Here is a 57671-nt window from a genome sequence, read left to right as displayed (position 1 = left end):
ATAAAGCTTCTTTTTGCGCCAGGCGCATAACAGTATTAGTCCCTGCTCCTCAATTAAAAAAGTCTTATCTCTTCAAAATGGGAAAGAAAGCTTTTATATGTTTCATTTTTACGAGTATAAGGGAATATAGAGAAGAAGAGCGTACCTTATTTTGGGATTGATGAATCAAGGAGGTTATTAAATGAAGCTTTTTCAAGTAAGAAAAGGACAGTTTGTATTTTACGAAAATGAATTGCATAAGGTATATTCTGTGAAGCCAATGTTTAAAAAATCTGTTCATATGTATCGATTAAAAGATATGAAGCAAGTATTAACAACAGCAAGAGAAATTAATTTTTATCGCCCGAAACATAATGATACATTTATTTTTTACGGTAAACGATATACGATCGACCAATATGCAAAACCAAAAGCTGGTGATTATATTTTAATTGTGAAACCTACTCCAGATTTCTTAGATCATTATTCATTGAATGAAATTGAGAAGGTAGAACGAGTAGAAGATGGAAATGTAATTACAACACGCGATAATGGTGTAAAACATAGTGAATATGTGGTAATGGTACCAGGGAAATCAGAAGCAAGCCAAGAAATTGCTTATTTTGACAAGTCTCTTGTACCTGAAGAGAAACAACTTCAAGATGAATCGATTTCTTATTTAGCAGAAAATGATGATGCATTGCAACCAGCTGTTGGTGATATTTATTTGGATATTCATAACAATACCCGTGCGATGATTGTGGCTATGACGGATGATGAGATTGTATTTGGCCATGGAGTCCGAGTGCATGTAGCTGAATTATTAGACGAAACAAGATATGAGTTAGTGTATCAATTTGAAGATCATTAAAGCCTAAGTAAGAAGTACCCTTACAGATTAAGAATGCTCCATCCTGGGGGTACTTACTTGCTCTGCTGAAAATTTTTTGCGTCGAAAAACGTTGTAATTGACTCCTGCCTCAAACAGAGCAGGTGGAGCTTCCTTTTTATCTTAGGATATTTACGTGTCAGTCCTTCGTTTTTGGCGGTTAAATCTTAACGCAGCTATCTTTTAAAAAGGTTTATAAAGGTGAAAATTATATTTTTATCACGGAGAACCGCTTGTAAAACTCCGGCCTCAAAATAAAGAGCGAAAATAAATTTATTTAGGCGGGAGATAACGGGCGCTACCTCCCTGAATCACTAAGGCTAATTCAGTGGGAGAATGAAGGAAGCAGACTAAGTTTGCGACGTCCTGGGACTGGGACTGCGATTACTCGCCCCACCGAAGAGCTTTTGCGGTTACTCGTCCCATCGTAAAGAGTTGTGCGTCGAAAAACTCCCACTGAATGAAGTTTCGTTTTATGAAAAAAGAGCCGGCTTATGTTAATTTAAAGCCGGCTCTTTTCTCATTCATTTATTTTTTTCCATTGTTCCCTTGCTTTATACCCCAGAATATTGACAGCATCCTTCGATCCTGAATAAATAGGATTATAGCCAAGTTCTAAGTCTGTTAAGTCATCAACCGTCAGTTTTCCTTTAATTGCTGTTGCTAACACTGCCATTCGCTTATCTGCGCCTTTTGCACCAATAACACTTCCACCTAATAATCGTCCGGAATTCGGATCAAATACAATTTTCATCCAAAGCTTTTCTGATCCAGGATAGTATCCAGCATGAGAGTAACCGCTCGACATTACTGCTTCAAATGGAATATTTAGTTCATCTAAAGCGCTGCTATTTTGCCCTGTAATTGCAACGGTTAAATCAAATAGTCGGAAAATAGAAGAACCTAAAATACCGTCACGCTGAATTTTCTCTCCATTTAAATGGGAGGCAATTACAAATGCCTGTCGATGTGCTGGCCAGGCTAATGCTACGTGCGCGGTTTTTTTGGTGATAAAATCAACTTCCTCCACAGCATCTCCCAACGCATATATAGCAGGATCGTTTGTCTGCATCACTTCATTCACTTTAATGGCTCCAGTTTCCCCTAATTCCAGACCGGCATTTTCTGCCAGCTCAATATTTGGAGTAATACCAATAGCCATAAGTGTCATATCTGCCTGAATCGTTTTACCGCTTTGAAGGTGCAGGGTAGTACCATTATTAGAATAGGTTTCTAATTTATCGTTTAAATAAAGATCTACCCCTTTTTCTTTTATATGTGCGTCTACATGGCTCGCCATATCTGGATCTAATCGTTTCATCACATGCGCTGAATGGTCAACTAGCGAGCAATGAATGCCTCTTTTATGCAGATTCTCAAGCATTTCCAACCCAATAAATCCGCCACCGATAATGGCAGCTGTTTTTGGATGTTCATCTGAAATAAATGTTTCGATCTGATCCATATCCTCGATGGTCCGCAGCGTAAACGTATTGGAAGATATACCAATTAAGTCTGGCTTAATAGCGCGTGCCCCTGGGGAAAGAATTAATGTATCATAGTCTATTTCATAAGGTTTATTATTTTTTTCAAAGAAAACGGTTTTCTTTTCCCGTTCAATATGAGTAACTTCTGCATACGTTTCAATAGAAATATTGTATTTTTCTGCAAAGTCATTTTCGGAATAAATCACCCGCTTTCGATCTGTAATCTCTCCGCCTAAATAATAGGGCATTCCGCAATTGGCAAAGGAAATATAACCATAGCGTTCAATAATATGAATTTCTGAATCAGGATCATTCCTCCGTATTTGTGCAGCAACGGTAGCTCCACCGCCGACACCTCCGACAATAACAATTTTATTTACCATAATAGAATGGCTCCTTTCCAAATGACTGATTGAAATAAAACAGGTTCATTAATATAATAGTTCCCGTTATTGCCCTATTTAAAAACTGGCAACTCCAGGGTTTAAATTTGAAATACTATTAAGTCAATTTTCGCATCTAAGAATAAACATATATATCTTGCTATTTAGTTAGATATCCGGCCGTTTGGGAATTGGTGATTGTGCATAGCTCCCGCTCCGGCCAACCACTCCGCTTTCCGACGTACAAATGTTTTCGATGGGGCGAGTAATCGCAGTCCCAGGAGTCACGGTTTAGCCTGCAAACCACTTGTCTGCGTGGTTGGCCTCCGCTGTGCTGGGATTCTACAGCGAATGAAAGAAATAACATCCTGTTGGGGTGGACAAAATAGTATCTCCATCGCTTGATGATACGATTATTCTGTTATTACAAATGGTTGGTTTAGCAGTTTGAATCAAAACAGCATGGATAGTTAACATCAGGAATAACTTTCATGTACAAAAAGAAATCATTGCTGAACATTTTTACCATGCACTACAAAAAATCTCTCCACCAAAAGCAGAGAGATTTTTTATTAATATTATAATAGAACACCGAGCGAGTAAAGGAAAACAATCACGATGGTAACTGTAGCAACCCATCGTAATATTTGATACCAGACTTGAAATAAACCTTTACTAAAGTGGTTCCCCGCATGAAATTCTTGTTCAACTAATGTACGATTCATTTTAAATCCGACAAATAAAGCGATAAACAAACAGCCGACAGGAAGCATAATGTTGCTGACTAAGAAATCACTTGCGTCAAATGCAGTCTTTCCAAAAATATGAAAGTCAGCAAGAACATTGGATGATAAAGCAGCCGGTATCCCGAAGATAAACACAGCAAGTCCGGCAACCCAGGCAATTTGTTTTCGGGATGCTTTTACTTTTTCATTTATGGAAGAAGTAATAATCTCCAGCATACTGAAGGAAGAAGTTAAAATCGCAAACAAGAATAAAAACAGAAACAGGCTCAGGAACAATTCACCAAATGGCATTTGTGAAAATGCTTCAGGAAGAACAACAAATAATAGTCCTGGTCCTTCTGTCGGTTCCAGTCCAAATGCGAATACAATTGGAAAAATCGCTAATCCGGCAAGCAAAGATACGAAAATATTCATAATAGAAACAGAAGCCGCTGAGGTGGTTAAACTGACATTCTTAGCGAGATAAGAACTATAGGTAACCATGACGGATATACCGACAGCAAGCGAGAAAAATGCCTGCCCTAATGCATATAAAATATTTTCCCTATTTAACTGTGAGAAGTCCGGCTGCAAGAAGAATCGTACTCCTTCCATAGCACCTTCAAAGGTTAAGGAACGTACCACGATGATAAGGAAAAAGATAAATAGTAAAGGCATTAAAATTTTACTATATTTTTCGATCCCATTTTGAATTCCGTTTGAGATAACAAAGGAATTTAATAATACAAAGGCAGCAAGACCAGCAACGGTAAGAAGTGGACTGCCGGTAATCGTATCAAATAAAGCTCCATAATCTGCGCCGTTTTTTATTACCATGCCAGGAATAGACATGAGGCTGTAAATCAATACCCAGCCGCCGACAACACTATAAAAGGACATTAAAATAAAAGCTCCAACAACACCCCAATGTCCGATGAAAGAAAAAATGCTCTTTTTCGGTGCCAGTTTTTGATAGGCGGTGACGGCCTCCTTCTGAGCTCCCCGCCCGATAACAAATTCAGCAATCAGCAGCGGCAGTCCAATTAGTAGGGTAAATAAAACAAAAATAAAGAAAAATGCCCCGCCGCCATTCATTCCGGTCATATAAGGGAATTTCCAAATAGCGCCCAGACCAACTGCAGCACCGGCAGAGGATAAGATAAACCCTAGTTTTGTCGCCCATTGTTCCGTTTTCTTTTCCATATTCGTAAAATCCTTCCTAATAAAAAATCAATGTCCAGTATATCACAAAATGTCAGGACATTCAGTGGCTTCCCATTCTTTTTAAGTAATAAAGGTTTCCATTTTCTGAAAATGAATGAAAGATATTTTCTTTAAAAATAGTTGGAAACCTATTTATGTTTCCATTATACTAGAATTAGAAATAATTGAAAAATTAGGATTGAAATGAAATGTTTAAGGAAGTTTCACTTTATCACGGAGAACCGCCCGTAAAACTCCCGTCTGAAAATAAATTTATTTAGGCGGGAGATAACGGGCGCTAACTCCCTGAATCACTCAGGCTAATTCAGTGGGAGAATTAAGGAAGCAGACTAAGTTCGCGACGTCCTGTCGCAACGTCTGCACTAGCACATCCTGTGCGTCGAAAAACTCCCACTGAATGAAGTTTCGTTTTATTTCAAGTATAAGGAGGAATTAAAATGATAACGCTTACAAATGAAGAAGAAAACCTAAAAAACTTTATTAATGGGGAATGGATAGAGGTAACAAATAAGGAAAAGGTTTATAACCCGGCCAATGGGGAAGTGCTTGTAAATGTTCCTAATTCCGATACTACAGCGATTCACCAAGCTGCAGAATCTGCTTTTCTCGCTCAGAAAGAGTGGGCGTCTGTACCCGCACCTCAACGTGCGGAATTATTGTATAAAGTCGGGAATATCATGAAAGAACGTAAAGAAAGATTATCTCAGTTATTAACATTAGAAAATGGCAAAGTCATCGAAGAAGCACGGGGAGAAGTTCAAGAAGGAATTGATATGGCTTTTTATATGGCGGGGGAGGGGAGGAGATTATTTGGACAGACGACACCATCTGAATTAAAAGATAAATTTGCGATGAGTCAAAGGTGTCCTGTTGGCGTTGTTGGAATAATTACTCCATGGAATTTTCCCATTGCTATTGCTACATGGAAGTCATTTCCTGCTATTGTTGCCGGGAATGCCGTTATTTGGAAGCCTTCATCAGAAACACCGCTTATGGCTAATGAATTAGCAAAGATTTTTAAGGAAGCAGGTTTACCAAAAGGAGTTCTCCAGGTTGTCTATGGCTCAGGCGCCACCATCGGGCAGGCAATGATTGATCATGAAGCAATTCGTGTGATCTCTTTTACCGGCTCCAATGAAACTGGCAGGAAAGTAGCGATGGAATGTGGGAAACAATTAAAAAAGGTTTCCCTTGAAATGGGTGGAAAGAATGCTGTAATTGTGATGGAGGACGCTGATATTGATTTAGCAGTAGAAGGGATTCTTTGGAGTGCGTTCGGAACAAGCGGACAACGCTGTACAGCCTGCAGCCGCGTCATTGTCCATAAGGACGTCCGGGATGTATTGGAACAGCGTTTATTAGAGGCGATGAAGGATTTAACAATAGGAGATGGGCTTGATTCAAAGAATAAAGTCGGCCCGATTATTAATCAAGCAGGATTAGATAAAATTTTAAAATATATGGAAATCGGAAAAAATGAAGGAGCGAAGTTAGTTGCTGGTGGCAAACAGGTCACAATAGATAATTATGAGAAAGGTTTTTATTTTGCGCCAACTTTGTTTACCGATGTTACCATCGATATGCGAATTGCTCAAGAAGAGATTTTTGGTCCAGTCGTTTCGTTAATTGAGGTAAAGGATTTTGAAGAAGCGATTGCGGCAAATAATAAAGTAAAATATGGTTTATCCAGCTCGATTTTTACACAGGATGTGAATCGTGTTTTTCAAGCACAACGCGATTTGGATACAGGTATTGTTTATGTTAATGCTGGAACAACAGGTGCAGAAATTCATTTACCTTTTGGAGGAACAAAGGGTACAGGAAATGGACATCGCGATTCTGGCGTACAGGCGCTGGATGTTTTCACAGAATGGAAAGCAGTTTATGTAGACTACAGCGGTAGGTTGCAGCGTGCCCAAATTGATACAGATGCATAAACTATCTTTGTAAGTGTCTTTAAAAAGTAGTAAGCGACAAGGGGGAATTATCATGAAAATAGGTGTACTGGGAACTGGTCTCATGGGAAAAGAAGTGGCAAGAGACTTAGCAAATAGTGAGGGCATCAAAGAGGTTGGTCTTGCAGATATTGATTTACAACGTGCACAGGATATTTGTTATCAATTACAGTCTCCATTGATGACAGCATACGAAGTAAATGCGCAGAATGAAGATGAGCTTGCTGCATTTATGAGCCGTTTTGATGTTGTTGTAAATGCACTATTTTATACTTTTAATGAAACAGTTGCGAAAACAGGTATCAAAGTAGGTACTTCTGTCGTTGATTTGGGTGGCCATATAGATCATATTACAGATAAAGTGTTGGATTTAGAAGGAGATGCGAGAGCTGCAGGTGTCACAGTAATTCCTGATTTAGGTGTAGCACCTGGTATGATTAATATATTATCCGGATATGGTGTCAGTAAATTAGAAAAAGCAACATCGATTCAATTGCTTGTGGGAGGTATTCCTGTTCATCCAGAAGCCCCTTTAAAATATAATCATGTATTTTCAATGGAAGGTGTATTAGACCACTATACAGATCCATCAGAAATTATACGTGATCATAAATTAATTACTGTACCATCTTTATCCGAAATTGAATCAATTGAATTTGATGATTTTGGAAAATTAGAAGCATTTCATACATCAGGTGGAACATCAACGCTGACAAAGTCCTTTCCATATTTAGAGACATTAGAGTATAAAACCATACGCTATCCGGGGCATGCTGAGAAATTCAAGCTATTAGTAGATTTGAATCTGACAAAGAATCACTATGATGTGGTTGTAGATGGCGTAAAAATCAGTCCGCGGAAAGTTTTATTGAAAGTGCTTGATCCTATTGTTGAACTAAAGGATAAAGAAGATGCGGTGTTATTACGTGCCGTCATTAAGGGTTATAACAAGAGGGTAGAAACGGCGTTCACTTATGAAATGGTCACATATAAAGATAAGCAGACAGGGGTTACAGCGATGGCCAGAGCTACAGCAAATACAATCTCTATCGCTGCTCAAATGATTGCAGGAGGAACGGTCACCAAAAAAGGGGTATATCCGCCTGAAAAAATTATCCCTGGAGAAGTTTATATCAAAGAAATGGCAAAAAGAGGAGTAATCATTAAAGAAAAAATATCGATGGAAAGTCATTCCGCTGTTTTTTGAGAAACGATTGTAAAAAGCAATACTATTAAATTGCACAACAAATAAGCTTCCTTTTTATGGTTTTTTAAAAATATAGGAAGATGGTTCTTTTAAAATTTAATTATTGACCGTTTGTTTTGAGAATGGGACTTAGAAAGAGGTCAAGTGAGCTCAATGCTTGATCTCTTTCTAAATTCTCTGGAAAAAACAACGTTTATTGCAGTGTAACTGGCAGTAAGACTCCCATTTAAAAAAAAATGAAGGAGGTTTTACTTTATTTTGCCGCTTTTTGCAGTTTATGGATCATTTTTAATGCACGTCCGGTTCCGATTGCTACAGATTCTAACGGATTTGGAGCAATATGAACAGGAACACTCAGCTCCTCAGCAAGCCACTCCTGCATTCCGTTTAATTGAGAACCTCCACCTGTAAGCACAACACCATTATCTACAATGTCCCCGCTTAGTTCTGGCGGGCATTCTTCTAATGTAGCACGAATAGTTTCTAAAATTTGCTCTAAAGATTCCTTTAGAGAAGCATAAATTTCAGTAGAAGTAACTTCAATGGTTTTAGGAAGGCCGGTAACCATATCACGGCCGCGGATTTCCATTGTTTCTTCTTTATGGTTTGGATGTGCATAACCAATTTCCATTTTAATATTTTCAGCCGTACGTTCACCAATTAAAATATTATACTGCTTACGGATATGCTGAATAATTTCTTCATCCATTTTATCTCCAGCCGTACGTACAGAATTGCAGGATACGATACCGCCGAAGGAAATAATACCAACCTCAGAAGTTCCGCCACCGATATCTACAATAACATTTGCATAGGGTTCATCCACAGGAAGGTCCGCACCGATTGCTGCTGCAACAGGCTCTTCAATTAAATGAACCTGCTTTGCACCATAGCTGGATACTGCGTTATGAATAGCTCTTCTTTCAACACTTGTGCTGCCTGACGGAGTACATACAATAACATTTGGTTTGCGCATAGACATACCTAAGGTTTTGCTTACCTTTTTAAGTAATTCTTTTAATAATTGAGCAGTAACATCATAATCTGCAATAACACCATCTTTTAAAGGACGAATCGGGATGATGTTTTTTGGAGTCTTCCCAACCATTTCTTTTGCTTCCGATCCTACAGCCATCACTTGTTTTGTGTTTACATCAATTGCTACCACGCATGGTTCATTTAAAACGATCCCTTTTGATTTTGAATATACTAAAATATTTGCAGTTCCTAAATCAATTCCAATTTCAGCGCTTGAAAACATATATAAAATCCTCCATATAAATACTTTTTATTTTTGATTGTAGACAGAAAAGACAAAATACGACACTTTTCCGTATTAGAGTATATTCGACAAAACCATTCAAAATGAAGGAAATCAATCATTTGAATGACCTTATTAAATATGCACTTTTTATTTTTCATAAACGTATATCATTTGAACGGTTAAATTACATTCTTTTGTTCTTTACAATCATAACATAATTATTTCAGTTCCTTAGAATACTATTCTATCAAATAATTGCTTTTTTGGGGGTAATGAATTCCCTTTATTATATAGAAAGAACTAGTCTATAAAATAAAACATAAGCAGAATGAAATCAAGTAACATTTTCGTTACAATATTGCTTATGATGTAACATTAGACCTCCTGTAGAAACTTGTCAATATCCGTTTTATAGAAATGATTTCCTGTCGATTGATTAATTTCCAATACAGGAGAATTATACTGAATTTAGAATAGTAGATTTGATGGGGTTTTACAAGTTTGAGAGCAAAAAAAATAGAAAGAAAAAGACCCTTGGTAAACCTTGCCTTGATTATTTCAAATATTACAGCCAAACCCGTGTTATGATCATTTTGCACAAAACAAAACAACAAAAAAGGAGTGTATGTGCATGTTTAAGAAAGTAGGCATTGCTACTGCATTGTCAGCAACCGTATTATTTGGAGGAGCGTTTATTTCAAATGCAGAAGCATCTGCAAATTCCGGAGCATCTCCTCAAGCTTCTACACAAGTCCATTATTCTGTAAATGGGCAAGGTTGGGACCAATTGAATACAGAGCAATTAAACACAGGCAATTTCAATTGCTTTGATATTATAAATGGAGAAGCAGCTCCAAATAAAGAAGCTGAAGCTGAGGCTGAGGTGCCAACAGAAAACCAGGCATCTGAAGAAGCAAATCAAGAAGAGTCTGGTAATCAGGAAGAAGCTCAGCAAAATTCAGAAGATAACCAAACAGACGGTGAGGTAAGTCAATTTGAACAAGAAGTGGTTGACTTAACAAACCAAGAAAGAGAAAAAGAAGGTCTTGCACCACTTGAATTAGACACAGAGTTAAGTGGAGTAGCCCGTGAGAAATCAAAAGATATGCAAGAAAACAATTATTTTGATCACAATAGCCCAAACCATGGTTCTCCATTTGATATGATGCAAAGCTTCGGTATTGATTACAATACTGCTGGTGAAAACATTGCCCAAGGGCAACAATCTCCAGAAGAAGTAGTAGATGCATGGATGAACAGCCAAGGTCACCGTGAAAACATCATGAATGGCGATTTCACACATATTGGAATTGGTCATGTTGAAGATGGTAACTATTGGACACAAATGTTTATTGGAAAATAAACAGATTCTTTTAATGGAATAAGATAAATGAAAAACCTTTCCGCGTGAATGATAATGCTTTTTATTGAAGTAGGCATTCATGCGGGAGGTTTTTTTTCATAAGATGCTTCATGCTGAAATAGTGAAAACCACAAAAATGCTGTAATGACAGAATTTTGTGGTTTTTTAGCTACCGAAAAAATAAGTGCATTTTTATCACGGAGAACCGTCCGTAAAACTCCCGCCTCCAAATAAAGCGTAAAAATAAATTTATTTAGGCGTGAGGTCAAGTGAGCTAACTCCTTGAATCACTTAGGCTAACTCAGTCGGAGAAGAACAGCAGACTAAGTTCGCGACGTCATGGGGCTGGGACTGCGATTACCAATGTTGTCAGGTTAATAAATTTTTTAAATATTATATTGGTTACAGATAGATGGCAAAAAAACTATCTAGCGTAGTGTTTTTCCGTAGCGGTCGATTAATCTGACAACATTGAGACCTGCGATTACTCGGTCTATTAAAACCGTTGCTGCGATTACTCGGCCCATCGTAAAGAGTTGTGCGTCACAAACTCCCACTAAGTGAAGTTTCCTTTTATCATATAATGGATTGCTCCGGTCAAACTTTCTGTCAGGTAAGAAAATAAATGCAGCATGGAAAAGATTGACGGCTAAAATTATGCATTACAGGGTATAGTTCATATAAGAAGTTTAAGAATGACGATAGTTTCAATTTATAATAAAGGGGTGTCAAAATGGTACAAGGACATGTGAATTTAAATACAGAAAAAACGGAGCAATGGCTTCAAGAATATGTGGACGGCTGGGTAGATTTTTTTAAAAAACAGACAGGCACTGGAAAAGTCGCTGATTATATACCAAAATTAGAAGAAGCAGACCCAAATTCTTTAGGTATTACGATTATTGGAAAGAAAGGAACAGAAATCCGCTCTGGTGATGTGGAGCATGAGTTTTCTATTCAAAGTATTTCTAAAGTTCTTAGCTTTATTACGGCATGTATGGACAGAGGAATAGCTTATGTCTTGCAAAGAGTGGATGTGGAACCGACAGGGGAAGCGTTTAACTCTATTATGCACTTAGAAGTTAAGGGACACCAGAGGCCATTTAATCCTCTGGTCAATTCAGGAGCAATTACTACCTCATCATTATTAAGCGGGAACACATCAGATGAAAAGCTGGAACCATTATTTCAATTAATGGAAAAAATAATTGGCCGCCGTCCGGAAATTGATATTGATGTATATGTATCGGAACGTGATACTTCCATGCGTAATCGAGCCATTGGTTATTACTTATTAGAAGAAGGATATTTAGAATCCGATTTAGGAGTAACGTTGGAAACATATTTTAAACAATGCTCGATTAACGTTACGACAGATGATTTAGCCCGTATAGGTTTGGTTCTTTCAAATGATGGCATTCACCCTGAAACAGAAGAAGTAATTATTCCCAGGAATGTCGTGCGTATTGCCAAATCCTTAATGTTGACATGCGGAATGTATGATGCTTCAGGAAAATTTGCTTCTTATGTCGGTATTCCTGCAAAGAGTGGTGTTTCAGGCGGGATTCTGGCAGTTGTCCCTCCAAGAGTGCGTGAAAATGAGTTGCCATTTTTAAGTGGCTGTGGTATTGGTGTATTTGGACCAGCTTTGGACAAGCAGGGAAATAGTGTTGCAGGAATTAAATTACTCCGTCATATTGCAAATAGCTGGGATATGAGCTTGTTTTAACTAAATATTTTTCGACAAAAATGGAAGTGGAATAACAACTTTCTACAATTAAGTCTTTGCTTCTCAGAATAAGTTGCTTATAATGGAGTTAATGTAGAATATCTTAAACATTTTATAGGTTGGTTTAAGATATTGGATGGAAAGAGCTTCTTTGTAAGCGGGCAAGAAATAAATAATGAGGTGTATAGTGATTGGTGCGTGTATTATTTGTATGTTTAGGTAATATTTGCCGTTCGCCGATGGCAGAAGCAGTATTTCGGGATCTTGTTAAAAGTGAACAGTTGGAAGAGAAGATTCAGGTTGATTCTTGCGGGACAGGTGATTGGCATCTTGGAGAACCTCCCCATTCTGGAACGAAGAGCATACTTGATCAGCAGGGGATTTCTTATGATGGAATGCAATCAAGATTGCTGAGGTCAGATGATTATAAGCAATTTGATTATATGGTTGCGATGGATCAAAATAATTTCAGTGCACTTACACGGTCCAACAATCATGAAGGGACAGTAATCGTGAAATTAATGGAATTTGTGGAAGACATAGAAGAAGATGATATCCCTGATCCATATTACACAGGAGATTTCTATCAGACATATCGATTAGTTTCAGAGGGCTGTCACGGGTTACTTCAATTTTTAAAAGAAAAGCATTATTTAGATTAAAGGAGAGATACTAATGGGAAAACGTAAAATAATTTTAGGTGTCGTTGCAGGAGCAGTAGCAGGAGGTGCAGTAGCATTATTGGATAAAGAAGCACGCAGTTATGCTTGTGGAAAAGCAAAAGAGATGAAGGCTGCTTCCTCTTATTATATCAGTAATCCTTCTGAAGCGATTCAAGGTTTACAAAATTCAGTGGACAAGGTGAACCAAGTCTTTGAAAGCGGATCTGCTAATGCCATGAATGCTTTAGAGCAAGTGGAACAAACATTAGATAAAGTGACGAATAAATTTTCAGGTAAAGAAATAGAGTAGTACAGGGTGTTCAAAATAGAAGGGTAAAAGTTAAATAGTGGAATGTTTATCTACAGCAGCAACCGCCTTCTCCTTTTTTGAACAAGCCGTCTTAAAAGAGAGAAGGGGAGGTAGAAAAGTATTCGAAATCTGCGAAATGTAGGCAAAGATTTTTGGGGACGTTATAAAGAAGTAGAGGTATTTGGCTTAGCGGCCCAGCTTGCTTATTTCTTTATTTTGTCTTTATTTCCTTTTTTAATCTTCCTGCTTAATTTAATACCTTACTTGCCAATTGATATGGATTTAATTTTAGAGACAATTGGTGACTTTGCTCCGGAACAGGTGATGGGACTGATCACGACAAATCTGGAATCATTAACTGTTCAAAATAGCGGCCTCCTTTCCATCAGTATAATTGGAACATTATGGGCTGCTTCGAATGGTGTCAATGCAATTACAAGAGCGTTTAACCATGCCTATGGGATAAAAACAGACCGATCTTTTATCGTGGCAAGATTGGTAGCGATGGTACTTACAATAGGTATGATTTTAATTATTATTTTGGCTTTACTATTGCCAGTATTCGGGAGGATGATTGGAGTTTATCTGTTTTCCTGGATTGGTTTTACCAGCTCTTTCTTAGCAGTATGGGGGACCTTGCGATGGGTGGCGTCATCTTTTATCTTTTTTATTGTTTTGCTCTTTTTGTATAAGCTCGCACCTAATGGGCGCCTCCGATTTTCTCAGGTAGTATGGGGAACAGCATTCGCAACGCTTGCATGGCAGTTGGTTTCTTGGGGATTTTCTTTTTACGTAAATAACTTAGGAAATTTCTCCGCAACTTATGGCAGTTTAGGTACGATTATTGTTTTATTAATTTGGTTTTATTTGTTCGGAATTATTATTATTACAGGTGGTATTTTAAATGCGACCATGCTGGAACAGAAAAAAATGAAACGGTGAGACTTAACACCGTTTCATTTTTTTATACTGTAAGGAAGTTAAAAAGAATTCAAGGAATAAATGACGAAGAAAAGATGTCCTGATCCTATATAAACATAATTTATATAGGATCAGGATTCATTGTGATGCAACTAGTTAAAGTAATCCGACAAATAATTTCCAAAATGTTTCAAGGCTTCAAGTGCATAGTTTTCTTCCTTTCTGAAAAAATAAAACAAAAAGAAAGGAAGATACGGTAATGAAAAAATGCAATCGTGCTTATTTTTTTACACTTTTCTTATGTTTAACATGGCTATGGATGCCAAGCTACAGTTTGGCGGAAGAGATAAAAGAAGAGTCGAATATACCTAGTCATGTCTTAGATATCTCTAAAGAAAATACCTTTCCCAATTCCACTGAAGATCAAGAAATTATTGAGCCAAATAAATTAACAAAGGAATTAATTGAGGGAGTAGATATCCCTATTGAAAACCCGGAACTGATTAAAGTTTTAAATGAAAGTAATATTAAACCATCACCGATAGCAATTGGTTATCGCGGTATGGTCTATTTAGGAAGGTGGCCAATAAATTATCAATCCACAGAATCAAATATAAATTGGGAATACCAGCTGATTAATAAAAATGAAATGAATAATGTTGGTGGGGAAGATGTACAGGAGATGAGCTATTATCAGCAGGAAGAAAAAGAAATAAAAGGTGCATTGACAGGTAAAATAAGCAATCCAGACCAAATAAAAACCATGATGTTATTAAAAGCAAGTGAAAATACAAAACTTCCTCTTGCGTATCAAACCGTTATCGGACATAATACAAAATTGGCCAATTCTTATAATGTTCCAATCCAAAAACAAGGTATATTGGATGCCTATGCTCCTGCAGTAAATGAAAAGGGGCAAGTAACATTTGGAGAAGTTTATATCGAATTAAAGGGATCTAATAAAACCATTCAAATAAAAAATGTAACGAAACAAGGAATTGGCGCTTGGATACCGGTACAAGATTATTTATCTTTCTCTTTTAAAGTGAAATAAACACAAAGGATTGTCGAAAAGGCAGTCCTTTTTATTATAAAAAAGGTCTTGCAATTTTCTCTTTAATGCTTTATTATGATAAAGTATTAAAGAGAAAATGGAATGATTAATTGGAGGAAGAAAAATGGAATGGGTTGTTATTTTAGCAGTCCTGTTAATGACTGTTTTATGTTTATTAAAGGTAAATGTTATTTTATCTATTTTAATTTCAACGATTGCTGCCGGATTAATGGCAGGGTTAGGATTTACAGATTCTGTTGAATTGCTGGTAGCCGGGATGGGAGACTCTGCAAATACAGCATTGAGCTATATTTTATTAGGAGCTTTTGCAGTTGCCATCAGCTATACAGGGATTACAAAAATATTAGTGAATTTTATTATTCGTGTATTAACCGGGAAGAAAACAATGATGCTATTTGCATTAGCAGGTGTTGCTTGTTTATCACAAAATGTGGTGCCGGTTCATATCGCTTTTATCCCAATTTTAATTCCTCCCTTATTAAAAGTGTTTGATCAAATGCGGCTGGATCGTCGTGCCGTAGCAGTTGCCCTGACCTTTGGCTTGAAAGCACCTTATGTGATGATTCCAGCTGGTTTTGGTTTGCTTTTCCAAACACTGATTTTGGATGGTCTAAACTCTAATGGAGGAGAAATTACGTTACATGAAGTAACCTTATCTATGCTGATTCCTGGTTCTGGTATGATTATTGGTCTATTAATTGGTATATTATTTACTTATAGAAAAGATAAAACATCCAAAGATCCAATGAAGGAAGAAAAAATAAAAACGGAGGATTTAGTTGAAGAGGTAACTTTCAGCAAGCAACATGTAATGACGATTATTGCCATTATCCTGGCGCTTATCGTTCAAATTATAACGCAAGATTTGATTTTAGGAGCGTTGACTGGAATTATCGCTATGTTCGTTCTGGTAGCATTGCCATTTAAAAAACTGGATTCTGTGATGGCAGGAGGAATCTCTATGATGGGGATGATTTCCTTTATCATCTTTGCAGCTGCCGGTTTTGCAAATGTTTTACAGGAAACGGGAGCTGTATCGGAATTAGTGGAGGTATCTGTTTCTGCATTAGGAGACAATAAGCCATTAATTGCATTTGTTCTGTTACTGCTAGGTCTGGTTATTACGATTGGGATCGGGACCTCATTCGGAACAATCCCGATTGTTGCAGCCTTATTTGTCCCTATCTGTTTAGCAACAGGCTTTTCCCCTTTAGCAACAGCTGCTTTAGTCGGTACAGCCGGAGCGTTGGGAGATGCCGGTTCACCGGCTTCAGACAGTACCCTCGGTCCAACTTCTGGTTTAAATGCAGATGGAAAGCATGATCATATTTGGGATACATGTGTACCCACTTTCCTTCATTATAATATTCCGCTATTTATTTTCGGATGGATTGCTGCAATGGTTCTTTAAAAAATGAATAAAATGAAAGTATAAAGGAAAAGGTAAGAGAAAAAGTAGGTGAACTTGAAATGAAAACAACAACCACTTTGCTGCTTTCACTTGCCTTTTTCTTATGCGTATTTCCAATGAATACAGGTTACGCATACGGATGGGGATATCAAAAGAACTCAAACCATACGCCGCCTGAAATTGGTGCTTATCAGGAGGTATTGGATAAATACAATGCTTTTTACCTGGACGATTCCGGCGAAAAAAATTTATATCTGACATTTGATAATGGGTACGAACAAGGATTTACCTCGGAAATATTAGACGTATTAAAGCAGGAAGAGGTTCCTGCAACTTTTTTTGTGACAGGTCACTACGTAGAAAGTGAGCCTGATTTGGTCAAAAGAATGGTGGATGAAGGACATATTATTGGGAATCATTCCTATCACCATCCGGACTTTACCGTGATGGATAAAGAAGCCATCAACAAAGAATTGACTGATTTAGAACAAGCCGTTGCAGAAGTAAGCGATCAGGATGAATTAATTTATGTCAGACCGCCGCGGGGAACGTTTAGTACAGATACATTAAAATGGTCAACAGAGTTAGGGCTTGTTCATGTATTTTGGTCGTTGGCCTTTATAGATTGGGAAACCAATTCTCAAAAAGGCGCAGATTATGCTTACGATGAAATTATGAAGCAGATACATCCAGGAGCTATTATTTTACTTCATGCTGTTTCCAGTGATAACGCAACTGCCTTAGAAAAAGTCATTCAGGATTTAAAGCAGGAAGGCTATCAATTTAAAAGCTTAGATGATCTATGGATGAGCAAGCAGTTGCCAAAGCAGTTTCTATATTAAGTAAACATGAAAAGAGCTAATCGGGGAAATAATCCGATTAGCTCTTTTTCTTTTTCTAAAGAGTACTTTTTGTTATACTTCAAAAAAATCGTTGTTTTGAGTTGATTTTTTCGGGGAATAATTAAAAGTCAGTAAGTGAAGGGGAGCTTTCTTTTTTACAAAGAGCGTTTTGCAGCTGGTTACGCTGCGATAAAATAGTAGGAGGATCCCTGACAGAATAGGCTTTGGCCTGAATGAAATCTAAAAAAAGTGTAAAGGTCAAAAAAATCTAAAAAAATTTGACTAAAACACTTGAAAGTCAAAAAAGGTCAGAGTATAATGTAATTATAGTCAAAGATAGTCAAAGTCAAAACGACGAATAAATAAGCTATCTGACTAACTTAGAAGGAGGAATGAGAAATGAAATGTCAAAACTGTGGACAAAATGATGCAACGATAAATGCACAAATGCAAATGAATGGACAACGTATGGAAGTGCATCTTTGCCATGAATGTTTACAAGAAATACAAGGAAATATGATGAATAGTGACTTTTTCTCTAATTCTCCATTTGGCAATATGGATCAATCATTTGCCAACAACTTTTCCCAAGGAAATCAGCAAAGTGGTGCAAATGCACGCACTAGAACACAACAAAAATCAAACAATGGAAATGGCTTGATTGATCAGTTAGCAAAAAATATTACTGATCAAGCGCGAGCAGGAAAGATTGATCCTGTCATTGGTAGAGATAAAGAAATTAAACGCGTTATTGAAACATTAAATAGAAGAAATAAAAACAACCCGGTGTTAATCGGTGAACCAGGTGTTGGTAAAACAGCAATTGCAGAAGGACTGGCTGTAAATATTGTAGAAGGAAATGTTCCTACTAAATTAATGAACAAAGAAATCTACTTGCTGGATGTAGCTTCTTTAGTTGCCAATACTGGTATCCGTGGTCAGTTTGAAGAGCGTATGAATAAATTGATTGCAGAATTACAAGAACGTAATGATGTGATAGTATTTATTGATGAAATCCATTTACTTGTTGGAGCAGGTACTGCAGAAAGCTCCCAAATGGATGCAGGCAATATCTTGAAACCAGCGCTTGCCCGCGGTGATTTGCAAGTAATTGGTGCAACAACATTAAAAGAATATCGTCAAATTGAAAAAGACGCAGCATTAGAAAGACGTCTGCAGCCAATTATCGTAAAAGAACCATCCTTAGAAGATGCTGTAAAAATTCTAAAAGGAATTAAAGATCGTTATGAAAAATTCCATGAAGTACGTTATTCGGATGAAGTCGTCGAAGCGTTTGTTGGGCTTTCTAACCGCTATATCCAAGACCGCTTCTTACCAGATAAAGCAATTGATTTAATGGATGAGGTTGGTTCCAGATTGAACCTTGCAAATGCCGGGAAAGATTCTGAAACCTTGCAACAACACTTGGATGAAGTAGTGAAACAAAAACAGGAAGCAGCCGAAAAAGAAGATTACGAACGTGCTGCAAATCTTCGTTATCAAGAAATTCAATTACAAAAACAAATGGATAAAGTAGAAGATGGCGAAAAAACATTGGATGTAGATGTTTCTGACATTCAATTGATTGTAGAAGAAAAAACTGGAATACCAGTTACTAAAATGCAAAAAGATGAAAAAGAAAAAATGAAAAACCTGGCTGATGATCTTCGTGCCAAAGTAATTGGACAAGAAGAAGCAGTAGGTAAAGTTGCTAAATCAATCCGCCGCAGCCGTGCCGGATTAAAAGCAAAAGAGCGTCCAATTGGTTCTTTCCTGTTTGTCGGACCAACTGGTGTCGGTAAAACAGAATTAACCAAAGTATTGGCTGAAGAATTATTCGGCACAAGAGATGCATTGGTTCGTCTGGACATGAGTGAGTATATGGAAAAACACGCGGTGTCTAAAATCATTGGTTCACCACCAGGATATGTTGGACATGAAGAAGCTGGACAGTTAACCGAACGTATTCGCAGGAACCCATACTCTATTCTGCTGCTGGATGAAATTGAAAAAGCACATCCAGATGTGCAAAATACGTTCTTGCAAATTATGGAAGACGGTCTTTTAACCGATTCGCATGGTAGACAAGTAAGCTTTAAAGATACGGTTATCATTATGACAAGTAATGCTGGAACGGGTGAGAAGAAAGTAAGTGTTGGCTTTAATGCGGAAACACATGAATCCGTTGCGACATTAGAAAATTTAAGCAACTATTTCAAACCTGAATTCTTGAACCGTTTTGATGCAATTGTTAACTTTAACGAGTTAAAAGAAAAAGATTTATTGCAAATTGTAGATCTTATGCTGCATGATTTAGAAGCAACCATGAAGGAAAATCAAATTACCATTACTATTTCAGATGAAGCGAAGGAATGTCTTGTGAAACTGGGATATGATCCACGCTTTGGTGCACGTCCGTTACGCCGTGTTATCCAGGATAAAGTAGAGGATCAATTAACAGACTTGATTCTTGAAGGAGAAGACGTAACAGCTGTTCATGTGGATGTAGATGAAGAACAAATTATTGTTTCTAATGTATCTTAATTTAAGGTGAAATAGTACCAGGTATATCCAATAAAATAAAGCATAAAATAGATCAGCTGACCAAAGATTGGTTTAGCTGGTCTTTTTTTGTGTGGAAAACCAAACTGTAAAGTTATCCTCTCATTTTAAAGCTGATGATTTCGCTGTATAAACGAATTGAAATATGTGAGAAAGTAAGGTTTTTTTGTTCGATATATGGTATAAAAATAATAAGGATCCGTTTTGTTTTGAAAAAAGAAGCAAAAAATCGACTATCACCATATCTCATCTGTTAAAAAACAAGATATGTTTTAAACTCGTTTTAACTGTAACAAGAGTTTTTCAAATATTATGTATACAATAAAAGGGATGGAGATGAAAACGTGAATATTTGTATCATTGATGATGAACAATTAGCGTTGGAGTATTTGGATTTTCTCTTAAATAAAATAGAAGGAGTACAGATTACGGGTAAATTTAATAATGCAAAACAGTTAATAAATCATGTTCAAACAGAGGATGTAGATGCCGTATTGATGGATATCCACATGCCTGATATACATGGAATCGATTTAGCTGAACAGTTGTTAAATATCAAGCCTGTTCTAAATATTGCTTTTGTGACAGCCTATAATGAGTATGCAGTAAGAGCATTTGAACTGAATGCATTAGATTATATTTTGAAGCCGGTACAGTTAGCAAGGTTAGAGTTGACCATTGAGCGTATCAAAAAGGTAGATGAAAAATTACATAAAGCCCCGTTAAAGGCAGCGTATCACATTAAAAACCTGGGTGCAGTTCGATTCTATAAGGAAGAAAGTCCGTTAGAAGTAAAATGGAGAACATCGAAAGCAAAGGAACTATTTTTTTATTTTCTTCAAAACCATAGAAATATTATTCGGAAAGAAGACCTGATAGATTTCATGTGGGCACATCTCTCCTGGGAAAAGGCAAATTCTCAATTGTATTCCACTGTTTATCAAATAAGAAAGGTAATTCAGCAAATGGGAATACCAATGAAGATAGTCAGTCGCGAAGAAACTTACGAAATAACATTAGGAGAAGAAGTGGATATTCAATCTATTGGATGGAAACAGGAAGCATGGAAGACCTTGGAGGAGAATCATGTATCCGAATCAGCCTGTATAAAATTATTAGAAGCCTATCAAGGAGATTATCTGCAAGGGATAGAAGCTGATTGGATTTTGGAAGAAAGAAAGGAAATAAGGGAAATTTGGCTGCAGATAATAGATAATATGATAAATGATACCTTTCAAAATAAGCCGCCTTCATCTCGAAATATTTCCCAATTAAGTGCACTGGTAAGTTTTGATAAGGAAGCTCGGTTATTATTAAGTGAAAAAATGAAGTCTTAAAAAATGGGGTCTGGAAGAGTTGAAAAGAATAAAAAATAATATATTTCAACTGGCAGTTATTTTATTTCTTTTTATGATTTGCTTATCTACTTTCCGTGTGATTTGGACAGGTCTTTTTCAAGATGAAGTACAACCCGATATTCAAAATGGAATCCTTGATATTCAATCATGGGATTTGGGGGAGAAAGAAACGTTAATTTTAGATGGAGAGTGGGAGTTCTATCCTTCCCTTTTTATTATGGAGGAAAGCACGGTGCAGAATGAATCAGAATTGATAAAAGTTCCTAGAGGATGGAACGGTGTATTAGGTTCTGCTTTTGGATATGGAAGCTACCGGCTGCAAATAAAAGTGGATCGTGATACGGAACAAAATTATGGATTATACATACCAAGTATTCGCAGTTCCTCAGAGGTCTATGTCAACGGCAGAAAGCTGGCATCATCTGGTGAGATAGCTGCAGCAGAGGAACAATATACTGCAAAAAATTTACCGCAGAGAGTAGTTTTTACAGCAGATGAAGAAGGCATTATTGATATCGTTATTCAAGCTGCCAACTATAAAGATATCAGGAGCAGCGGAATTATCCGTTCTGTGAAATTTGGAACAGAGAAGGCTATCTCAAATGGAACACAGCTGTCCAGTTATTTTCAAATCAGTATCATTGTTATCTTTTTAATTCATGCAGTATATACTTTCATTTTATATCTGATAGGAAATCGGGATAAATATCTATTGTACTTTTCTATGTTGATGTTCTGCATGATTATGACATCTCTTTTAAGTAATGGAGATAAATTGATTCATCAGTTTTTTAATATACCTTATGATTTAGATTTTCGCATAGCGAATACCCTGCTTCTGCTGGGATGTTACGCTTTGCTGCAATGTACCAATCATCTGGAGCTCCCATATTGGAAAAGGATATTTCCTTTTTATAAATGGAGTATATTTGGAATGATGGGAATAACCTTATTTTTAACTATACCTCAGATTCTATTTTTATTTCCTGTTTATTACCTATTTGCTTTTATAGCTATTATCGTTACATTTTGCTCAGTAGTCCGGCTGTATAGACAGAACCCTACAACGAATATGTTTCTTGTACTTAGTTTTTTTGCGGTTGTTCATCATTATATATGGGATTTAACATGGAGGGAACAAAGTGTTTATTTAACGTTTTATCCATTTGATCTGATTGTTGCGGTAATATGCTATATCATTGTCTGGTTTAAAGGATATTTTCAAATGCATGAAGAAACGAAAGAATTGGCGGCGAGTTTACAACGGATGAATCAAGAGAAGGACCAATTTCTAGCAAATACTTCCCATGAATTTCGCAATCCTTTAAATAGTATCATGTTACTTTCTAAAGCTGTAATGAATAGGGAAGAAGCGATATTATCCAAGCGGAGTGTAAGTGAACTTCATACAGTGTTGAATGTCGGAAAGAGAATGAATCTTTTATTAACAGATTTGCTGGAAGCGAGGAATTTAAATCGTACGAAACCGCGTTTGAACAAGCAGGTAGTCGCTTTAGAGCCTATTGCAACCGGAGTCCTGGACTTATTACAGCTTTCATCAGATATGAAACAGCTGCAAGTGGTTAATAAGATACCAAAAGAATTTCCAGCAGTATATGCGGACGAAAATCGCGTGACGCAGATTCTATTTAATTTAGCAGGAAACGCTGTTAAATATACAAATCAGGGAGAAGTGATTATCTCTGCTGTAAAAAAAGAAAAGTATGTGGAAGTTCATGTAACAGATACAGGTATCGGAATCAGTGAGAAGATGCAAAAACGGTTGTTTTTACCTTATGAACAGGATAATGCAACAAGCGGTATGCAGGAAGGCGGTTTCGGGCTGGGGTTAAGTATTACCAAACAGCTGGTTGAGCTTCATGGAGGCAGTATTTCGGTCTCCTCGAAAGAAAGCGAGGGAACAACCTTTACGTTTACTTTAGAATTAGCCTCTCCGCAATCCGCTGTGCAGATCTCTAATCAATCTAAACAGGTAAATAAATACCGTTCTGAGAGGATAGAAGTTGAATTAACGCAATTACATGACAGCCAGACCCCCGCCGTTTTACTGGTTGATGATAACCCGGCGAGTTTATTAGCTTTAAATTCCATTCTATCAGAAGATGCGTATGATACGATGACGGTGACCAGTGCGAAACAAGCGCTTGAAGAACTGAAGCAGCGGGACTGGGATTTAGTCATCTCCGATATTATGATGCCGGAAATATCAGGATATAAACTCACCGGTATGATAAGAGAACGTTACTCCCTGACAGAACTCCCTGTCCTGCTGCTAACCGGTGGAAATGCTGATATTCAGGCAGCCTTTTTGGCAGGTGCAAATGATTATATTACCAAACCTGTCGAGCCAATTGAGCTGAAAGCCCGGATGGATTCTTTAATAACAATGAAGCGTGTTGCTGAGCAGCAATTACAATTAGAAACAGCCTGGCTGCAGGCCCAGATACAGCCGCATTTCTTGTTTAATACACTGAATTCGATCATGGCGTTGAGTGAGTGGGATGTAAAGGCAATGCGCAAACTTCTCGATGAGCTCAGCAATTTCTTGAGAAGTAAATTTCAGTTTCAGCAAATGAAAGATCTGATACCTTTAGAAGAAGAATTAAACATCGTCCGTTCCTATTTATATATTGAGCAAGTCCGTTTCGGGGAAGCCCTGAAGGTGAAATGGGAGCTGGACGAACTGGAAGGAGTGAACGTCCCTTTCTTATCCATCCAACCATTAGTGGAGAATGCAGTCCAGCATGGGATTAGAGATAGACAGGGAAAAGGAACGGTGACAGTAAGTTTTCAAAAAGATCCTGTTCGCTCCAAAGCAGTGATTACCGTAGTGGATGATGGAGCAGGAATAGAAGAAAAAGATATTCCAAACATTTTAAAAGGAGAATCAGATAGCGAATCAGGTGTAGGTGTATTAAATGTAGAAAAAAGATTGCATCAGCATTATGGGAAAGGTTTAACCATTGTCAGTTCTTTGAATAAAGGAACGAGCGTATCTTTTGAAATAGATATTTAGACTTTGATTGGGTTTGCATATGTTAATAACGGGAATGAAATAAAAAAGTATTCACTTAAGGAGTGGTATGTATCGCCTATCTAAGGACGATTGCCAAAATATTGTGCGGTGCGGTCATAGGGTTTATATTACTTCTCGCCTATCATTGGCTGACTGAGCCGGCGGTTGCTCTTCAAGACACTGTAACGACAGGGATTATTGCTATGGTTTTAATTTCTATTGCGGCAGTAATTTATACATTTACAAAAAATAGAAGATAAAGCTGCTGATTAGTTTTTTATGGATTTCCCAATAGTATGAATAAGCCCCTTCTTGATTTTAATAAAACGTAAGGAGCGACTTATCTCCCTCTTCGTTGTAGGCGTTTTAACAATGGTATGGTCGTATAAGCAATCAGCAAATAGGAAAATTTAATAGTGAGTCAGGTGCAGGTATTTTAATTTTGAAAAAAAGATTGCATCAGCATGATGGGGAAGGTTTGACGTTTGAAAATACATCAGGACGTGGAACGAAGATGTCTTTTGAAGCGGATGCAGCTGATAAAGAAGGTCATAGAAGATAGAACTTCATTCGTCAGATAAGAAAAGTATTTCTGACGGGTGAAGTTTTATTCATTTATTCTCTCGTAAGCCCGGATTTAAAAAAATGGGTAAGGCAACAGGAAGTATGGATTATAACGTAGATGACTGTATAGAATTTGTACAGAAAAAAATCGGAAGGCTATGATTTAATATCATGTATCCTTGGGTTATAAGTATGTTTAGATATACTAAATATAGATAGCCAGGAGGAAAATCTATGCTTGATGTTGCTATTATTGACGACGAACCGCTGGCATTAAAATATTTGGATTTACTGTTACATAAAATAGATGGAGTGCATGTTACCGGGAAATATATGGACCCCGATGACTTAATTAATCATGTGCAGACAGAACACATAGATGCTGTATTTATAGATATACATATGCCTGCTATGAAAGGTACAGATTTAGCGGAACAGCTGTTAAATATCAATTCTTCTTTACATATTGGTTTTGTGACGGCATATGATGACTATGCCATTAAAGCTTTTGAACTAAATGCAGTAGATTACATATTAAAGCCTGTAAAACAGGAACGTTTAGCTATAACTATAAAGCGGATCACGGAAAGGAAGGTAGCAGAACAGGAAAGCACGCCTGAAAACCGGACGACGGTTATTAAGGATTTGGGCGCTTTGCAAATATACCAGGGGAATAAGCGGATTGATGTGAAATGGAGAACATCGAAAGCAAAAGAATTATTTGCTTATTTTATCCATAATCATGAAGATACAATTCGAAAAAGTGAATTAATTGATTTGCTATGGAATAATCTTCCTTGGGAAAAAGCAAATGCCCAACTGTATACAACGGTATATCAAATTAGAAAGGTTATGCAGCAAATAGATAATCCCGTTAAAATCATCAGCCAAAAAGAATTTTATCAAATTGATATTGATTATGATGTACAAATTCAATCACGCGAATTTAAGCTTGCAGCATATGATTTATTAAAAAGAGAAAATGTAAATGTCGAGCATTATTTCAAGGTGCTGGATGTGTATCAAGACGAGTACTTTGCCGGTCTTGATTACCTTTGGGCTGTAAACGAGAGGAAAATACTGAGAGATTTATGGCTGGAGCTTATCATTCGATTGTCAGCATATTTACACCGCTATGAGAAGTCGTCGTCCTATAATATGTCGAGGTTAAAAGATTTAACCGATTTTGATGCAGAAGCGGTAGAGATTGTAAAAGAGAAATCATGGATTTAAGCATAGCCATGAAAAAAGAGTTGATATAAATGAAACGGGATTATATCCGAACGGGATTTTTTGCGATTCTCTGTATGATCAGTTTGTCTGTTTTTCGGCTGGTCTGGGCAGGTTTATTTCAAGAAAATATAACTCCCGATATTCAAGAAGGAAAGCTTGATTTAAGCTCGTGGGAAATAGAAGAGGGGCAATCGCTGTTGCTGGATGGGGAGTGGGATTTCTATCCGTCGCAGTTTTTGATGCAGGAAGATACCATCCCTGCAGAAGCGCCGGAAGCAATTCAAGTACCACATGGCTGGGAGAATAATCTGGGTTCCCCTTTTGGTTATGGAACATACAGGCTGCAATTACAGGTACAGCCGGATGATGATCGGAATTTTAAATTATACATACCGAACATCCGTACATCATCGGAAATTTATGTGAATGGTCACAAAGTAGCGGAGACCGGTCAACTGGCGGAAACAGAAACTGCGTATGTTGCGGATATTATTCCTAAAACAGTGACTTTTACAGCGGATGAAGAAGGAAATATAGATCTTGTCATTCAGGTTGCAAACTTTATAGATAGCAGAGATGGAGGTATTTATCTCTCGCTTCGGTTTGGGACAGATGAAGCCATCACAAAAGAAGTACAGCTTACGAATTATTCTCAAGTTGTGATTGCAGCTATTTTATTTATGCATACGGTATACACATTGATTATTTATTTTATAGGAGGAAAAGATAAAAAGGTTCTTTCCTTCTCGTTGTTGACCTTTAGCTTATTTTCAGGTTTTCTGTTTTATAGCGGTGAAAAATTGCTGCAGCAATTTTTTAATATAGATTATGAATTAGAATTTTGGATGATACATACGGTGTATTTAATCATCTTTTATGCACTGGTTCAATGTACCGATCATCAAAAGCTGCCTTATTGGAATAAAATCTTTCCATTTTTTAAATGGGGAATGGCAGCCTTAGCTGTGGTAACGATCTTTTTGTCTATGCCCCAAATTTTGGCACTTCGCCCTGTGTATAATATATTTGCTTTTTTTACGGCAATTGTTACCAGCGCCTCGATTATCCTGATGTATAAAAATAATCCAAAGGCAAGAAACCTTATGCTGCTCGGTTTTATTGCTATTTCCAACCATGGGATATGGAATTATTTATGGTCAGGTAAAAGCGTTTATCTAACCTTCTATCCATTCGATATGATAATTGCTGTTACCTGCTATACAATTGTCTGGTTTCAGGGATATTTTCAAAAACATAAGAAGACAAAAGATTTAGCGGAGAGATTGAAAAAAGTGAACGAAGAAAAAGATCAATTTCTGGCAAATACATCGCATGAATTCCGTAATCCTTTAAATAGTATATTGCTGCTTTCCGAGGCGATACGGGACAGGGAAAAAACAAGCTTATCCAAACAGAGTAAGACAGAATTAAACACCGTATTGAATGTTGGACAGCAAATGAATCAGTTGTTGACAGATTTATTGGAGACCAGAAACTTACAGGTCAATAACCCAAGATTAAACAGACAGGTGATTGCATTAGAGCCGATTGTCACAGGAATTATCGATGCATTGCGTTTTTCATCTGATGTGAAGAACTTGTCTATCGTTCATCTGATTCCTAAAGATTTTCCACCTGTGTATGCAGATGAAAATCGGGTGAAACAGATTTTTTTTAATCTCGTAGATAATGCCATTAAGTATACTAATCAGGGATCAATCACAGTCTCTGCTTCTATCAAAGAGCATAAAGCAGCAATCCATGTGACGGATACAGGTATTGGAATCAGCAAGGAGATGCAAAAGAGAATCTTTCAGCCTTATGAACAGGGGAACCCGGAACATGAAATGTCTGAAGGTGGTTTTGGATTAGGATTAAATATTGCCAAGCAGTTAGTGGAACTTCATGGCGGAACGATTCGGGTTTCTTCTAAAAAAGAAGAAAAAACAACCTTTACATTTACGTTAGCATTGGCAACGCAAGAAACGGTTGTATTGAACTCTGAAAGTCAGATAGAAAAGCCGGTGCTGAAAGAGAAAAGGGAACAAACAGTGCAGCCAAATAGAAAAAACAATCAGGTGCCATCCGTCTTAATCGTCGATGATAATCCAGCAAGTTTATTGGCGTTAAAGGCTATTATTCCAAATGATATGTATCAACCCGTATTTGTTTCCTATGCTAAACAGGCTGTAGAGGAACTGAAGAATCGAGAATGGGATATCGTTATTTCGGATATCATGATGCCGCAAATTTCAGGATATGAACTTACCAGAGTGATTCGGGAGCGTTTTTCTTTGACGGAATTACCTGTGCTGCTGCTTACTGGAGGAATGACGGATATACAGGCCGCATTTTTAGCCGGAGCAAATGATTATATTACGAAACCTGTAGAACCGGTGGAGTTGAAAGCGCGTATGGATTCTTTGATAACACTAAAACGTGTCGCCGAACAGCAGGTACAAATGGAAACTTCCTGGCTCCAGGCTCAAATACAGCCGCACTTCTTATTTAATACATTGAACTCCATTATGGCATTAAGCGAATTGAACGTAGAAGAAATGAGGAAGCTGTTGAATGAGTTCAGTAATTTGTTAAGAAGTAAATTTCAATTTCAGCATATGAAAGATTTGGTACCTTTAGAAGAAGAGTTAAATATTGTCCGCTCGTATTTGTATATTGAACAGGTCCGATTTGGAGAAGCTTTGCAGGTGAATTGGGATCTGGAGGATGAACAGGGAGTGTATGTGCCATTCCTTTCCATTCAGCCGCTAGTGGAAAATGCAGTACAGCATGGTGTCCGGAACAAACAAGGAAAAGGGACAATTACGATTAGCTGTGAAAAAGATTCTGCCCGGTCCAAAACAACGATTACAGTAGAGGATGATGGAGCAGGTATAGAAGAAACAGAGGTTCCAAACATTTTATCAGGAGAATCAGAAAGCAAATCAGGAGTCGGCCTTTTTAATGTAGATAAACGATTGCACCAGCATTTTGGCAAAGGACTACAGGTTATAAGTTCACCGAGTCAGGGGACAAAAGTGGCTTTTGAGGTGGATTTGTCATGAACAGAATAGGATGTACATTTATGAAACCTTCATTTTATTAAGAAGCTTAATAAAATGAAGGTTTTTTATTATGAAATACAAATACTGGTATATTTATAGATTATTTGGATGTATAGAATTTGTATATATACATACTATTCTCTGGGGATTATCCGTAAGCTATTATAAAAATGACTACAAATTCTCATTTCCAATAAAACGAGATGAATTGTAATTTTATTTCATGAAAGTTAAGAAAAACGGTGAGAAATAGGGATAAATATGTAGTCAAAAGGAACTTTAAAGTGTTTCTGTCAGTTGGATAAGGTTTAGACCAGGGCGTTTTCATGAATAGCAAAAGTCTATTCATCTATTAGATAACGTTCTTTTATGCTTTGCTGCAGAACAGAAATCATTTTAAAGATATAAAGACTTTGGGAGGTGTGGGGTTTCACTATTCTAGCAGTTATTAAAAATAAACAGGAAAAGGAGGACTGAAATAATTGAAGAGAAGAGCAAAAAGAGCCAGTATATTTATGATTTTTCTTCTTGTTATGCAGTCCGTTGTAACTGGGATTGCACCTATACAAACGGCATACGCAGAAGAAAACAAAAATGATACGTTCTTTGATTTCGAAAGCATTTCTGAGAGCTCTTTTTCCGAGGAAGATGATGGCTGGTTTCTACATATAGACTGGTCGCTTGCCGGTTATGATTTAGAGGATGTAAGTCAGCCTGTAGATTTTAATTCTCCTGCAGCACTAATAGAGCAGGAAGGCATAATATCTTCGGAAGGGGAAGAGGTGGAAATTGCCTCCTTTGAAACAACAGAGGATGTAATCCGTGTCACGTTTAATGAATCGGCACTGGAGCATGCAGAAGCTGAGGGTACATTGAAGCTGCAATTGCCTTTAGAAGAGGAAGAAGTTGTTGAAGGAGAAGAAACCACTGAAGAAGCTGTAGAAGAGGGGTCAACGGAAGAAGGAACCGAAGAAGCTGTAGAGAAAGAAGCAGCTGAAGAAGAAGGAACCGAAGAAGCTGTAGAGAAAGAAGCAGCTGAAGAAGAAGGAACCGAAGAAGCTGTAGAGGAAGAAACAGCTGAAGAAGAAGGAACCGAAGAAGCTGTAGAGAAAGAAGCAGCTGAAGAAGAAGGAACCGAAGAAGCTGTAGAGGAAGAAGCAGCTGAAGAAGAAGGAACCGAAGAAGCTGTAGAGGAAGAAGCAGCTAAAGAAGAAGGAACCGAAGAAGCTGTAGAGGAAGAAGCAGCTAAAGAAGAAAACATTGCGCCTTCTGCTGCTTCTGAGGTTGGACCACAAGTTGAATTAGGGAACATCTTCACCTTTGACAGTTTTAAGCTTAATGGCGAAGAGATAGAAGATGGAGCTATCATTGACATAGGCGATGGTACCGGTGTGAAAATAGAATATGCCTGGGCAACAGATGATACTGCAGCAGCTGGCGATACCGCTTCTATTCAATTGCCCGATGTATTTAGGCAGGTGAATATATCAGGCCAGCCAATCGTTACTAGTGGTGTAACAGTCGGAACTTACAGTATTCAAGATGGCGTACTTCAGTTTATCTTTAATGAAGCCATTGAAGACGGTGCAGTTCAAAATGGTATCGTTGGTCTAAATTTACAATTTGATTTAGAAAAATTCCAAGAAGATATTGAACAGGTGATTCACTTTAATGACAGAAGTGATAAAACAATCACCGTTATTGCCAAACCAAGTGGGGATATCAGTGGTATAGATAAAGAGGGTCATCCTGATCGGGAGCAAAATGCCAGAGAGATCACTTGGACAGTTGATGTATTAAACAATGGTGAGGAACCAATTACGGAAGCGATTTTGAAAGATATTATTCCAGAAGGTTTAGGAGAGCCAGCTGAATTTATCATAAATGAATTAACTGTAGGACTTGATGGTTCGAAAAGTGTTGGAGCTGAAGTTGAGGTAAGCCCAAGTGTAGATGGGAATGCATTCACCATTGCTTTTGACCATTTGGAACCTTATAAAGGCTATCGCGTTCAATATACAACGACAATTGATGATTATAGTGTTCAAAATTTTACAAATAGTGCAACATTCTCTTATGGTGATACCGAATTACCTGCAGAAGCCACCGTTTTTGCAGGAGAAAGAAGTAATCCGATTGAGAAAAATGGCAGCTATAATAATGAAACTGGAAGAATTGATTGGGAGATTATCGTAAATGAATCTGGAGGAGTAATTGATGAAGCAATTATTCATGATACCCTTCCAGAAGAATTAACAATAGCAGAGGGTTCTATAGAAATCCATAAATATGATGGGAATTGGCAGCATATAGAGACAACAACTGCTGATGCATTCCCGATTAATTTAGGAAAAGTGGAATCCAACGAAATTTACCAAATCGCATTCAGTACAGGTATTGACTGGTCAAAAGTAAATGGCGGTGAATATCAGCAGAATAACCAATTTACGAATCAAGCAGAACTATATGATGGAGATACCAAGGTTGGAGAAGATGAAGCAGCTGTTGAATTTATGAGAGAGGTGCTTCTTGAGAAAACAGGAAAATCCAATGTCAATTATGATAATAAAACGCTCACTTGGACCATCGATGTTAACAAAGCAAAACATCCAATAGGCGGAAATGCTGTTATCACTGATTATATCCCGGAAGGATTGGATATTTCTAAGGATGACATTGTTATTACTAAAGATGGAGAAGCTTTTAATCCGAAGAGCATAGCAATCAATCCAGTTTCTGAAGGAGAGAATGCAGGGAAAACAGAAGTTATCATAGACTTGGGAGATATAGGATCGGGACATATTCAAATCACTTATACAACGGAGATTACCGATTTCAACATTAACAAGTTTGCCAATAGTGCTTCTCTAAATGGAGAGGGAATTGGTGAAGAGGTAGTAGTTGATACAGAGAATATTAGCCCACCGCCAAACAGTTTTGACAAAGGTTTTACAGGTATTAATTACAACGAGAAGACAATAGGCTGGCGTCTTAACGTTACTCCAATCAGAGAAGCAATCATAGAGCTGGAGATAGTTGATACTTTTCCAGATAAAGGGCTGATTTTACTTCCTGATACAGTAAAAGTTACTCGTGCAGGAGGAGAGACGCTTACAGAAGGAGAACATTATACACTTGAGCCTGGCACAGAAGATGGAGAAACAGGTTATCATAAAGGTTTTATTATTAAACTTGATGAATCTGTATTACCGTTAAATGCTCCATTAGAAGTTACTTATCAAACTTCGTATGATCCGCAACTTGAAGTGGAGGGCAATCAGCTTGATCCGCATGTACGCGGAGAAGGGCAAACCAAAGTGTATAAAAACCATGCTCAATTCACAGGGAAAACAAACTCTGGTGATTTTAGTGAAGGAAGAGATGCTCAGACAAGAACGATAAGAGACGACTCCTGGAACAGCGGCAAAAAAGAGGGCCGGCTCGTACACACTAACAGTAACGGGGAGTTGAGTAATGGCTGGGTAAGCGGTTCAGAAAGAAAAGTGGCCTGGCAGTTGTATACTAACTATCAGCAGCAGAACCTTGGAACTGGTGTGGTCATTTCCGATACATTACAGTATGAAGGAACGATAGATGAAGACAGTATTGTTGTAAAAACTTATGAAGTTGCTGGGAATGGAAATACGTCCATCACTAATAACGTGTTGGATGCCGGAAATTATAACGTTGATGTAGATGGTGATACATTCACGTTAACATTTGCGGAAGGTTTTGAAGTAAACGAAAGATATGTCATCGAATTTACAACCTCTGTCCCAGATATCTCACAGCCAAATTATACAAATAAAGCCACCGTTACAGTCGGCGACAACGACCATTCTTATTCAGGGACAGTGAATTATAATAGACATAATCACTTCTTGAATAAAGGACCTGTCGGACTGCAGAGTGATTCGGTCTTTACGGGAGAAGAGATTAACTGGCAGGTAAAAGTGAACGAAAGTCTTTCCATTATTGAAGATGCAGTCATTACAGACACAATCAGTACTGGGCTTGTTTATGTACAGGACAGTCTGGAAATCACTGCAGCAGATGGCTCAACTTTAGTGCTAGGGGAAGATTTTACACTTGAGGTGACAGAAAATGATAATGGTGAAACGGTATTAACCATTGATTTAGAGGGTACCGTAACAGGAATTTTAACATTAAACTATACCACTGTTGTAACAGAAACAGATGGAGAGGTTAACAATACTGTTGAGCTTAGTGGCAGTGATATTAAGAATAAAACAGTTGAATCTGAAAGGTTAAAAGCAACTCAATTCTCCTGGGTTGATGGAGAGTACAATCCTAACCGCGGAGCAATCAGAGTTACGAAAATTGATTCTGAAGAAGAAGAAACAATTGCCAACAATGAGGCTGTATTTAAATTATCGTATGATTTAAATGGGGAAAGAGTCCAGTTTGGTGAAGCATTTACAACAGAAAATGGTGTTCTGAATATCGGGAATCTGCCGCTTAGAACCTATTATCTGGAAGAAGTGGAGTCGCCAAATGGATATGTTTTATCGAATGAAGTAATCGAAATTACGGTAGATGAACCATATGGAAGAAATGAAATTGTTCATGAAGTTAATTTCGAAAACACCAAAGAAAAAATCGATGTAACAGGCACGAAAGAATGGCAAGGCGGCGAAAATCGACGCCCGGAATCCATTGAACTGCAATTATTCAGAAATGGAGAAGCGCTTGGTAATCCTGTTACTTTAGAAGCTGATGAAACAGAATATACTTGGACGGATTTAGATAGAACAGATTCGGGCGGTAATGCGTATGAATATACTGTGGATGAAGTGCAAGTACCAGAAAACTATGAAAAAACTGTTTCTGAAGATGGATTAACGATTACAAATGAATTCGTATCTCCAACTACTGAAATTCCAGTGAAAAAAACTTGGGAGGACGCGAACAACCAGGATGGCAATCGTCCGGAATCCGTTGAAGTTGCATTATTTGCAAACGGCGAGGAAACAGATGTAGAAAACGTTATTTTGAATAATGAAACTGAATGGCAAGGTTCATTTACAGATTTACCGGAGCTGGATAATAGCGGAGATAAGATTACTTATACCGTTGCAGAAGTAGACGTACCGGAGCAGTATGAGAGTGATGTTGCCGGAGATGCAGAAAACGGATTTGTTATCACGAACAGCTATACACCAGGTACGGTAGATATCCCAGTAGAAAAAATATGGGAAGATGCAAATAACCAGGATGGTGCCCGCCCAGACGGCATTACAGTACGTCTGTATGCAGATGGCGAAGCAACACAACGCTTCATCATTTTGAATGAAACTAATAATTGGAAAGTTACGTTTACCGATTTAGATGAATACCAAAATGGAGAGCGAATCACCTATACTGTTGTAGAATCAAATGTACCGGCTGGATACGAAAGTACTGTTAGTGGAAGCACTGAAAATGGCTATACCATCACAAACAGTTACTCACCAGAAATGACGGATATTACAGTAGAAAAAGCATGGCAAGATGTCAATAACCAAGATGGAGCACGACCGGACAGCATTACGGTTCATCTTTATGATGATCGTTCAAACGTTGTAGCAACGGAAGAAATAACAGCTGATAACGATGGAAATTGGTCACATGTTTTTGAGAATTTGCCAAAATATCGTGATGGTGTAGAAATTGCGTATAACGTAGCAGAGGATACTGTAGAAGATTATTCCTCTACTATTTCCAATAATGGTAATGGAACATTTACTGTAACGAATGAACATACACCAGAGCAGACTTCTGTTACCGTCAATAAATTCTGGAATGATAAAAATGATCAAGACGGTCAGCGTCCAGACAGCATTCGCGTTCAACTGCTTGCAGACGGAGAAGCCTTAGGAAATGAGGTGCGCATTACAGCAGCAGATAATTGGTCCTATACATGGTCTGGATTAGATGCGAATCGCGATGGCGGAGAACCTATTGATTATACAGTGGAGGAAGTCGATGTTCCAGCAGGATATGAGTCAGATATAAATGACGCAAATCACGGAGCAATTTCGATTACCAACAGCTATGAGCCGGAATTGATTGATATTCCAGTTTCAAAAGTATGGGATGATGCCAATAACCAAGATGGCAACAGACCGGAAAGTATTACGCTTCATGTCATCAATGGAAAGTCTGAAATTGTCCAGACAGCAGAAGTAACTGCAGATGAAAATGGCGAATGGTCTCATGTATTTGAAGGATTACCGAAATATGATAATGGGAAAGCAATCCAATACCGTATTACAGAAGATGCCATCGAAGGCTACGGGGCAACTGCTGTAAAACAAGCAGATGGATTTGTCATTACCAACAGCTATACGCCAGAACAAACATCATTGACTGTTACGAAAGGATGGGATGACGGCAATAACCAAGATGGCGTCCGACCAGAACATGTAACCGTTCAATTATTCGCTGATGGAGAACCTGTTAACAAATCTGTTCGTTTATCATCAGAAAATGATTGGACGCATACTTGGACAGAATTAGATGTTTATCAAGACGCCGGTCAGGAAATCAACTATACGGCAGAAGAAACAAATGTCCCAGAAGGTTATGAGGAGCCAACTGTAGAAGAAGTTAATGGAAACGTGTTGATTACAAACAACCGTACACCAGATACAGTAGAAATTCCTGTTACCAAAGAATGGGATGATGCAGAGAATCAGGATGGCGTCCGCCCAGACAGCGTGACTGTAAATGTTATCAATGATGCATCGGAAATTGTTGGAACAATTGAATTGAATGAAGAAAATGATTGGACGCATACGTTTGAAGGTTTGCCGAAAAATCGTAACGGTGAAGAAATTGGATATCGTGTGACGGAAGATTCCGTTGCGGAGTATTCAACCGAACTGGAGACCGGTGATAACGGTAATGTGACAATTACAAATGCATACACACCAGAACAAACATCGGTGACCGTTTCAAAAGGATGGAACGACAACGATAATCAAGACGGCATTCGCCCTGGGCAAATTGAGGTTCAATTATATGCAGGGGAAGATGAAGTTGGCGATACCGTTATCTTATCTGCAGAAAATGATTGGATGCATACCTGGTCCGAACTGGATGCATATCAAAACGGCGGTGAAGAAATTAATTACACCGTAGAAGAAGTATCTGTGCCAGAAGGCTATGAAGTATCTGTCAATGATGCAGACCATGGAAATATCATGTTAACTAACTATCATGAACCGGAACAAACCAGTGTCCATGTTTCTAAAGCATGGGATGATGCGGAAAACCAGGATGGTATTCGTCCGGCATCCATCACAGTGAATTTACTTGCCGATGGAGAAGAAATAGATTCTATCGAATTGAATGAATCAAATAATTGGCAAGCAGATTTTGCGGACCTGGATAAATTTAAAAACGGTGAACTAATCGACTATACGGTGGAAGAATCAGCCGTTGACGGTTATGAAGATGAAACAACTGGAAATGCGGAGGATGGCTATGTCATCACAAATATGCATGAGCCAGAGTTGATTGATTTAGAAGGAACCAAAACTTGGGATGACGCTGATAACCAAGATGGCAAACGTCCAGAGTCCATTACAGTTCATTTATTAGCAAATGGTGAGGAAGTAGAAGACGTAGAAGTTACAGAGGAATCAGATTGGAGCTATGCATTTACAGACTTGCCGAAATTCGAGAATGGGGAAGAAATTAACTACACCATTCAAGAAGATGACGTAGAAGATTATTCTACGGAAATTACTGGTATGGATATTACCAATAGTTATACCCCAGGAAAAACAAGCATCAATGTTATCAAACATTGGGAAGATGCAAACAATCAAGATGGTATTCGCCCAGAATCCATTACAGTGAAATTAATCGCTGACGGTGAAGAAACAGGAAAAGAAGTTGTATTAAGTGCTGATAATAATTGGCAGGCTGACTTTACTGATTTAGACGAATACAATAATGGAGAGCTGATTGACTATACAGTGGAAGAATCAGCTGTTGATGGTTATGAAGCGGAAACATCCGGAAGTGCAAAGAATGGCTATGTCATTACGAATACGCATGAACCGGAACGGATTGATGTAAAAGGAACCAAAACCTGGGATGATAATAATTATACGGATCAACGCCCAGATTCCATCACTGTTAACTTGTTAGCAGATGGGGTAAAAGTGGATTCTGTAGGTGTCACTGCGGAGATGGGTTGGACATTTGAATTTACAGATGTACCTAAATTTGCAGACGGTACAGAGATTACCTATACAGTGGAAGAGGCAGCTGTTAACGGATATGTAACGGATAATGTAGAAGGAAGTGCGGCAGATGGGTTCACCATCACCAATCGTCCGGCAAAAGTAAGTGTAGGAGATTATGTATGGATTGATGTGAACAAAGATGGCCTGCAAGACGAAACGGATATTCCGCTACCAGGTGTCGTCTTAACGATTGAAGATGAAGACGGCAATCCAGTAACAGACGTCTACGGAAATCCAGTAGGACCAGTTACAACAGATGAAAATGGATATTATATCTTTGAAAATCTGACAATCGATCAAACGTACATTGTACGAATTGATCGTGAAGCATCCGCAGAAGCCTTGGAAGGATATGTACCAACCTTGGAAGAAGTGGGTAATGATAATTCCATTGACTCATCTACATGGTTTGCAGTATCTCGTCATTTAACAGAAGGCGGAGAACATGATCCGACATTAGACTTTGGCTTTGTGAAAGCAGAGTCAGAGGAGCCAGGAGAAGATCCAGGCAAAGAGCCGGGAGAAGATCCAGGTAAAGAGCCGGGAGAAGATCCAGGCAAAGAGCCAGGAGAAGAGCCAGGAGAAGAGCCAGGAGAAGGTCGAGGTAAAGACTCAGAAGTAGCCCCAGGTAAACCAGAGGAAGCTTCTGGTAAAGAATCTGGAGAAGACTCGGGTGATTTTGAAGGAACGGATGAAAGTGATGGTGAAACATTACCAGGAACAGCAACAACAATGTTCAACTTATTGCTTATCAGCTTAGGTTTACTGGCAGCAGGTACAATTTTAATCATTGTCAATCGCTTTCGTAATCGTTCATCTAACTAAATAGAACGGATTTGATTAAGAAAAGAGGTTATTGCCAATTTAAGGTAATAGCCTCTTTTTCTGTCTGAAAATGAAAAAATTAAAATATGGAGGTTTACTTACATATCATCTATATAAAACGAAACTTCACTCAATGGGAGTTTTCAACGCACAATTCTTTACGATGGGACGAGTAATCGCAGCAACGGTTTTAATAGACCGAGTAATCGCAGGTCTCAATGTTGTCAGGTTAATACGACCGCTGCGACGGGTTATGGTGGGGTGAGTAATCGCAACCCCAGAAAAACACTACGCTAGTTAGCCTTATTGCAATCTACCAGTATCAAATATAATCTTAATGAAATTCACTAACCTGACAACATTGGTAATCGCAGTCCCAGCCCCAGTCCCAGGACGTCGCGAACTTAGTTTGCCGTTCTTCTCCCACTGAGTTAGCCTAAGTGATTCAGGAAGTTAGCGTCCGTTATCTCCCGCCTAAATAAATTTATTTTCACGCTTTATTTTGATGCGGGAGTTTTACGGACGCTTCTCCGTGATAAAAAACGGCGAAATTCTTTTCAACAATTACCAATCATCTATCCTCATATCGAGCTTTCTTTTTGCTCACACTAATGAAAAAAGAAGGGAAGGTATTTGAAGTATGCGAAATAGCGTTTTCATTCTCTTACTAATACTGATGACAATACAATTTCATATCCCTTCAACCACCTATGCAGAACAGGAATTGCCTGTAATGAAGGTGCATTTTATTAATGTCGGCCAAGGAGACAGTATTTTAATTGAAACCCCTTTAGACCGGACTATTTTAATTGATGGTGGGCCGCCGGAAGCTGGTGATGCTTTGGTTAATTATATCAAGGAGCTGCGGATTAATGAAATTGATTTAATGATTGCTACTCACCCAGATGTCGACCATATCGGCGGTTTAGTACGGGTGTTGGATGAGATAGATGTAGGCGGTGTAGTTGATATCGGCAAGCTTCACCCGACAAAAACATTTGCTGCGTATATGAATCGGATTCGTGATTTACAAATACCACTGACTATAGCTGAAAAAGATACGCCGATTGAGATTGATCCAATGATTTCACTGGATATTTGGAATGCAGCGCAGCCTTTAACTTCTCCTAATGCATCTTCGTTAGTTTTAAAGCTTAATTATGAAGAAACAGATATGCTTTTTATGGCGGATGTCGGTAAAAAAGAAGAAAAGGAGATACAAAAAAAGCATGATGTCGATTCAGAACTGATTAAAATAGGGCATCATGGCTCAAATACGAGCACTGGTTTGTCTTTTTTGGAAGCAGTAGATCCTGAAATTGCTATTTTAACCTATAGTAAAGATAATAACTATGGTCATCCTGTTCCTCGTGTGATTGACCATTTAAACGAAGTTGGTGCACTGGTTTATTCTACAGCTGCCTTAGACAGTATTACAGTAGAAACAGATGGAGAGACATTAATTGTAAATCCAAAAAAGAATCCAATCCAGAAATTTGTGGAGGAACAAGCAGGCTAACCGCATGTCTTTTTACAATTTAATACAAAAATGATATCATTATAATATATAAAAGATATGAAGGGGCGGATTGCATGCAGGAACGTAAAGCGTGGAGTATTAATGGCGCACTTGGAATTGGTCTGATTGTTGTTTTACTTGCATTAGGGATATTCAGTTTTGTTCAATCGTATGTCGTTTCAGGAGTTGTGCTTGTATTAATTGCTGGTATTTTAATTAGCGGGATTACTATCGTGCAGCCTAATCAGTCCATTGTCGTTATTTTCTTAGGGAAGTATATGGGAACGGTACGGCGTGAAGGAATTTTAGTAACTGTACCATTTTCTGTACGCAGAACAATCTCTTTGAGAGTCCGTAACTTTAACAGTAATCGGCTGAAAGTAAATGATGTGAACGGAAACCCAATTGAAATTGCTGCGGTGGTTGTTTTTAAAGTAGTAGATGCAGCGAAAGCCGTTTTTGATGTCGATCAATATGAGGACTTTGTGGAGATTCAAAGCGAAACAGCTATCCGGGCTGTAGCAACAACGTATCCATATGATTCATTTACCAATGAGGAATTAACCTTACGCGGAAATGCAGATGAAGTATCGAACCAATTAACAACAGAGCTTCAGGATCGTCTGCAAGTTGCTGGTGTAGAAGTGATTGAAGCGAGGTTAACGCACTTAGCATATTCTACAGAGATCGCTCAAGCGATGCTGCAGCGTCAACAAGCTAGTGCAATTATCTCTGCCCGGGAGCAAATTGTTCAAGGTGCTGTTGGAATGGCGCAGGATGCCATAGCTCGGTTAGAAGCGGATAATGTTGTGGATTTAGACGATGAACGCAGAGTAGCAATGATTAATAACTTGCTTGTTGCTATTGTCTCTGATCAAGGAACACAGCCGGTAATCAATACAGGAACACTTTATCAATAAGCAGGGTTACTATGGCTAAGAAAAAAAACTTTCCATTACGCATCGACCCAGAGCTTTATGAGGTATTGCAGCGCTGGTCAAAGGATGAATTCCGCAGTGTCAACAGCCACGTTGAATTCTTACTCAGAGAATCTGCTAAAAGAGCAGGGAGACTCCCAAAAAAACAGGATAAAAAAATAGGGGAAGATTGAATATTTTGCTGACAATCCCGAACAAATAGCCTTAAGAAATCAAGTGAATGATTTCTTAAGGCTATTTACATTATGATACTTCCTCATCAGAGCTAATGTCAGCTTCTGAATGGAATTGTTGATAGGACATATAATGCTCTTTCGTAATCACAAATAAATCATATATTGCTTCATTGGAAGTTGCGTTAACACGTTTATACATGGAATCGTATAATTCATTTGCAAAAGTAGCGTAAGGAAGCTTTAAAACGGCTTTTATGGAACGTTTGTTACTTTTTTGCACTTTCAAAAAGATACCATCAATGCCTTTAGTAGTAAAAAGTTCATAAAAGAAGGCATCTTTTGCTTGGCGATTATAGCCTTTACCAAAGTACGGCTTTCCGATCCAAGTAGCTAAAAAGCCATAATTTTCTTCTATATCAAAAAGGTTAATCGTACCAATCGGCTGCTGATATTCATCGAGAATTGTTCTGGAAATTAATTCTCCGCGGTCTTCCGCTTCGATCGTCTGTTTGGTTGAAAAGTAAAATTCATCCACGGTTGCAGCTTTTTGCCTGACAAATGGGTACACCTCAGGGGCTATCATCAATTCATATAAAGTTGGTACCTCCATTAAATCACGTATTTTCAGCATAAAAATACCCTCCTTTTCCAGGCGGGTACATACATTAGCAAAAAAAGCCACAGCTAGTGAGTCACCCACCCTCGAATTTTTATTTTTAAAGTAGCTTGGAAACAAAAATTCGGGGCGGGAATCGAACCCGCTAGAACCAGGAAACCCCGGTGGCGCACCATTTGCCTTCCCTATTTAATTGACCTTCTCTATAGTACAGCCGAACAGGCTGCTCATCAGCTCTTTTCAAATTTATTTTTGATAATTTTATTGTATGATTTTTTTGGTAAAATGCAAGTGTTTTTTTAAAAATAAAGCATGAAATTTTTGTAAGTTAATTTTGTACCAGCATAGCTTCAGTCAATTCAAAAACAGGGGAGATTTATAAGAAGTAAGAAAGAGAAAATAATAAAAAAATCACTTGATAAAAGAACATTTGTTCTGTATGTTGTATTTAGATAGTCACCTTAGAAACTCTCCTTACCATAATAAAAGGATGTGTTCTTATGCCTCAAATTTGTCTTCGTAAAGTATATGCTTCATCAGAAATAATCTCACTTCATGTACAGGAAGATATCAAATCATACAATAAGTATCAAAGAAGAAAAGAACGTACCAAGAAGGCGCTGCATCGTATCCCTGATGTGCAATTAATGGATTTAAAAGTGGACTATGCATTTAAACAACTATTTGGAAACGAAAAGAATAAGGATATCACCGTCGTTTTTCTCAATGCCATTTTAGCCAAATCTGGAAGAAGTCCGATTCAGCAGCTTTACTTTCAAAATATCGAAATCGGCGGCGAATATGAAGAGGACAAAAAATCCAGATTAGATCTCTTAATCAGGACGGAGAATAAAGAATGGGTCAACATAGAAATTCAAATCAATAATGAGTATAATATGATAAAAAGATCCCTGTATTATTGGTCGAGACTTTTTTCAGAACAGCTGAAAAAAGAGCAGAGCTATAAAGAATTGTACCCCGTCATTAGTATTAATATCATGCATTTTAACCTGCTGGATGAAACGGACGCCTTTCATAATATTTTTCACCTGCATGAGATAAAGCAGAAATATCCATTAACCGATATGATTGAATTTCATTTTGTGGAAATTCCTAAACTGATTACTGCCTGGAAGAATAATCAGCTGGATCCATGGGAAGACGTCTTAACGCGCTGGCTGCTGCTGTTAGGAACGGTCGATAGACAAAGAAATCATTTCTATGAAGACATCTATCAAGAACTGGAGGAGATTGCGATGGTGGATAAAACGTTAAATGTTGCGATGCGGGTCTGGGAAGATTTAAGCCGTACAGAAGAAGAACGCCGGGAATATGAAATCCGTTTGAAGCAAATTTTAGATGAGCAATCCAAAAAGCGGGACAGAGAGTTGTTGGAACAGGAAATGGAAGAAGTGAAAGAGCAGAAAGAAGAAATGAAAATAGAGAAAGAAGAGGTTGAAAAACAGAGAGAAGAAATGAAAATGGAGAAAGAAGAAGCAGAACGCAAAAAGCTTGAAGCTGAGTCCGCGCTAAAGGAATCCACAAAACAAACGGCACTCAAAATGTTAGAGCAGGGGATAAGCCAAACGGCTATTTTACAGGTGACGGGTTTAACTCTACAGCAATTTGAGGTTATTCAGCAGGAAACATCAAGATAAGCAGAATATAAAGTGCTCTGATAAAATAAAAAATAACAAGGAGCATGCTGGAAAATAATAGCATGCTCCTTCACAAAACCAGCATTTTTCATTGGTCCTTTTAAGTAAAAGAAACATTTACATTATTTAATTATTTTTCAGATCTAATAAAACCTGATCAAGGGAAGGGAAATCATACACGAATCCGTGTTCAAGCGCCTTCTCCGGATACGCATACTGTCCTTTTGTCAGGAGCTGCGCCATTTCTCCCAAGGTAAGATAAAAGAATGCAGCCGGAAGATGAAGCCAATTCGGCCGTTTGTAAACCTTTGCTGCTTTTTTCATGAAATCTTTATTGCGTTTAGGAGTGGGTGCAGTAACATTAACCGGCCCTTTTAGGGTATGATTTTCTATACCAAAGGTGATTATGTTTACGGCATCTTGAACATGGATCCAGGAGAGCCATTGTTCGCCATCACTAATGTGCCCGCTTGTATATAATTTTACCGGCAATGACATAAGCGGAAATGCACCGCCATCTTTGCCAAGCAGTATGCCAAACCGAGCATAAATTGTTCGAATACCCAATGCTTCGGCTGCGCTTGCCTCAGCTTCCCATTGCCTTGTTACAGACGCGAGAAAATCGGTACCAGGCTGCGTCGTTGCCTCTGTGTAGATGAAATCTTCAGACATGCCGTAGAATCCTACTGCGGAGCCGCTAATAAATACATCCGGTTTCTCCTCCATGTCTTTCATTAATTGAACAAGGTATTTGGTGATACGGAGGCGGCTGGTAAGGATTGTTTCTTTCTTCTTTTTCGTCCAATAACCAAACAAAGATTCACCGGCAAGATTAATGACAGCATCTATTTTAGGAAGCTCATTTGCAGTCGTATCATAATTCATAAAGGTCATATGCGATGTATTTGATTTTTTCTCCGCAGAACGGGACAGGATGTATAATTGATGGTTGAGGCTGGTAAGATGTTCGGCTAATTTAGTACCCAAAAAGCCGGTGCCTCCAGTTATTAATATGTTCATAATATAGAAACCTCCTTTAGATGATATGAAAGTATATATTCTATTGTTATCTCATTGCTCCGTTCTTTGCTATGATGAAAAGAGAGGTGAATAATGTTGCGAAAAATTAGCAGGATTACTACGCAAAAAAAACAGAAGCATCGCTATAATATATTTTTAAATACACCAACTGGTGATGAATACGGATTTAGTGTGGATGAAGAGATTCTCATAAAATTCCGTTTGGAGAAAGGTATGGAATTAAGTGATGAACTCATCAAAACACTGAAGGAACAAGATACCCTCCATAAGGTATATACCCTTACTATACACTTTTTAAGCTATCGAATACGTTCAGAAAAAGAAGTTATCACCTATTTGCAAAAAAAAGAAGTGGAAGAAGAACAAATTACGGTTATTATGAAGCGGCTCAAACAAGAAAAACTGCTGGATGATCAGCAATTTGCTGAAATGTTTGTACGCTCGCGTATGAATACCAGTTCAAAAGGTCCCAAAGTCATTGAACAAGAACTGTTTGAAAAGGGAATTGGCGGACAAATTGTTGCAAATGCTTTAGAGCAATATACCCCGGCATTGCAGAAGGAAAAAGTTCAAAATCTGTTGAGGAAAAAAATAAAGCAAAGCTCGAAAGATTCTTTTCAAAAACAGATAAACCAAGCAAAAAATACGATTCTTCAAAAAGGATTTAATCAGCAGTTTGTTTTTGAAGCTATTCAAACCATGGACCAGGAAGAGGACACAGATCAGGAATGGGAAGCCTTGAAATTCCAAGGAGAAAAACTGTACCATAAGCATATGAAAAAATATGAAGACTTCCAGCTCAAGCAAAAGGTGATGGAAGGGTTATACCGAAAAGGTTTCCATTTCGATATGATTCAGCAATTTGTAGAAGAATATATAGAAAACCAGGAATAAATCGAAGTTACTTGTACATTATTTTGATACAATAGGGATCGACAGTAAGGAGGAGAAGAATGAAATTTCGCTATAGTGATTATTCCATAGAACAGCTGCATCAAGAAATTGGGAAATTAAAAGAACAAGCTCAAAAAGCTGAACAGCTGGGAAATGTTTCAGAAGTACAAATTTGTGAAAGAAAAATGCAAGTGGCCCTTGCCTATACAATGAGCCCGGATGATTTTGAAAAAGAGGAGATTTATCAGCTTAAAATGGAAACAGGGTATAAATTCAGAATATCCTATATTAATGGAGTTTTTGCATGGGGTTACCGGATTGATTTATTAGATAAAGAAAGTGAAAACTTAGAAGCATTGCCTATCTCCTTATTAGGAAAAAAAGTAAGCTGAATGAAAACAACTCAGATGAATTCAATTTCACCTGAGTTGTTGCTTTTTACATTGATTTAAGGAACTACTGTCCCAAACGTTTATACATTATTGTGGACATAGCCTGAACCAATTTTGCGTAAATTCTAAGGGGCTGAGTCACTTGGAATCAATTTATTTTGAAGTTTCTGTTCTGAGAAAATCCAGCCTGTATAGGAAGTGATGACTTCCAGGTTTTTGTCTAATTTCACTACAGCTACAAATGGATAATACCCTTTGCTGCGGTAGCGTAAGTCAATAAAACGAACTTCTGTAACATCGTCTTTATCTGTATTGATTTCCCAGCGGTAAATCGGAGAGAAATTAAGAAATGAAGAGATGTTTTTATCGTTTTTAGCGGCTTTTATTACATCTGTATCAGGTAAGGGGACGCGGTAAAATTCATCAACAATCTCAATATGCCGGTTCTCTACGCTGCCTACAAAGTAACGGTCACTTGTCGAAATAGCAACACGCCAGTAATTTTGTTTGAGGGTAGGAGACGTAGCGACAATTTCGGTGTCCGGCATATATTCTTTGATTTTTTGAACGATTTCCCTTTTGTCCATATAGCGTTTGATGTAATATAATACAATGACTGTATAAATAATCAGCCATGTGTATCCAGGATGGGCTCCTAATGCCCATGCTACGATACCAGCAACATTCAGGAAAAAAATGTACGGGTCAAACGTATTAATAAAGCCTTTTGCAATCCATTTTTTTGTGAACGGCCGGAAAGCCTGCGTGCCGTACGCATTAAATAAATCGACAAATACATGAATGGACACAGCTAACAATGTCCATAACCAAAGAGTCAAATAACTTACTTCTGGAACGAATAAATAAATTGCTCCAGATACAAGCAGACTCCACATAAGAATAGCGGGGAGTGAATGAGATGCTCCACGGTGCTGTCTTATATACGTTGCATTACTTTTTAATTTAAAAATCGTATCAAAATCAGGAGCGTGTGATCCAACGACTGTTCCAACCAATACGGCATGAAATAGAGTAGGATTACTTTGTACAGTAGGGTCTAATGTTGCTAAACCGCCAAGCGCAACACCCATAACTATATGTGTACCAGTATCCATAGTTACTTATCCTCCTTAAGTTGCTTCCATCAAAGCACTCCAATATTATTTTAACACATAGGACGTGAAAACATGAATGATAAAAGGCTAGAACATATAAATATTTCCGCTTTTCAAGAAGATTTACTTAGGTGGTACGAAGAAAATAAACGTGATCTTCCTTGGCGTGAAAATAATGATGCTTATCGCGTATGGGTATCAGAAATTATGCTGCAGCAAACCAAAGTAGATACGGTTATCCCTTATTTTAATCGGTTTATGGAGAAATATCCAACTGTATATGAATTGGCAGAAGCAGACCAGCAAGATGTTTTAAAACAATGGGAAGGTTTAGGTTATTATTCCCGCGCAAGAAATTTACAAACAGCAGTACGTGAAGTTGTGGAAACATATGATGGAAAAATTCCTGAGGACCCGAAGCAGCTCGGCGATTTAAAAGGAGTTGGACCTTACACAAAAGGAGCCATTCTTTCTATAGCTTATAACCAGCCGATTCCAGCAGTAGACGGTAATGTAATGCGAGTTTTTTCCCGCGTATTATATATTGAAGAAGATATTGCCCAGAGTTCCACGAAAAAGCTATTTGAACATTATGTAGGAGAAATGATTTCAAAAGAAGATCCGTCTTCCTTTAACCAGGCTATTATGGATTTAGGAGCGACCATTTGTACCCCAAAACAGCCTATGTGTATGTTCTGCCCTGTGATGGAGCATTGTCAGGCCTATGTTGAAGGAATTCAAGACAGACTTCCTGTGAAAAAGAAAGCCAAAAAGCAGCAAAAGAAAAAATATATCGCCCTGCTTATCCAAAATAAGAAAGGAAAATATGTGATTGAGAAAAGACCTGATTCTGGATTGTTAGCAGGACTATGGCAATTTCCAATGATTCCAGCAGATGATATTGTTAAAAAAGATTGGCAGCCTTGGCTGCAGGAAAACTATGGATTAGATATGGAGATAAATGAATCCTGCACATCCATCAAACACGTTTTTTCCCATATTATTTGGAATGTAGATGTACGAAAAGCGTCGACGAATGAGGAAACCGTTCAAGATAGTCGATTAGAATTTGTTTCCTTAGAAGAACTGAAAAAATATCCATTCCCAGTTCCGCATCAAAAAATGATTCCTTTTTTAGAAGAGTAATGAAATAGTACGGAATCTCGAACATAAATATGAATCCTGTTAAAAATTAACGCCGTCCAAAAAACGCTGCAATGCTTTGTATTTCGAGGATCCTTGCTTATTAAAAAATATTTCTTTAAAAAGTTTGGATAAAGAAATGCGCTTCGGGACAAATTAATTATTGCGGAGGTGATATTGATGGCTAAAAAACAAAATCAACAAAACCAACAAAATCCTGCAAAAACAAATGCAGCTGAAGTAAGAAAGCAAAACCAACAAGCAGCTCAAGGACAATATGGTACTGAGTTTGCTCAAGAAACAGATGCACAAGAAGTGAAAAAGCAAAACCAACAATCACAACAAAACAAGCAATAACATCTGTTTTACCCAAAAAGGGTTTCCAATTACGGAAACCCTTTTAATAATTTTACATATTATTGAAGACTCCATTATGGAATTAAAAAGGACTTATCCTTTAACTTTTATCGCTGAAGGCTTATAATGAAATATAATTCATAAATCACTGTATTGAAAATGGAGAGGGAGATTTTGGATGGTTTCTCCAAACGCTGGTTCAAAAATGATGATACAAAGTTATAAACATAATGGACAACTTCACAGAATCTGGAAAAATAGCGTCGTATTAAAAGGAACGGAAAGTGTCATAATCGGAGCAAATGATCGGACCAAGGTCATTGAAAGTGATGGTCATTCCTGGATGACGAGAGAGCCCGCCATTTGTTATTTTGACGCAAAACATTGGTTTAATATTATTGGTATGCTTCGGGATGACGGGATTTACTATTATTGCAATCTCAGTTCCCCATTTGTTTATGATGAGGAAGTTGACTCACTGAAATACATTGACTATGATTTAGATGTAAAAGTTTTTCCGGATATGACTTTTAACCTTCTTGATGAGGACGAATATGAAGAAAATAAAGCTTTGATGAAGTATCCAGAAGAAATTCATCGTATTCTTTATCAGCAATTAGAGGTATTAATTCATTGGATTCGGCAAGGAAAAGGTCCGTTTTCCCCGGGATTTGTCGATGATTGGTACGAAATGTATTTAACATACCATTAAGCATAAAGATAAAATAATACTTCTAAACGGTGTTTGAGCGATTTGATTGCAATTCGAATGGGTAAAAGGGTATCCTTGTTACGGATGATACAACAAGGATACCCTTTTAATATTTCATTCAAAAGAATATTAAAACGAAATACCTTTTTTATCACGGAGAACCGCCCGTAAAACTCCCGCCTCAAAATAAAGAGCGAAAATAAATTTATTTAGGCGGGAGATAACGAGGGCTAACTCCCTGAATCACTCAACTAATCATTCAGTGGGAGAATTAAGGAAGCAGACTAAGTTCACGACGTCCTGGGACTGCGGTTACTCGTCCCATCGTAAAGAGTTGTGCGTCGAAAAACTCCCACTGAATGAAGTTTCGTTTTATGTAGAGGAAGTTGATAAATGAGCAGTATCAGGCAGTATCTAAAATTTGTAAAACCATACACCTGGAAAATTATATGGACATTACTCATCGGTGTTGTTAAATTTGGTATCCCATTAATGATGCCATTAATTTTAAAATATGTTATCGATGATATTGTCACGGTAGAAGAGCTAACCCAATCTGAGAGAATAACACGGTTATTTTGGATAATGGGTATTTCTTTTGTCGTATTTTTAATTGTCCGCCCGCCGGTTGAGTATATCCGTCAATACTTAGCACAATGGGTTGGAAACAAAATTCTGTTTGATATCAGAGGGAAGCTGTTCGATCATTTGCAAAAGTTAAGTTTGAAATTTTATTCTCAAACCAAAACAGGTGAGATTATTTCCCGAGTAATTCATGATGTAGAGCAAACGAAAAATTTTGTTATTACAGGGTTAATGAATATTTGGCTGGATGTAACAACGATTCTAATTGCTATTATAATTATGTTTACCATGGATGTGCCGCTTACTTTCGTATCGATTATCTTATTCCCGTTATTCGGTATTTCTGTCAAATACTTTTTTGGACGATTACGCCGATTAACACGGGAAAGATCGCAAGCTTTGGCAGAAGTGCAAGGGCATTTACATGAGCGTATCCAAGGAGTACCGGTGACAAGAAGTTTTGCATTGGAAGATTATGAAGATGAACAGTTTGATAAAAGAAACCGCCATTTCCTGGACCGGGCTTTGAAGCATACCGATTGGAACGCCAGAACTTTTGCAGTAACAAACACAATTACAGATTTGGCACCGCTTCTCGTTATTGCTTTTGCAGGATACCAGGTTATCATGGGCAATACATCGCTTGGGACAATGGTAGCTTTCGTTGGATACATGGAGCGGGTGTACAGTCCATTGCGCAGACTGATCAACTCATCAACGACGTTAGTACAATCAATTGCATCTATTGACCGTGTATTTGAATTAATGAATGAGCGTTATGATATTACGGACAAAAAAGATGCGGTTGATCCAGGAAGGCTGAAAGGAAAAGTATCCTTTAACCACGTCTCTTTTCAATATGATGAGGAAGAAGAGCCCGTACTCAAGGATATTGACCTTCATGTTCAAAAAGGGGAAACCATCGCCTTTGTCGGAATGAGCGGAGGAGGAAAATCAACACTAATCAGTTTAATTCCCCGCTTCTACGATGTTACAGGAGGATCAATTGAAATTGATGGAACGGACTTGCGGGATATGCAGGCCCGGGCGTTGCGTGATAACATTGGAATGGTGCTTCAGGATAATATATTGTTCTCTGAATCGATTGAAACCAATATCCGCATGGGAAAACCAGAAGCAACAAAAGAGGAAGTTATCCGAGCGGCAAAAGCAGCAAACGCCCACGGTTTTATTGATGAAATGCCAGAGGGCTACGAAACAATGGTTGGAGAACGTGGTGTGAAATTGTCTGGCGGTCAAAAGCAACGGATTGCTATTGCGCGTGTATTCTTGAAAAATCCGCCATTGCTGATTTTTGATGAAGCAACATCTGCATTGGATTTAGAAAGTGAACATCTTATTCAAGAAACGCTGGAGAAACTGGCTTCTGATCGGACGACATTTATTGTTGCCCATCGCTTAGCAACAATTACTCATGCTAGCCGTATCGTTGTTGTGGAAAATGGAGAAATTGTAGAGATAGGCTCACATGAGGAATTAATGAAACGTCGTGGCCATTATTATGATTTATATCAAATTCAGAATTTAGAGGAATAGTGCTTATCAGCAGAATAAAAGGCTTTTCCCGGAGAGGATTATCCCCGGGAAAAGCCTTTTTGTATGCTTCAACTGAATTATTGATTTTCTGCCATTTTTGCAAATGCATGACCAACCGCATCAATGGTATTTTCAATATCCGAATCTGTGTGCTCTGTTGTTAGGAACCAAGCTTCATATTTTGAAGGAGCCAAGTTAATTCCTTCGTTCAGCATAAGCTGGAAGAATGTTGCAAAGGCTTCTCCATCTGATGCATCTGCTTCACTGTAATTGGTTACTTTATCGACACCAAAGTAAACAGTCAAAGCTCCACGAAGCCGGTTCACGGTAAGATGAATACCATGCTCTTCCGCCTTTTCTAAAATACCTTCTTCTAAACGTTTTCCAAGGCGTTCTAATTCTTCATAAACCCCGTCTTCTTTTAATACCTCTAAGCAGGCGATACCGGCTGCCATTGAAGCGGGATTTCCGGACATGGTTCCTGCTTGATATGCCGGCCCAAGCGGAGCAACCTGTTCCATAATATCCTTACGTCCGCCGTAAGCACCGATTGGCAGTCCGCCGCCAATAATTTTACCCATCGCTGTTAAATCAGGTTCAATGTTATAGAGCTGCTGTGCACTTCCGTAGGTGAAGCGGAATGCAGTGATAACCTCATCATAAATAACCAGTGCTCCGGCACGGTGAGTAAGTTCATTTACTTCTTGTAAAAATCCTTCGAACGGCTCGACAATTCCAAAGTTACCTACAATCGGTTCAACGAGTACAGCTGCAATTTCACCTTCCCAATGATCTAACGCTTTTTTAAAGGCATCTAAATCATTAAATGGAACAGTAATGACCTCCGCAGCACTGGAGGCAGGGACACCTGCTGAATCCGGTGTACCCAGTGTAGAAGGTCCAGATCCTGCTTCGACCAGTACAGCATCGAAATGTCCATGATAGCAGCCCGCGAATTTGATTACTTTTGTGCGATTCGTATAGGCGCGCGCTACCCGTACGGTGGTCATTACTGCCTCTGTACCTGAATTATTAAAGCGGACCTTTTCCAGGGAAGGCATCGCTTCTTTTAACATTTTCGCAAATGTATTTTCCAATTCTGTTGGTGTTCCGTAAAGAACTCCGGTAGTTGCTGCTTCAGCAATTGCTTTTGCAATATGCGGATGAGCGTGACCTGTAATAATCGGGCCATATGCTGCTAAATAATCAATATACTTATTATCATCTACATCCCAGAAATAAGCTCCTTGTCCTCTTTTCATATAGACAGGAGAGCCTCCGCCAACAGCTTTATAAGAGCGGGAAGGAGAATTTCCCCCGCCGACAATATGTTGTAAAGCTTCTTGATGCAGTTTCTCAGAATTTGTGAATTTCATTATTTTGCTTCCTCCTCATTCTTCCCAACTTGTAAAGAATCTGACATGCTTTTACAAGTTCATTTAAAAGGTAAAACGTAAAGTTTATTTTCTATTTGATTTTACCCAGTTACTAATATAACAAAAAATTGAATAGAAAACTTGTACAAACTGTTACGATTTCTGCATATGTATAAGAAAAGGCATCTTGAAAGGAGCAAAAAAAATGGGTATCCCCTGGATATTCTTTATCATGGTTATTATTTTAATCGGTAAAAGCATCTATGATTTTGTTCAATATAAATCGATTCATTCCCGTATACAAATGAAGGAAGGGCATTTTTCTCTGGAGATTTTTATCGCCATGTTGATTGTTTATTGCATTACAATGGTGGGCTATGGGCTTATTTACTTCATTTTATCATTTCAAGGGATCGTCATAGTGGAACATGGGGAACTGAGAGAAGTAACGATATGGGGATCTGTTGTTCACTCTATTTATTTTAGCGGAGTAACTTTACTGACCCTTGGCTATGGTGATTTAGCGCCGGTTGGTATTGGTAGACTGATTGCTATTTCAGAAGCATTGATTGGTTACATATTACCAGCTGCGTTTGTATTAAAAGTTGTACAAATTAGTAGTAGAGACAATGATAAATGAATCTCCGTCTGCGATATGCTATATTTAAGGGAGAATAATGAATGGATTAACTGGAGGGGTTAGATGCCAATTGAATTGGGAACCAAAATTAATAATTTCACATTACCAAATCAGGACGGAGAACAAGTAAGTCTATCTGATTTTCAAGGAAAGTATGTTGTTTTGTATTTTTATCCAAAAGATATGACACCTGGATGCACGACAGAAGCATGTGATTTCAGAGATCACCATGAAAGCTTCAAGGAGCTGGACGCAGTAATAGTTGGTATAAGTCCGGACCCTGAAACACGTCATCAAAAGTTTATTGACAAGCACGACCTGCCGTTTACTTTACTTTCCGATGAAGATCATCAAGTAGCTGATCAATTTGGAGTATGGAAGCTGAAGAAAAACTTTGGCAAAGAATATTACGGTATTGAGCGTTCTACTTTTATTTTGGATAAAGAAGGAAAGCTAATCCAAGAATATCGTAAAGTTCGGGTAAAAGATCATGTGGCAGATGCTTTAAACTATTTAAAAGAAAATCAAGTGAATAAAGAATAGAAGGATGGAGGTGGAACAGCATGCGAATTTATACAAGGTCTGGAGATAAAGGGCAAACATCATTAGTTTACGGGCAGCGTGTACCTAAAAATCATTTACGGGTAGAAGCGTATGGAACGTGTGATGAAGTAAATTCAAGCATTGGCTTAGCAACAAGTTATATTGAAGAAACAGACTGGGATGAAAAGGCTGCTTTTCTCGATCAACTACACCGTGTACAGACTATTCTTTTCCATGTTGGTGCGGAATTATCTACGCCAAAGGATAAAGAAGTTTATTGGAAGCTTGAACAGAAACATATTGATGAGATGGAAAAACAGATTGACGAATGGGATAAATCGCTTGAACCGTTAAAGAATTTTATCCTGCCATCTGGACACAGAGCAGCGAGCGCACTTCATCATGCCCGTACGGTAGCGAGGCGGGCAGAACGTTTAACGATAGGGTTAGAAGATGAAGTGGAGAATAAGCATGTTTTTGGTTATTTAAACCGGTTATCAGATTATTTATTTGTTGCTGCCAGGTATGTAAATCAGCAATTAGGGGGAGAAGAGAAGCCTCTCCATGTGGATGTTTAATTTAGGATAAATTTAAAAAGCTAATAAAAATGACACTTTAGGAAGTGTTCGTCGTATTGGTATCATCAGGTAACGGAAAAAGCTTGTTAGTATGCTGCTGTTTTCTTTGTGGATTTGTTAGAGCGAGTAATTGCGGTATAAAGCCTTGTTAATATTGATGTAGTAGAGAATATTGTGATTTTAGGTGACTAAGTATTTTTAATTAACTTTTTTGAAGGATCTTTTTCTAATACCGCACTCGCTTTGTTTGAATTGATTGACATTATGTACGTAGGGCGATAAACTAATTATAAGAATTATAATCTAATAATTTTATTAATTGGGAAGAGAGGTGTTTAGGGTGTCTGAAGATAAATTACGGCAAGCAATTGATACTTTGAAAAAGTCAGGCGTCCGGATTACACCACAACGACACGCCGTGCTGGAGTATTTGCTTAATTCAATGGTTCATCCAACTGCGGATGATATATATAAAGCACTTGAGGGAAAATTTCCAAATATGAGTGTTGCGACGGTTTATAATAATTTACGCGTATTAAAAGATATTGGACTAGTAAGAGAGCTCACGTATGGAGATTCTTCGAGCAGATTTGATTGTAATACATCAGATCATTATCATATCATTTGCAATCAGTGTGGAAAGATTGTTGATTTTCACTATCCTTCATTAGAAGAAGTAGAATCACTAGCTGAACAGGTGACTGGTTTTGATGTAAGCCATCATCGCCTGGAGGTTTATGGTACTTGTAATGCTTGCAAAGAGCAACAGACAGCAAATGAACAATAGAGAGTTAAGAAATCGGGTTTGCTGGTAAATAGGCGGGTCCGATTTTTAGTTTTCTATAAAAAAGCACCATGTTTGAGGTTTTCAAAATTCTCAACAGCATGGTGCTTTTTTATTATTTGTTTTCTTCACGGAATTTCCGGTGATTATACCGTTCATCAAAATCTTTACCTTCTAAGTTCTTATCCAGTGTCAGCGGTTCTTTACAATGCATGCAAGCATCTACACGTCCTAACATTTTTGTAGGCTTCTCACAGTTTGGGCAAACGACAGGAACTGCCCTCAACGATAAGGTGCCGATCCATATGTATACAACACAGCTCAGTACAATCATCAGTATGCCTAATATAAACAGACTAAGCATTAACCACTGAATATTACGAAGCATAAGTCCGCCATACATGATTAAGATACCAGCAAACACAAGGATTAAGGCAAAGGTGCGTATTTTATTTATTTTACTTGAATAAGTTATTTGGTTCGCCATTTAAATCCCCCTTAAGTTACAAATTTAGTATATCATAGAATATTATAAGAATGAATATTAAAGAAATTTTGACAAGGTAAGCTCTATAATGTGCAGGATCGGTTTAGATTACACTTATTTCGTTAAAACGGTTAAGACCTGAGGCTATATATACATTCTGTCCCCCAATATAATGCTTGCTCGTTTTTTAATGGCTGCCTTTAAATACGGAAGTCTTAAATTTTACTCATGTCGAAATAGCTGATTTGGATACAATTACTTGATTCACGGCTGGAAATTATAAAAATGTATACTTTCTGGTTAGAGTAAAAAAGGGTTTTTAAAAGTACATATCGAATAATGATTATTAGAGAGAAAACAGGGAGGCAACTGTTAACATGGAGAATTTTCAAAGAATGATTTATCAAGAACATGCAAGCAATCCAAATACATTGGGAATACTTATTGTGGAGAGAACACAATTTGATCACCCGATCACTGACGAATTTGATAGTATTTTATTGATTATTGTAGAAAACCAAGAAGTCGACTGGTTTGTGAAACATTATGAAGTAAATGATCAGATAGTAGCAATGCATATAGTAACGAAATCCCTTCTGATGGATTGGATTGATACAAGTGGGTATCGGCGTGCAGCGGAATGGGTTATTTATGGAAGAAAGGCTTATGACAGGAATGAATTTGTCAAAGAATTAAAAGAGGAACTTCAATCTTTTCCAGAGGATAAGCGTACATTAAGAAAAATGATTGATTTTGGAAAACTTCTAAAAAACTTTAGTGAGGGGAAAGCATTATATGAAGCAAAAGAGGTAATGGATTCTTATAGCAAAATTTTAAATGCACTTCATTATTTAGCTAGATTATCCGTTATTGATCAAGGTTATTATCCAGAAGTAACGGTTTGGAACCAGGTGAAAAGTATTGACTTAGAAGTCTACAAATTATATGAAAAATTAATGGACAGCACGGAGGATTTAGAAAAGAGAATTGAATTAATGTTGATTGCAATGGATTTTGTTATGTTGAATAAAGCTGAAACTGCCTCGGCACATCTTTTAAATTTATTAAGTAAAAAAGATGATTATTGGTCATATGCTTCTATTAAAGCTTTACCAGATATTGAACATTATACTTTAGATTTACATGCGATAATATCTTATTTGGAAGAGAAGGATATTATTGATATGAAACTGGTAGCTACTAAAAATCCAGAAGTGTTTCAGAGAATGTACAAGGTAAAGGTATTAGAGGAGGGATAATGAAGGTAGTTAATTGTGAAGCAACCAATTACTTATCCTGCAATTTTCCTGGTATTGTGGTATAAGTAATTTTGGCTTTCTATTCTGTATTAACCAAAATTTTTTGTTATTAAGATAGAGGTTTATAATTAGTGGAAGATATTAAAAAAGCGCTTGAATAGGGGAGAGGCTAATTCGGTAATAGTATGAAGAATAATGGATAGGCGAGAAAAGTGTAACAAAAATTTATACTTATAATAACCTATGGAATAAAGTGATACTTTCTTCATTCATACAAATTTGTATTTATTAAATATGATGGAAGAATCGAGGAGCTGCTTATCCTTTTTATTTTGGAAGTATAAAGTACAATCCAGATTGTTTATATTAAGAATGAAAAGTTTTAAATAGATTATGTCCTATTTATCTTTCTTTAAAAAAGAATGTGTCTGTAAAGAAAGCTGAGGAAGATACGAATTAAGATTAATAAATGCTTTTAAAAAATGTGCTTCTTTTTTGAATGTATCATGTGGAAATATAAAAAAACGTTGGTATATCAATGTTTTTTATAGTGTGTGCAATGAAGAAATTTGCAGTTTTGTGATTGTGCATCATTGTTTGTAAGTTTCCTTTAGATAAATTTTAAAATAATCGTTGACTTTCTATTTTTAGCATGGTAAAGTTAATTCCGTTGCTGATTTGAGCAAGCGCTCAGCTGACATAACATAAAAAAAGTTGTTGACAACAAACTTGCTTTTATGTTACATTAATAGAGTCGCTGCTTAAGGCGAAGAAATAATAAATTGCTCTTTGAAAACTGAACAAAACAACCAGTACGAAAGAAGAAAAACAACCTCGTTTTTCTTAAACATTTAAGTCAGAAGTAGACTTCTGAAAGCTAAAGTATTCAAACACTTTTATGGAGAGTTTGATCTTGGCTCAGGACGAACGCTGGCGGCGTGCCTAATACATGCAAGTCGAGCGCGGGAAGCGA

At 37.7% G+C, this 57671-nt stretch carries 41 protein-coding genes and 1 rRNA gene; 34 read left to right on the top strand and 8 right to left on the bottom strand.

The window, feature by feature from the left end; genetic code table 11:
* Window positions 1–181 precede the first annotated feature (181 nt).
* Entirely contained in the window at window positions 182–850 is a 669-nt protein-coding gene (locus BN986_RS22960) for a hypothetical protein (protein ID WP_040984637.1), read from the top strand.
* A 538-nt stretch (window positions 851–1388) separates the two neighbouring features.
* Here BN986_RS22960 and BN986_RS22955 read toward each other — a convergent pair.
* Both BN986_RS22955 and BN986_RS22950 read right to left on the bottom strand, forming a co-directional pair.
* Window positions 1389–2738, bottom strand: coding sequence for a CoA-disulfide reductase (locus BN986_RS22955; RefSeq protein WP_040984635.1), 1350 nt, complete (start codon window positions 2736–2738; stop codon window positions 1389–1391).
* Window positions 2739–3316: 578 nt separating this feature from the next.
* The gene (locus tag BN986_RS22950) at window positions 3317–4666 is read right to left on the bottom strand and encodes a sodium-dependent transporter (protein ID WP_040984632.1); all 1350 of its coding nucleotides are present in this window, start codon (window positions 4664–4666) and stop codon (window positions 3317–3319) included.
* Between the two features lie 458 nt (window positions 4667–5124).
* Between BN986_RS22950 and BN986_RS22945 the strand changes: the two genes are divergently transcribed.
* Both BN986_RS22945 and BN986_RS22940 read left to right on the top strand, forming a co-directional pair.
* Entirely contained in the window at window positions 5125–6624 is a 1500-nt protein-coding gene (locus BN986_RS22945) for an aldehyde dehydrogenase family protein (protein ID WP_040984631.1), read from the top strand.
* 52 nt (window positions 6625–6676) lie between these two features.
* On the top strand, window positions 6677–7849 hold the full coding sequence (locus tag BN986_RS22940; RefSeq protein WP_040984629.1) for a saccharopine dehydrogenase family protein: 1173 nt from the start codon (window positions 6677–6679) through the stop codon (window positions 7847–7849).
* Window positions 7850–8102: 253 nt separating this feature from the next.
* On the opposite strand, the gene mreBH is transcribed toward BN986_RS22940, so the two are convergent.
* On the bottom strand, window positions 8103–9110 hold the full coding sequence (gene mreBH, locus BN986_RS22935; protein WP_040984628.1) for a rod-share determining protein MreBH: 1008 nt from the start codon (window positions 9108–9110) through the stop codon (window positions 8103–8105).
* A gap of 634 nt (window positions 9111–9744) precedes the next feature.
* Between mreBH and BN986_RS22930 the strand changes: the two genes are divergently transcribed.
* From BN986_RS22930 to BN986_RS22845, 18 genes are all read left to right on the top strand, one after another.
* A complete protein-coding gene (locus tag BN986_RS22930; RefSeq protein WP_040984626.1) occupies window positions 9745–10476 on the top strand; it encodes a CAP domain-containing protein in 732 nt (243 codons plus the stop codon).
* A gap of 733 nt (window positions 10477–11209) precedes the next feature.
* Window positions 11210–12205 (top strand): glutaminase, encoded by a 996-nt coding sequence (locus BN986_RS22920; RefSeq protein WP_040984622.1) that lies wholly within the window; start codon window positions 11210–11212, stop codon window positions 12203–12205.
* A 194-nt stretch (window positions 12206–12399) separates the two neighbouring features.
* Window positions 12400–12867 carry a low molecular weight protein-tyrosine-phosphatase gene (locus BN986_RS22915; RefSeq protein ID WP_316244944.1) on the top strand — a complete coding sequence of 156 codons (468 nt, stop codon included), beginning with the start codon at window positions 12400–12402 and terminating at the stop codon, window positions 12865–12867.
* Between the two features lie 13 nt (window positions 12868–12880).
* Window positions 12881–13177, top strand: a complete 297-nt coding sequence (locus BN986_RS22910) for a hypothetical protein (RefSeq protein WP_040984618.1) — start codon at window positions 12881–12883, stop codon at window positions 13175–13177.
* A gap of 120 nt (window positions 13178–13297) precedes the next feature.
* Window positions 13298–14119 (top strand): YihY/virulence factor BrkB family protein, encoded by an 822-nt coding sequence (locus tag BN986_RS22905; RefSeq protein WP_040984616.1) that lies wholly within the window; start codon window positions 13298–13300, stop codon window positions 14117–14119.
* 238 nt (window positions 14120–14357) lie between these two features.
* Window positions 14358–15152, top strand: coding sequence for a YfkD family protein (locus BN986_RS22900; protein ID WP_040984614.1), 795 nt, complete (start codon window positions 14358–14360; stop codon window positions 15150–15152).
* Between the two features lie 124 nt (window positions 15153–15276).
* Window positions 15277–16584: a Na+/H+ antiporter family protein gene (locus BN986_RS22895; protein ID WP_040984612.1), complete on the top strand. Its 1308-nt coding sequence runs from the start codon at window positions 15277–15279 to the stop codon at window positions 16582–16584.
* Between the two features lie 59 nt (window positions 16585–16643).
* Window positions 16644–17426 carry a delta-lactam-biosynthetic de-N-acetylase gene (gene pdaA, locus BN986_RS22890; RefSeq protein ID WP_040984610.1) on the top strand — a complete coding sequence of 261 codons (783 nt, stop codon included), beginning with the start codon at window positions 16644–16646 and terminating at the stop codon, window positions 17424–17426.
* Window positions 17427–17825: 399 nt separating this feature from the next.
* Window positions 17826–19970: an ATP-dependent Clp protease ATP-binding subunit gene (locus BN986_RS22885; protein ID WP_040984609.1), complete on the top strand. Its 2145-nt coding sequence runs from the start codon at window positions 17826–17828 to the stop codon at window positions 19968–19970.
* Between the two features lie 362 nt (window positions 19971–20332).
* Window positions 20333–21325: a response regulator gene (locus tag BN986_RS25945; protein WP_052401108.1), complete on the top strand. Its 993-nt coding sequence runs from the start codon at window positions 20333–20335 to the stop codon at window positions 21323–21325.
* A 19-nt stretch (window positions 21326–21344) separates the two neighbouring features.
* Window positions 21345–24383, top strand: a complete 3039-nt coding sequence (locus tag BN986_RS22875; protein WP_040984607.1) for a hybrid sensor histidine kinase/response regulator — start codon at window positions 21345–21347, stop codon at window positions 24381–24383.
* Between the two features lie 62 nt (window positions 24384–24445).
* Entirely contained in the window at window positions 24446–24643 is a 198-nt protein-coding gene (locus BN986_RS27230) for a hypothetical protein (protein ID WP_148417198.1), read from the top strand.
* Between the two features lie 538 nt (window positions 24644–25181).
* Window positions 25182–26180 (top strand): response regulator, encoded by a 999-nt coding sequence (locus BN986_RS22870; protein WP_052401103.1) that lies wholly within the window; start codon window positions 25182–25184, stop codon window positions 26178–26180.
* A gap of 29 nt (window positions 26181–26209) precedes the next feature.
* On the top strand, window positions 26210–29245 hold the full coding sequence (locus BN986_RS22865) for a sensor histidine kinase (protein ID WP_040984605.1): 3036 nt from the start codon (window positions 26210–26212) through the stop codon (window positions 29243–29245).
* A gap of 482 nt (window positions 29246–29727) precedes the next feature.
* Window positions 29728–38328: a Cna B-type domain-containing protein gene (locus BN986_RS27225; protein WP_040984603.1), complete on the top strand. Its 8601-nt coding sequence runs from the start codon at window positions 29728–29730 to the stop codon at window positions 38326–38328.
* A gap of 676 nt (window positions 38329–39004) precedes the next feature.
* Window positions 39005–39847: a ComEC/Rec2 family competence protein gene (locus BN986_RS22855; protein WP_244445077.1), complete on the top strand. Its 843-nt coding sequence runs from the start codon at window positions 39005–39007 to the stop codon at window positions 39845–39847.
* A 74-nt stretch (window positions 39848–39921) separates the two neighbouring features.
* The gene (locus tag BN986_RS22850; protein ID WP_040984598.1) at window positions 39922–40767 is read left to right on the top strand and encodes an SPFH domain-containing protein; all 846 of its coding nucleotides are present in this window, start codon (window positions 39922–39924) and stop codon (window positions 40765–40767) included.
* A gap of 11 nt (window positions 40768–40778) precedes the next feature.
* Entirely contained in the window at window positions 40779–40958 is a 180-nt protein-coding gene (locus BN986_RS22845; RefSeq protein WP_040984597.1) for a type II toxin-antitoxin system antitoxin, read from the top strand.
* A gap of 70 nt (window positions 40959–41028) precedes the next feature.
* On the opposite strand, the gene BN986_RS22840 is transcribed toward BN986_RS22845, so the two are convergent.
* Window positions 41029–41592, bottom strand: coding sequence for a GNAT family N-acetyltransferase (locus BN986_RS22840; RefSeq protein WP_040984595.1), 564 nt, complete (start codon window positions 41590–41592; stop codon window positions 41029–41031).
* Between the two features lie 485 nt (window positions 41593–42077).
* Between BN986_RS22840 and BN986_RS22835 the strand changes: the two genes are divergently transcribed.
* Window positions 42078–43235 (top strand): Rpn family recombination-promoting nuclease/putative transposase, encoded by a 1158-nt coding sequence (locus tag BN986_RS22835; RefSeq protein ID WP_052401101.1) that lies wholly within the window; start codon window positions 42078–42080, stop codon window positions 43233–43235.
* Between the two features lie 126 nt (window positions 43236–43361).
* Here the strand turns inward: BN986_RS22835 and BN986_RS22830 are convergent, their stop codons facing one another.
* Window positions 43362–44255 (bottom strand): TIGR01777 family oxidoreductase, encoded by an 894-nt coding sequence (locus tag BN986_RS22830; RefSeq protein WP_040984592.1) that lies wholly within the window; start codon window positions 44253–44255, stop codon window positions 43362–43364.
* Window positions 44256–44348: 93 nt separating this feature from the next.
* On the opposite strand from BN986_RS22830, the gene recX reads away from it, so the two are divergent.
* Both recX and BN986_RS22820 read left to right on the top strand, forming a co-directional pair.
* On the top strand, window positions 44349–45170 hold the full coding sequence (recX, locus tag BN986_RS22825; protein ID WP_316244943.1) for a recombination regulator RecX: 822 nt from the start codon (window positions 44349–44351) through the stop codon (window positions 45168–45170).
* Window positions 45171–45229: 59 nt separating this feature from the next.
* The gene (locus BN986_RS22820; RefSeq protein WP_040984590.1) at window positions 45230–45562 is read left to right on the top strand and encodes a YfhH family protein; all 333 of its coding nucleotides are present in this window, start codon (window positions 45230–45232) and stop codon (window positions 45560–45562) included.
* 125 nt (window positions 45563–45687) lie between these two features.
* Here the strand turns inward: BN986_RS22820 and BN986_RS22815 are convergent, their stop codons facing one another.
* Entirely contained in the window at window positions 45688–46677 is a 990-nt protein-coding gene (locus BN986_RS22815) for a metal-dependent hydrolase (RefSeq protein ID WP_040984588.1), read from the bottom strand.
* Between the two features lie 72 nt (window positions 46678–46749).
* Between BN986_RS22815 and mutY the strand changes: the two genes are divergently transcribed.
* The 4 genes from mutY (at window position 46750) to BN986_RS22795 (ending at window position 51031) form a co-directional block, all read left to right on the top strand.
* Entirely contained in the window at window positions 46750–47823 is a 1074-nt protein-coding gene (gene mutY / locus BN986_RS22810) for an A/G-specific adenine glycosylase (protein WP_040984586.1), read from the top strand.
* 177 nt (window positions 47824–48000) lie between these two features.
* Window positions 48001–48177: a gamma-type small acid-soluble spore protein gene (locus BN986_RS22805; RefSeq protein WP_040984584.1), complete on the top strand. Its 177-nt coding sequence runs from the start codon at window positions 48001–48003 to the stop codon at window positions 48175–48177.
* A 178-nt stretch (window positions 48178–48355) separates the two neighbouring features.
* The gene (ntdP, locus tag BN986_RS22800; RefSeq protein ID WP_040984582.1) at window positions 48356–48889 is read left to right on the top strand and encodes a nucleoside tri-diphosphate phosphatase; all 534 of its coding nucleotides are present in this window, start codon (window positions 48356–48358) and stop codon (window positions 48887–48889) included.
* Window positions 48890–49282: 393 nt separating this feature from the next.
* Window positions 49283–51031, top strand: a complete 1749-nt coding sequence (locus BN986_RS22795) for an ABC transporter ATP-binding protein (protein WP_040984580.1) — start codon at window positions 49283–49285, stop codon at window positions 51029–51031.
* Between the two features lie 77 nt (window positions 51032–51108).
* Here BN986_RS22795 and BN986_RS22790 read toward each other — a convergent pair whose 3' ends face one another.
* Entirely contained in the window at window positions 51109–52407 is a 1299-nt protein-coding gene (locus BN986_RS22790; RefSeq protein WP_040984578.1) for a glutamate-1-semialdehyde 2,1-aminomutase, read from the bottom strand.
* Window positions 52408–52612: 205 nt separating this feature from the next.
* On the opposite strand from BN986_RS22790, the gene BN986_RS22785 reads away from it, so the two are divergent.
* The 4 genes from BN986_RS22785 (at window position 52613) to perR (ending at window position 54955) form a co-directional block, all read left to right on the top strand.
* Window positions 52613–53047, top strand: coding sequence for a potassium channel family protein (locus BN986_RS22785; RefSeq protein WP_052401100.1), 435 nt, complete (start codon window positions 52613–52615; stop codon window positions 53045–53047).
* A 63-nt stretch (window positions 53048–53110) separates the two neighbouring features.
* Window positions 53111–53590 carry a thioredoxin-dependent thiol peroxidase gene (gene bcp, locus BN986_RS22780; protein WP_040984576.1) on the top strand — a complete coding sequence of 160 codons (480 nt, stop codon included), beginning with the start codon at window positions 53111–53113 and terminating at the stop codon, window positions 53588–53590.
* Between the two features lie 20 nt (window positions 53591–53610).
* Window positions 53611–54168 (top strand): cob(I)yrinic acid a,c-diamide adenosyltransferase, encoded by a 558-nt coding sequence (locus tag BN986_RS22775; RefSeq protein WP_040984574.1) that lies wholly within the window; start codon window positions 53611–53613, stop codon window positions 54166–54168.
* A gap of 340 nt (window positions 54169–54508) precedes the next feature.
* Window positions 54509–54955, top strand: a complete 447-nt coding sequence (perR, locus tag BN986_RS22770) for a peroxide-responsive transcriptional repressor PerR (protein WP_040984573.1) — start codon at window positions 54509–54511, stop codon at window positions 54953–54955.
* A 112-nt stretch (window positions 54956–55067) separates the two neighbouring features.
* Here the strand turns inward: perR and BN986_RS22765 are convergent, their stop codons facing one another.
* The gene (locus BN986_RS22765) at window positions 55068–55439 is read right to left on the bottom strand and encodes a YgzB family protein (protein WP_040984571.1); all 372 of its coding nucleotides are present in this window, start codon (window positions 55437–55439) and stop codon (window positions 55068–55070) included.
* A 377-nt stretch (window positions 55440–55816) separates the two neighbouring features.
* Here BN986_RS22765 and BN986_RS22760 point away from each other — a divergent pair, with 377 nt between their 5' ends.
* Entirely contained in the window at window positions 55817–56698 is an 882-nt protein-coding gene (locus BN986_RS22760; protein ID WP_040984569.1) for a nucleotidyltransferase-like protein, read from the top strand.
* A gap of 895 nt (window positions 56699–57593) precedes the next feature.
* Window positions 57594–57671 (top strand): 16S ribosomal RNA (locus BN986_RS22755); the annotation flags it as partial.

This window comes from Oceanobacillus jeddahensis (assembly GCF_000750635.1).
Lineage (GTDB): Bacteria > Bacillota > Bacilli > Bacillales > Amphibacillaceae > Oceanobacillus > Oceanobacillus jeddahense.
Note: the sequence above shows the minus strand (reverse complement) of the source record. Positions and strands in the feature narration are given on the sequence as shown.

Excerpts from the sequence above, each read along its gene's own strand:
- BN986_RS22865 (WP_040984605.1), top strand. The coding sequence starts at position 26,210 with ATGAAACGGGATTATATCCGAACGGGATTTTTTGCGATTCTCTGTATG.
- BN986_RS22815 (WP_040984588.1), bottom strand. The coding sequence starts at position 46,677 with ATGGATACTGGTACACATATAGTTATGGGTGTTGCGCTTGGCGGTTTA.
- BN986_RS22950 (WP_040984632.1), bottom strand. The coding sequence starts at position 4,666 with ATGGAAAAGAAAACGGAACAATGGGCGACAAAACTAGGGTTTATCTTA.
- BN986_RS22850 (WP_040984598.1), top strand. The coding sequence starts at position 39,922 with ATGCAGGAACGTAAAGCGTGGAGTATTAATGGCGCACTTGGAATTGGT.
- BN986_RS22805 (WP_040984584.1), top strand. The coding sequence starts at position 48,001 with ATGGCTAAAAAACAAAATCAACAAAACCAACAAAATCCTGCAAAAACA.
- bcp (WP_040984576.1), top strand. The coding sequence starts at position 53,111 with ATGCCAATTGAATTGGGAACCAAAATTAATAATTTCACATTACCAAAT.
- BN986_RS22820 (WP_040984590.1), top strand. The coding sequence starts at position 45,230 with ATGAAATTTCGCTATAGTGATTATTCCATAGAACAGCTGCATCAAGAA.
- BN986_RS22775 (WP_040984574.1), top strand. The coding sequence starts at position 53,611 with ATGCGAATTTATACAAGGTCTGGAGATAAAGGGCAAACATCATTAGTT.
- BN986_RS22785 (WP_052401100.1), top strand. The coding sequence starts at position 52,613 with ATGGGTATCCCCTGGATATTCTTTATCATGGTTATTATTTTAATCGGT.
- ntdP (WP_040984582.1), top strand. The coding sequence starts at position 48,356 with ATGGTTTCTCCAAACGCTGGTTCAAAAATGATGATACAAAGTTATAAA.
- BN986_RS22795 (WP_040984580.1), top strand. The coding sequence starts at position 49,283 with ATGAGCAGTATCAGGCAGTATCTAAAATTTGTAAAACCATACACCTGG.
- BN986_RS22895 (WP_040984612.1), top strand. The coding sequence starts at position 15,277 with ATGGAATGGGTTGTTATTTTAGCAGTCCTGTTAATGACTGTTTTATGT.
- BN986_RS22910 (WP_040984618.1), top strand. The coding sequence starts at position 12,881 with ATGGGAAAACGTAAAATAATTTTAGGTGTCGTTGCAGGAGCAGTAGCA.
- BN986_RS22960 (WP_040984637.1), top strand. The coding sequence starts at position 182 with ATGAAGCTTTTTCAAGTAAGAAAAGGACAGTTTGTATTTTACGAAAAT.
- BN986_RS22765 (WP_040984571.1), bottom strand. The coding sequence starts at position 55,439 with ATGGCGAACCAAATAACTTATTCAAGTAAAATAAATAAAATACGCACC.
- BN986_RS22855 (WP_244445077.1), top strand. The coding sequence starts at position 39,005 with ATGACAATACAATTTCATATCCCTTCAACCACCTATGCAGAACAGGAA.
- mreBH (WP_040984628.1), bottom strand. The coding sequence starts at position 9,110 with ATGTTTTCAAGCGCTGAAATTGGAATTGATTTAGGAACTGCAAATATT.
- BN986_RS22945 (WP_040984631.1), top strand. The coding sequence starts at position 5,125 with ATGATAACGCTTACAAATGAAGAAGAAAACCTAAAAAACTTTATTAAT.
- BN986_RS22940 (WP_040984629.1), top strand. The coding sequence starts at position 6,677 with ATGAAAATAGGTGTACTGGGAACTGGTCTCATGGGAAAAGAAGTGGCA.
- BN986_RS22900 (WP_040984614.1), top strand. The coding sequence starts at position 14,358 with ATGAAAAAATGCAATCGTGCTTATTTTTTTACACTTTTCTTATGTTTA.
- BN986_RS22835 (WP_052401101.1), top strand. The coding sequence starts at position 42,078 with ATGCCTCAAATTTGTCTTCGTAAAGTATATGCTTCATCAGAAATAATC.
- BN986_RS22930 (WP_040984626.1), top strand. The coding sequence starts at position 9,745 with ATGTTTAAGAAAGTAGGCATTGCTACTGCATTGTCAGCAACCGTATTA.
- BN986_RS22955 (WP_040984635.1), bottom strand. The coding sequence starts at position 2,738 with ATGGTAAATAAAATTGTTATTGTCGGAGGTGTCGGCGGTGGAGCTACC.
- BN986_RS22870 (WP_052401103.1), top strand. The coding sequence starts at position 25,182 with ATGCTTGATGTTGCTATTATTGACGACGAACCGCTGGCATTAAAATAT.
- pdaA (WP_040984610.1), top strand. The coding sequence starts at position 16,644 with ATGAAAACAACAACCACTTTGCTGCTTTCACTTGCCTTTTTCTTATGC.
- BN986_RS22920 (WP_040984622.1), top strand. The coding sequence starts at position 11,210 with ATGGTACAAGGACATGTGAATTTAAATACAGAAAAAACGGAGCAATGG.
- BN986_RS22840 (WP_040984595.1), bottom strand. The coding sequence starts at position 41,592 with ATGCTGAAAATACGTGATTTAATGGAGGTACCAACTTTATATGAATTG.
- BN986_RS22790 (WP_040984578.1), bottom strand. The coding sequence starts at position 52,407 with ATGAAATTCACAAATTCTGAGAAACTGCATCAAGAAGCTTTACAACAT.
- BN986_RS22845 (WP_040984597.1), top strand. The coding sequence starts at position 40,779 with ATGGCTAAGAAAAAAAACTTTCCATTACGCATCGACCCAGAGCTTTAT.
- recX (WP_316244943.1), top strand. The coding sequence starts at position 44,349 with ATGTTGCGAAAAATTAGCAGGATTACTACGCAAAAAAAACAGAAGCAT.
- mutY (WP_040984586.1), top strand. The coding sequence starts at position 46,750 with ATGAATGATAAAAGGCTAGAACATATAAATATTTCCGCTTTTCAAGAA.
- BN986_RS22760 (WP_040984569.1), top strand. The coding sequence starts at position 55,817 with ATGGAGAATTTTCAAAGAATGATTTATCAAGAACATGCAAGCAATCCA.
- BN986_RS22885 (WP_040984609.1), top strand. The coding sequence starts at position 17,826 with ATGAAATGTCAAAACTGTGGACAAAATGATGCAACGATAAATGCACAA.
- BN986_RS22830 (WP_040984592.1), bottom strand. The coding sequence starts at position 44,255 with ATGAACATATTAATAACTGGAGGCACCGGCTTTTTGGGTACTAAATTA.